Source organism: Psychrobacter sp. ANT_H56B, from assembly GCF_008369245.1.
Taxonomy (GTDB): Bacteria; Pseudomonadota; Gammaproteobacteria; order Pseudomonadales; family Moraxellaceae; genus Psychrobacter; species Psychrobacter cryohalolentis.
Genome location: NZ_VOBF01000008.1, coordinates 57,672 through 115,342, shown reverse-complemented (window position 1 = coordinate 115,342; position 57,671 = coordinate 57,672). Strand labels below are relative to the sequence as shown.

Below are 57,671 nucleotides of genomic sequence, written 5' to 3'. Positions count from 1 at the left end.
TATTGATTGTTACGGTTCGAAAAACAAGATGCGCCCGCTTTGTGATAAGCTTGGCGCATCTTTTTTTGTGTTGTTTAAATTTTATAAAAATAAATGTTAATGAAATATAAGTGATTTATGACTATGAGCGACAATATTCTAACCGTAACAGTGCTAAGCAAAACCACTTGGACGCCAAATTTATTTAGCTTTACTGTCAGCCGTCCAGATAGCTTTAAATTTACGGCTGGGCAATTTGTACGTTTGGGTGTTAATCCCAGTCATTTAAACTACTATAAGCAGCAAGGCGAAGCAGGTAATGATGTTGCTAATGAAGCGCTAAACGAAGATATTTTTCGCGCTTATTCGATTGTTTCGTCTCCCTTTGATGAGGTATTAGAGTTTTTCTCTATTGTCATTCCTGATGGTGCATTTACCTCGCAGTTGCAACACTTAGAAGTAGGCGATGAGCTACTGCTCAATACGATGCCTTTTGGCTTTTTAACATTGGCGCGTTATCAAAAGCCATTACCAAAAGATTTATGGCTGCTGGCTACGGGGACTGGTCTTGCGCCTTTCTTATCGATGCTGCAAGATTTAAAGACTTGGGAAGATTACGAGCATATTATTCTCGCATATAGCGCGCGCTCGATAGAAGAGCTTGCATACGTTGATAAGATAAAAAGTCTGCAAGAAGACTTTGGCTCCTTGGTTGATAATCCGGCAAAATTAATCTTTATACCGGTTGTTACTCGTGAGCCTGTCGAAGGTACTCTGACAGAGCGCCTGCCAAAATTGCTACTAGATGGAACGCTACAAGAGCGTGCAGGCATTGCTTTAGATGTTGATAGCACGCACGTTATGCTATGTGGCAACCCAGATATGGTAGAAGATACCAAAGAGACGTTAAAGAGCTTAGGACTGGTGATGAATCGCCGTGGAGAAGGTAATATTGCGGTAGAAAACTACTGGTAACGAATGCCATAAAGTGTGATCGAGTGGCATTCTTTTAAAATTTTTAGCAAAAGAAAAATGTTGTATCTTGAAGACTCTCGTCTGGCAAGATATAACATTTTTTATAATAGTTGACAGTTATAAGATAGCAAAGTAATAAGAGCTGAGAGCGTAGGATATTCTAAACTTGGCTCGCCACATTTGCTACATTTTCTGTATCTAGTGGATGGACAGGACCTTGTACTTGTACTGGCTCGTCTTTTTCGCTGATAATATCTTCATTGCTATTTGAGGATAATAAATCGCGATAATTAATCTGCGCTTTCAAAATCAATTGTTCTTCTTCAAGCTCACCATAGTTAACTTGTGCCTTATGTAACATGCCGATAATTTTCTTATTACTCTTCAGCCAACGATTAATATCAATATAAATAATCTCATTTTTGGCGCGTGCAATATCGATATAAGATAGGATAAAGCCCAACGGGTCTTTTTTCAGGATACGGTGGTAAAACCAAATAAATAGTTTGATACCTTGACGCTTAAGGAATGATTCGCAGCGCAAATTTAGGATATCGGTATAGGTCAGTTGCCCAAAGACAAAGCGCTGTACATTGCGATCGAGCTGCGCATGTACCAGACGAAAGTTACTCGCTACCTCTGCATAAATACCGCCGGCATCGACCGTGCAATACAAGCGAAACCAATCTTCATGTATCTCAACACGCAGCTCTAAGATAGCTTTGACATTATCCGTGACATAAGTTTTTAGCGCATCATTGACGTAGGCTTGTGTTAGCGGTAGCGCCAGCTCATCTTCTAGCTTATCGGTTGTACGGTTGTATAAGTCTTTAATAGATTGGGTCAGGCGATCCCAACCATCGCTGAATGATTCATCAAAGCGGTAGCCGAGATTCTCAAAAAAGTCATCAAAGTTGTCTGAATGATCGACATTGTCACTCATATTATTAAAGCTACTCAAACTTATTATCCTTATCATTATAAAAGCGTGACCGATACCAAACAGTATATATCAAAAACGAAGTAGGCAAAACGAACGTCAATAACTCATCAGCTTATCTTTATGGTTGCTGTAAAAAAATACGTTGCTCGTAATAGCACGGCTTAATTTAAATTCTCTTTTTTATTTTGCACTGACTGCCTATATCAAGATTGTTACTTAAAATATTGGTGGTGTATCAAAATATTAATATAAGTATCACTATAACGGCAAACCATCCTAAAGCGTCGACAAAGCCGTTTATCAAAAAATGCCGTAAAATCACGTCCTTATAGGGCGTGGATGTAAGGCATTTTTAGCTAGGCACTTCTTGCTGATGTTCAATGTACTGCCTAACGATATCAATTGAAGCACCACCACAACTTGATGCAAAATAACTAGGCGACCACAGAGCGCCACCCCAAAGCTGCTGATTGATGGATGCGTAATTCTTTTTACGAATCATTCTGCTGGACACACCTTTCAAGCTATTTACTAGCGCTGAAACACTGATTTTTGGCGGGTAATTTACCAAAAGGTAAACATGATCCTGCTCACCATTAAATTCCACTAGCTCCGCATCAAAATCCTGACAGACTTGATTTAATATCAACCTCAGCTCGTCCAATATCTCTTTGGTAAAAACTTTTCCTCTGTATTTAGTGACAAAGACCAAATGAACATGGATATTGTAAACAACCTGTCTGCCAAGCCTTAATGTGTTTGACATAACATTAGACCAAATGTAGAATAAGATAAATAATTATAATCTATCCTATGAAAACTCTCAAGTTACGCATCAAAGACAAACATGCAAACCAGCTAAATAAATTGGCTGGCGCAGTTAACTTTGTATGGAATTACGTCAATGATTTGAGTTTCAAATACTTGCAACGAACAGGCAAATTCTTTTCAGCTTATGATATTGCAACTTATGTAAAAGGCAGTGGTGAGTTTTTGAATTTGCACAGTCAAACCTTGCAAGCCATCACCGAAACCCACGCTAAATCTCGAAAGCAATTCAAGAAAGCTAAGCTAAATTGGCGTACCAACCACCCCAAAGCTAAGCGCAAGTCACTTGGTTGGATTCCTTTTAAAAATACCGCGATAAAATATTTAGGCGTCAAAAAGGCAGGAAAGAAAAGCCTCAAATCCACCATTCAATTTAGCCTTGCTAAAGGCAAAAAGCTGACCATCGACGTTTGGGATAGCTACAATTTAGCACTCTACACTATTAATACCTGTGAGCTTGTACAGGACAGTCGTGGTCTTTGGTATGCGTGCGTCACCGTTAAAGAATACCCAAAAACTGCGTGTGGTGATAGTCAGGTTGGTATTGACTTGGGTTGCAAGGATTCAGCGACAACCAGTGATAGCGTCAAGCTACAAACTAAATTAACCCATAAATACGCACCAAAACTAGGGATTGCTCAAAGGGCTAACAATAAAAAGCGAGCTCGCGCAATTCATGCCAAGATTAAAAACACCCGCCAAGACCTGATCCATAAGTTTACATCGAAACTTGTCAAAGATAATAATGCTATCATAGTAGGTAAGCTTCACTCAAAATCATTCACCTCAAGCAAACTCGCCAAATCCGTCTATGACGCTGGTTGGTTTGAAGTTAAGCGGCAACTGACCTACAAATGCGAGAACGCAGGTTGCCATTATGATGAGGTAAATGAAAGTTACACCACCCAAACCTGCTCGTGTTGCGGCTCACGCCAAAACAGTCCGAAAGGTAGAGCAGGTCTTGGAATCAGAGAATGGCTTTGCGAGTGCGGTGTCACTCATCAACGCGATATTAATGCGGCAAAAAACATTCTCGCGCTCGGGCTTGAGCGTCTAGCGGTAGGAATCCCTTCACTTTAGGGAGGGGAGGAAGTCAATGATGACCGCCTTTATTTCATAAGCTGAGACCAACTGCGGTGTATATTAAAGATTCACAAAGCTACCATTTTTCAGCGCAAGCACCCAAGCGCAATATCAGCTTGCCGATGGCGATTGTCATTGCAGTTAGCGTGCATGCGGTGATAATTTTTGGCGTCAGTTTTTCGATGGGGCAAGACCCTGCCGGATTAATGCAAGACGTTGCTAAAGCCCTAACGGATAATATGCAGCCAAATGAAGATGCGCAATTTATTGCCAATGCCTCGCAACAAGGCAGCGGTACGGTAAAAGAGCAATTGCGTCAAGAAACGGACCAAAGCAGCCCGTTATCCGCTGAGCAAATGAGTGAGACGCAAGATGTGATTCGCTTGCAGCGGCAAGTACGCCAGCAGCATTATCAAGAAAGCTATTTGCGCACCACGCTCAGCTGGCGTCATGCAAGCGTAGAGTCTGATAATGACAGTAAGCAAGCGCAAGATGATATGAGGGTGCAAGAAGAGCGCCTACGTAAGCAGATTGCTACGCTAGAAGCTCAGCTATCCCAGCGTCAGCAAACGTATGCCACCAAATCAAAAGTAGTGACCATGGACAGTAACTCAACGACCCATGGCGCGGCGGCCGATTATATCAATACCTTTCGTGAGCATGTTGAGCGTGTTGGTAACCTTCAATATCCTGCTCAAGCACGGTCACAAAGTATTACGGGCGAAGTGCGTTTAATGGTAATTATTGCTAACGACGGTAATATCAAAGCCATCCGTTTGCTTGAGAGCTCAAATTCAACTATCTTAGATGAAGCGGCAAAACAATCAGTCAGGCAAGCCGCGCCATTTGGTAAATTTACCGCAGACATGAAAGACATCGTTGAGTTGCGTCTGATACGTACCTACCGTTATAGTGATATTGTAGAAGTGACGTATTAATACCAGCAGCCCTGAATCTTAAAGTATTAAACAAATGACACCCAGAGATAGAGTAAAGAGTTTATATGGAATTTTTAGGTTTTACCCTTGATGTTGCTACCTTAACCAATAACGCTTTGAGTATTGCTGCCAAAGTGGCATTAGCGCTGCTAATATTTATGATAGGGCGCTGGCTTGCCAAAAAAGCCGTCACATTTGCTCACGGTATAATGTTGCGTAGTCGTTTAGATGAGACAGTCGCTAGCTTTTTAGGTCGCTTAATTTACGGTGTGCTATTGGTTGTGGTCGTTTTGGCTGCCTTGAGTAAAGTTGGTGTGCAGACTACTTCAGTCGTGGCTATCTTGGGCGGTGCAGCGGTTGCGATTGGTTTATCACTGAAAGACCAGCTCTCTAATTTTGCAGCGGGCATTATGATTGTCACCTTTCGCCCATTTGTACGCGGCGACTATGTGCAAATAAGCAGCTATACGGGCACTGTGACAGAGATTACCTTGGTCAATACGCATCTAACAACGATTAACAATCATGATGTCATCATTCCTAATAGCGATATCACTACTTCAGCGGTTGTTAATTACACCGCATTGCCCAATCGCCGCGTCGATATCACCGTTGGTATTGGTTATGATGCTGATATCAAAACTGCCAAAGATGTTATGCTAAATTTGGCAATCAGTAATCCGAAGGCGTTTACTGATCCTGCACCGGTTATCCGCGTCACTAACTTGGGCGATAACTCCGTTGATTTAACTTTAAACGTTTGGACGACTAATGACGACTGGTGGTCAATGCAGTGCGATCTATTGGAACAGTTTAAATATGCACTGGATGATAATAAAATTGATATTCCGTTCCCGCAGCGTAATGTCCATGTGAAAGGACTTGACCAGATGATTAATCAGATGTACCAAGCACAAAAACTACTAACGAAAAAAGATTAGTGATAAGGGTTTGGGATATTGAGCCCTGCCAAAATTTCAATCTCAAAGCGCTCCATCTCATCTTGCTCGGCTTGCCCGAGCTCATGATCGAAACCGAGCAAATGCAGTATGCCATGAATTAATAAGTGGCTAATATGCTGCCTAGCCTCTTTGTTTTGCTCTGCTGCTTCACGTATCATCACCGCATGGCAAATGATTAGCTCTCCAAGCGGTAGCGTTGGCATCAGTCCAATAATTGCTGCTGGCAGGTCGCTTGGATAAGAGAGGATATTGGTTGCATAATCCTTTTGACGGGCTTCTAAATTCAGCTCGCGACCTTCGACTTCATCAGTAATATAAATATCGAGCACCTTAATCTTTTCTTGCCACTGCTCAGCATCGATATCGTCAAAGTATGGCAGTATCAGACCATCTTTTACCTGCTCATCGATATAGTTAAGTGTCGCCGCCATTACAGACAGCATCTGCTCCCGACTGTAAAAACTATCAAGTGTCTGGTCATCGATAAGCTCACTGGCACTAATATCAAGCGCGTCTAAGCTATTGTTATCGTTAGAATTGTCATCAATATTGTTGCTAGCACCGCTATTGCTGTCTTGGCTCATACCCTAATCCTTCTTTATATCAATTAAAAAATATCTAACAGTAAAAAACCGGATATAAAATCCGGTTTCCTTCCAGTATACGCCTATCAAGATAGATTAGAGTTTGGCTGCTGCCTCAGTCATTGTTTGTTTACGCTCTTGCTCTTTGATACGTTCAAACTTGCGCTTTTCCTGCAAGGCAAACTGCTCGTCATCATAGACATCATAAGCTTCAACGATTTTCTGTACCAATTGATGGCGTACGACGTCTTTTGAATCAAACTTAGTGATATGAATCTCTTCAATACCACTTAAGATTTCCATCGCTTGTGCCAAGCCGGACTTGCTGCCACGTGGCAAATCTACCTGTGTGATGTCACCGGTAATGACCGCGCGCGAACCAAAACCTAATCGCGTCAAAAACATCTTCATCTGCTCGGGCGTGGTATTTTGTGCTTCATCCAAGATCACAAATGAGTTATTTAAAGTACGACCACGCATATAGGCAAGCGGGGCAATTTCAATGATTTGCTTTTCAATCATCTTACCGACTTTCTCAAACCCAATCATTTCATATAGTGCATCGTATAAAGGACGCAAGTATGGATCGATTTTTTGCGTCAAATCACCCGGCAAAAAGCCCAGTTTTTCGCCAGCCTCTACCGCAGGACGTACGAGCAAAATACGCTCAATCTCATTGCGCTCAATCATATCAACTGCACAAGCAACCGCGAGATAGGTTTTACCGGTACCGGCAGGTCCAATACCAAAAGACACATCAGAGGATAGAATATCTCTGACATAACGCTGCTGATTGCCACCGCGTGGAATGATTTTGCCATTACGGGTACGCAAGCTGATAGGCGTAAATTCGCTTGGGGCGTCTAAGTCTTCATCATTATCCTCTAGCTGTGCTGCATCTTCTTCAATATCTTCATCGCGCGCGAGGCTTGATTGAATGATGAGATGCAATTCTTCGGCGCTGATGTCTTTGGTGTTTTGTGCTTCATCGACCATTTTATAAATAATACGTTCGCCGCGCTCAACACCCAATATGTCGCCACTTAGACAGAAGTCGCCTTGGCGTTGGCTGATTTTAATATCGAGGCGTTGTTGAATATATTTCATGTGATTGTTGTATTCGCCAAGCACGGTTTTGAGCTGTGCTGGGGTCAAGGATTCAAATTTTATACGGCGGCTCATGGAGTCAGTCAAGCGATTATCCTTGTGTTGGTTGCCCGCTGCTATGGTTATTGCTTCTATGCTGCATAGTCAGACGAACTTCAGAGATAAAATAGTTAGTCGTGCTTTATGTTGTTTGGTTTATAGCTTTTAGCGTACGGCTTTTAGATAATAGAAAATGACGGCAAAGTAGCTGTTAGTTTAATGAATAGTAAGTTTGATGAATAATAAATAAATTTCCTGTCTTCATTATGGTAGATAGAATTTAAATTTCAAGCTATATAGATGTATGCATGGCTTTGTTTTTGTATGGCGATTGCAACGATAGATAAAAGTATTCAGCAGTCACACTGAAAGAATTTTTTACAGCTGCTACGGATACCGTCAAGACCACAGAATAATAGGCAATTTGTGGTAATCTATTGTTTAGGCGATAACGCTATAGTCAGTTTTAAATGAAAGAAATACAAACATTATAACGTGCTACTGGTATTAATTTTTCTTGCTTGCTGTGCCTACGCAGACAGAGGCTGCGAATAATTAATTCCAGTAGCACTGTATTCTTTTAAAGGTGCATCTACTATATTAGAAATTTTTTAATATGTTCAAAGAACAATAGGTTTTTCAATAAAATAAAATTCTGAGTGAATAATAATCACGTATAAATGCGTGCTAAATCGGCAATGATAGGAATAATAATGATGCAAACTACTGAAGAAAATCTGTCAAAATCTAACAATATTAAACACGCTGCGATGACTGAGCAGCAGGTACTTATCGCTGGTGGCGGTCATGTCGGTTTGTCGTTTGCGTTGCTATTGGCAAACCATGGTATCGCCAGTACATTGCTCGAGAAGAACAGCTATCCGACCATCAGTCCCAAAGATGATAGCAATCGCAGCCACTATTTAGACAGCCGTAATACGGCATTGTCACGGCGTACGGTACAGATTTATCAAGAGATCGGGCTGTGGGATGAACTACAAAGCCATGCCTGCCGTATCGATGCCGTACAGATTAGTGAACAGGGCAGTTTTGGTCGCGCGCAACTGAATAAAGCGGATGAAAAAGTCGAGTCGTTTGGACAAGTGATGGAAAATGCGTGGCTTGGGCGTAAGTTGCTCCTTGCTGCTCAGCAAGAGCCACTGATTACGCTTATTGATAATGCAAATGTAATAGCCGTTGACCAGAAAAGTGATAGTGTAACCCTAAGTTTTAGCTACTATGGTGAAGAAGAGCATGAGCAGCAATTGCAGGGTAGTGTGTTAGTCGCCTGTGATGGTCGCGACTCTACTGTGCGTCAGTTATTAGATATCGGTACGACTACTTATGATTATAAGCAAACGGCTATCGTCGGCGTGGTAGAAACGGACAAACCACATGAGCATAATGCGATTGAGCGTTTTAGTCCTGCCGGACCACTGGCAGTGTTGCCATTAACGGATCCAGAAGGCGACGGTAATGACGAATATCAGACTGGCTATAGACGTTCAGTCGTTTGGGTTTGCCGAACCGGAGAAGAGACGCAATACTTAGAGGATGACGCGCATTTCTTAGCGACTTTGCAGCAAGCTTTTCGTCAGCGTGCAGGCACGTTTAAAACTGCTGGTCGCCGTGGTGCATATCCATTGACACGGGTGCTGGCAGATAAACAAGTGGATGGTCGCTGCGTTATCATGGGTAATGCAGCGCACACCCTGCATCCAGTAGCAGGACAAGGTTTCAACCTATGTATGCGTGATGCGCATGTATTAGCACAGATGATGAGCGCGCAAGTACTAAAAGGCGAAGACATCGGTAATCCTACATTACTAAAGCGTTATGAGAAAGCCCGTCAAACTGACCAAAAACGCGTTATTCGTTTTTGTGATGCAGTGGTACATGGCTTTACGCATCCAAATCCAGCCGTGAAGCTGGCACGTAATGTCGCTTTGGTTGCCTTTGATAAATTACCAAATATTAAACCATTAATTGCCAATTATGCGATGGGTCTAAAGTCCTAGTATTGATAAGCCATTAAAAAAATTCAAAATCCAAAAATCTAACTGCTGCTAATTATTAAAATATCAGCGGATAATTCAAATAGCGACACAAAGGATATTTTATGAAAAATAACCATACGCTGATTATCGGCGGCGGTATTGTCGGCGCAACGCTTGCGCTCAAACTGGCACAAGACAATAAGCCGGTGACACTCATTGATGCGCGCCCAAAGCGTGACAAGGAAGATTGGCAGCAAATACTGGGTCAACGCGATGCCCGTGTTTATGCGCTGAGTCTTGCCAGTATTGAGTTATTAAAAGAGGTTGGTGCTTGGCAAAAAATAGCAGCGTCAGAGCGCAAGGCTGATTACTCACAAATGCAAGTCTGGCAACTAAACGGTAGAGGCGAGCTACTGTTCGGCGATAGTACTAATAATAGTGATGACAGTAATCAAAATTCTGAGCCGAAAATGCTTGGTAGTATGGTTGAGCCTGCTGTCATTGAATATGCATTATGGCAGCGTTTATTAGCGCCTGATGTCAGTCAATATCTAACCGTCATCGATGGGCAAAAAGTTGTCGATATGGATTGGCTAGGTGCAACGCAAGGCTACCGCGTGACGTTAGATAACGGAAGCGTGATTGACGCGCGTTTATTGGTCGGTGCTGATGGTCGTGGCTCATTCGTGCGCAAGCAAGCAGGTATTGAGCTTGATATTCTTGATTATAATCAAACCGCGATCTGTTGTGCGATTCAAACTGAAAAGCCGCATCAAGCAACTGCTCGTCAAGCCATGCTGCCGACTGGCACGTTAGCACTGTTGCCGCTTGCTGATATCACTGATGAAGACAAAGCCAATCCACAGCATTGGCAGTCTATCGTGTGGACATTACCACGTAATCAAGCATTGGCGTTGATAGAGGAACACCCACGATATATCGCCGATAAACTCGCTGCTGCCAGTCATTATGAGCTTGGCGCCATCCACAAAATTGAATCAATCGCCAGCTTTCCATTAGCGGCGCAGCAAGCAAAGACTTATGTTGCGGATAATTTAGTCTTAATTGGGGATGCGGCGCATGGTGTGCATCCGCTTGCTGGGCAAGGGCTCAATCTTGGGATGCTCGATGTAAAAGCATTAAGCAAACAATTGGCGCATGATTATAACCGTAGTGGCGGGACGCTTTGGGGTACCAATCAAACCTTGCGTAGCTATGAGCGCTTGCGTCGTCCGCATAACAGTCTGATGATGCACAGCTTTTCAGCACTTAACTGGCTTTTCGCTGGCTCGCTGGCTCAATTGCGTCCTATCCAACAACTTCGTAATGAAGGTATGTATCGGGTTAGTAAAATCAAGCCATTGATGCAGCTATTTGCTAAGCAGGCGAGTGGAGTTTAGGGTTTTAGACTTAAAGAAGAGTAGAGTATGAACGTTAAATTATGGACAATAGCGCCGATGATGATAGGCGCTTTAGCTCTGACAGGTTGTCAAACGGCTGATTTGCCTAAGCAAACAAGTCAAGTTATCAACATGCCAACGGTTGTGGTTAATTTAGATAGCGATAGCGACGGTGATGGTGTACCTGATGAGTTAGATCAATGTCCAGGTACATCAGAAAACGTGGTGATAGATGAAAGGGGCTGTCCGCATTCTTTACTTTTTGGTGAAAACGAATTTAGGATGGAAGCTAGAGCCTATTATGATGAAAATAGTAGTGAGATAAAAAGTGAGTATTATGAACAGCTAGATAACGCAGGCAAAAAAATGCAAGATCATTTGGACGCTGTTATGCATATTGAAGGGCATATATCCAAGCGTGAAGACAATGGTGCTAATCAAACATTATCAAGATATCGTGTAGAAGGGATTAAAAATTATATGACTATGAAATATAATATTGATCCTGATCGTATTAATACCTTTTACTATGGATCAGAGCGTCCAATTGCGACAAATGACGCCGAAAATAGTTGGCTCAACCAGCGTATTTATGCGCTTATTAGCAATGTTGATTAATATATTGAGCATTTCAAAAAGTGTGAAACTAATGACAAATAAAGCCTTAAATTATTCTGGATTAAGAGAGAGCAATAGTGATAATTAAAAATCATCGCACGTTATTGCTACTAGCAGCATCTATAACATTAGTAGGCTGCCAAACTACTACAGTTGTGCCGCCCAAAACCACACCTCAAGATGAGAATATCAGGACGATGAAAGCAGAGATTGATTCAGATGGCGATGGTGTTTCGGATAAATTAGATTATTGCCCAAACACACCTCCAAACGTTATGATAGATAAAAACGGCTGCCCACCTTCATTAGAAATTACTGACAAGAATTTCATAAAAGGAGAAGTTAGAGTCTATTATGATGAAAATAGTAGTGAGATAGATAGCAAGTATTTTGAAGAGTTAAATAGAGTAGGTGCGCTAATGCACAAGCGCTTAGATATAGTGATAGTTATTGAGGCTCATATAAGTGCACGTGAAGAAAAGAGAGGTTATCAAACCCTTGCCAACAATCGTGCCGAAAGATTTAAAAGCTTTTTGATTTCCAAATATCAAGTCAATTGTAATCGCATTAAAACTCATGGTTATGGGGCAGAGCAACCTGTTGCTTCTTCTGATACTGACCGATACAACCGTCGCCTATATGCAGTGTTCATTGATACCAAAAATAATATTGAAAACTTCAATAATAGTAATGGAGAAAGCTGTCAAGTCTTTTGAATTTAGTAACTTATGAAAGTCGTAAGCAATCACCCCAACGCCGAAAATACCACCATCAAAACTGGCGAGACGATATTAATAATAAAACCAAAGCTAATCGCCAGTGGCACGACCTTTAGACCACCTGATTGCTGAATAATTGGCAAAGTAAAATCCAAGCTGGTCGCACCGCCAAGTCCGACTGAAGCAGACGGATATTTACGCATAAAGACAGGAATAAATATCAACGCAAAGAACTCACGTATTAAGTCATTAAATAACGCCACACTGCCCCAAATAGCCCCGTAAGCATCAGTCATGACGATAGCGGATAGCGAATACCAGCCAAAGCCTGAGGCTAAAGCTAAGCCTTTTGTCCATGACACATCAGTAAATATCAGCGCAAATAAAAGCCCACCTATCAATACTGATAGCGTAAAAATAATACTCATCTCAACGCCGCGGCGATTCAGCAGTACTTCTCTTAATGTAATACCTGAGCCTTTAAGCCCAATACCAACTAGCAGAATCAAGATCATCAGCAGCACCGTCATAGTGTTTTCAGGTGGCATATAACCGGCTGGCAGGAAATAACCAATGACCATGCCGATGACTACGCAAACCACTTGTACGAGACTGCCGCGAATACTGACGCGATGCTGTTTTGACTTGGCAGTAGACTGTTTTGTATCCCAAGGCTTTAGGCGATCAAACAGCATCAGCCCGAATAGCCCAGTACCGATAGTGAGTATCGATAGCACTGTCACATAAAGGGCAATCTCGCCCAATTGATTACCCAGCCCTTCAACTTGTGACAGCTCGATACCAATAAGGGTCAAGATGATAAATACTAGATAAGTCAGGCCTTTATCAGCAAAGGCCGTCAACTTAGGAATAGAGGGAATAGCAAAACCAATAAACAGCGGCATAAGTACTAAAAAAAGGGTGATTAGGCTTTGCATAGGGCAGGCTCAAACGATTTTTATTAAGCCGGCAATTGTAACATAAGCCCCTATCAAAACTGAGATGAGCGTGCAAAAATTACTATGTTTTAATAACTACGTTTTTAAGCCATCAAGACAGCATTGTAGTTGTCTGCTGTTATACTGTGTGGTCATCACCCATCACTTTACGAAACCATTTCATGAAACAATTGTAGCTCGTCATGTATGCTATTCGGTTTTGACTTAGGCTCAATCACACTAACTTTGGGAGTATCTGCTAAATAAGGATAGTCTTGCCGATAATGTCCGCCGCGACTCTCGCAACGCTGATAGGCTGAGTGTACGATTAAAGCGGCCAGCTGTAGTTGGCGTGTAAGCTGAAATAGATGTAATGCATTGAGTGTAGCAGAGCTAGCAACCACCGCTATCTCATCCGTATTTAAATGCGGTGAATTTTCAAACGTCAGAGTAGGCGAGCTAGAAGATTCAAGTGCCTGTTGCCATTTATTGATTTGTATCAATGCTTGCTCTAATGACTGAGCATCACGAGTGATACCTAGATGGCTACTCATTAACGCTTTTAAGTCCATGCTAATGGATACTATATCCGTTGCTTTAATACTAGTCGTTTCAATATTGACCGTTTCAATGCCAGACGTTTCAAAGCTATGTTTTTTCTCACTAGAGTATTTATTAGACACGGTAGTCAAGGGTAAGCTTATTAGCTTAGTGTCTGTTAATAGTGGTGCTGTCCACTGATTATTCGTCAAGTAGTTTGGTAGATGGGCTGCGATATTACGGCCAACGACTACACATTCCAATAGCGAATTGCTCGCTAATCGATTAGCACCGTGCAGACCGGTATAAGCCACTTCGCCAGCAGCATATAACCCTGGTACATCGGTGAGACCGTTACTACAAGTCACGATACCGCCACAGCTATAATGAGCCGTTGGCGCAACAGGGATAGGGTCAGTAGTAATGTCGATACCAAGCGCTAATACGGTCTGATAAATCTGCGGAAAATGCTGTTGTATAAAATCAGCTGGCAAGTGACTGACATCTAGGTGAACGTAACCCAGTCTATTTGTATGGATTTGCGTCGCTATAGCACGAGCAACGATATCTCGTGGTGCTAACTCTGCACGTGCGTCAATCTCTAGCATAAAGCGTGTGCCAGTTTTTGGACAATATAAGCGTCCACCTTCACCGCGTAAAGCTTCAGAAATCAAAAAACTACTATCTGCTAGCGCCAAACCAGTCGGATGAAACTGCACAAATTCTAAATTTGCCAAGCGGCAACCGGCTTGCCATGCCATGATTACGCCATCACCAACACAGACATTAGGTGCGCTGGCTCGTTGAAACAGTTGTCCTAAACCACCACTTGCTAGCACCACAGCACTACTATAAATAGTGAGTTGGCTTTGGCTACAGTGGTCAAAGACAGTCGCGCCTTGGCATCGGTCATCACTGCTTTTTGTTAAAATGCTTAGTGCTTCATAATGGGTTAGGATAGTAATATTAGATGCGGCTTGCGCTTTTAAAATTAAAGCGTCCATAACGTGTCGGCCGGTGGCATCATCAGCATGAGCAACTCGCCGACAGCCATGACCGCCTTCTTTAGTCAGATGTAAATTTTTGATATCTAAAGTCTTGATAGCATCAAGCGACTCTATAGCGTCAGTCAGTGGAATTTGAGTAAAAGGAACCCCTTGAGTACATAACCATTGCACCGCTTGCTGGCCTTGACTTAAGATACTGGCAGTATTATTTGTCTCACATAGGCCTGCGCCAGCGACCAAAGTATCCGCGATATGGTCAGCGACACAATCATCTTTATCTAAACTTGCCGCGATACCACCTTGGGCATAATGGCTTGAGCAGACTTCAAGGGCAGCCTTACTTAATACGATAACTTTTAAAGTCTTTGGTAGAGCAAGCGCGGTACTTAAACCTGCAAGGCCCGCACCAATAATAAGCACATCAGTTCGTATCTCATTTGTGCTATCAGCGCCATTTGAATCAGCATAGCTATCCGAGCATAGCGCACTCATATTATGCCGCTCCGACATTAGCAAATAGTGCGCGGTCTTTGACGATATCACCGCTTGCTGCCACGCGTTGTTTTTGTGCTTCAGCAAAATCAAGCATACGTTGCAATGGTTTTCTAGCTGCTGCGGCAACCTGGTCAGTGAGTAATACTTCACCGCTATTATTGATTAAGCATTGCTCAATCCCTTGCAAGCCATTCATCGCCATCCATGGGCAAAAGGCACAGCTCTTACAGCTAGCACTTTCACCAGCCGTTGGCGCCGCTAAAAAACGCTTATGCGGCGAGCGTTTTTGCATTTCATGTAAGATACCTAAATCAGTGGCGACAATAAAAGTATCGTCATCCAGCTCATAAGTAGATTGCAGCAGCTTACTCGTCGAGCCAACTACGTCTGCTAGCGCAACCACACTGTCTGGTGATTCAGGATGCACCAACACTTTCGCTGTCGGATGCTGTTCTTTTAATTGCATAAGCTCAGTAGCTTTAAACTCATTATGCACCATACATGAACCTTGCCAGAGCAGCATATCTGCGCCAGTCTCACGGGCAATGTATTTACCTAAGTGTCTATCCGGACCCCAAATGATACGCTCACCTTGCGCATGCAAATGACGAATGATATCGATACCAACTGACGAAGTTACTACCCAATCAGCACGTGCTTTCACCGCAGCGCTAGTATTGGCATAAACGACAACCGTACGCTCAGGATGAGCATCACAAAAGGCAGAAAACTCATCGGCAGGACAGCCCAAATCAAGCGAGCATTCCGCTTCCAAGTCTGGCATCAGTACTGTTTTTTCCATACTGAGTATCTTTGCCGACTCACCCATAAAGCGTACACCTGCCACGACCAATGTCTGCGCACTATGCGCTTGACCAAAGCGCGCCATCTCAAGCGAATCACCAACACAGCCACCTGTTGCCAATGCCAAATCCTGAATAAAAGGGTCGACATAATAATGCGCCACTAAGACGGCGTTATGCGCTTTTAACAACTGCTTAATATTTTCTTCAACTTTCAGTCGCTCACTACGCGGCAAGTCTGCGGGCATTTTTGCTTTGGCATATTCAATATTCATTTGCGTGGCAATGCGATTATCAGTACTCATAATCGGTGCGTCATACGGATACATTTTCATAAGTGCAAACCTTTCATGCAATAACGACACATCAGTTGCCGTTAGATTGAGTCAGTTGAATAGTGTTAAAAAATAAACTGTTTTAATTATGCTCATTTTGAGCATAAATACAAGAAATTTTTTATACGTTTATTATTTATGTAGGACTCATTTTGTATAATTACAACTACAAGCTATGATAAGCATCGATTCAAGCTATACTTAGCATTTGTTCAATGGCTTATCAGTTGAGCTATATTTCATAATTAAAATGAAAGGTAATCATTAACGTCATGACGTTGTCTTATTCACACGCCCATCAACAAGGTAGCGGTACGACTGAGGTTGTCGCAGTGCTGGTCGCGATTACCGAGCACACGGCGCGCGTTTTAACCGTTGATCAAGGCAAGCTATTGCCCAATGGTCCCCTCATGCCATTACACCGCTCGTTGCAAGCAGGTGTGCGCCAATGGGTTGAAGAGCAAACGCAGCAGCCACTTGGTTATTTAGAACAGCTATATACCTTTGTCGATACCAATAGACGCAATGATGATGGTCATGCGCTGGTTTACGTCAGCTATTTGGGTTTGGTGCAAGAGACGCAGACGCAATTACAAAGCCAAGCATTATGGCGTGATTGGTATGATTATTTCCCATGGGAAAATCACTTAGATGGTATGCCAGCTATCATTATGGACTATATCGTACCGGCATTATTACGTTGGGCAGATGCTGCAAAAAAGGTGGAGATTCAGCAGCGCCGGCGTCAGCGTATTGGTCTGTGTTGGGGCGTCAGTGAGACGATTCTAAATAATTGCTCTAAAAATAAAAGCGCGCATTCAAATGCAGAGAGCAACGATCAGCTGATAAATGACAAAGAATACGAGACTAGGGAATGGATTGCAGAACATGTCCTTCTGCGTTATGAGATGTTGTATGAAGCAGGTCTTATTGCAGAAGCACCAACTTATCCACCGAGCTATTTGGCTAATGTTCAATCCGACAACTCTCAATCTAACAAGGCGTTTAAATTGCCTAGTAACTGGTCACAGCTTATAGGGTCACCGATGTACTACGACCATCGCCGGGTGATTGCGACGGCTATTTCAAGACTACGTGCAAAAATTGAATATCGACCGCTCATTTTTGGCTTGATGCCAGATGAATTCACCTTGTCGCAGTTGCAGCAGAGTGTCGAAGCACTATCGGGTGTGCGCTTACATAAGCAAAACTTCCGCCGGCTGCTAGAGTCACAAAATCTTGTGCTAGAAACAGGGCAGAGTATTAGCGCCCAGCGTGGTCGTCCCGCTAAACTTTATCGTTTTCGCCATGATATTGAATTGCAAAGTTTGCTGATGGACAGCAAATTGCCAAAACGTAAATAGCTGCACAATATCTATCATTATTAAGACATGTAAATTTATTGAAAATTTTAATTTATGATATTTTCTTGCGAGCCAATAAACTTTACGTTATATTTATGCTCATTTTGAGTTTAAATAAGATTTTCTACAAGATATGTATAATAAGGGCTAAAAATGACAGTTAAACGAGAGCCAGCACTGGCTGAAGTGTTACTTAAACCGTTGGTTGAAGCGGCATTAACAGAAGATTTGGGCAGACGTGGTGATGTCACTTCACAAGCGACTATTCCAGCCGACATGCAAGCGCAATTACAGATTAAGGCAAGGCAAGCAGGCGTAATATGTGGTATGGATTTAGCATGCTTATCTTTTGCTTTGATTGATGAGCAGATAGAGTTCGTCGCTCAAGTCCATGATGGTGAAACGGTCGAAGCTGGCGCAGTATTAGCAACTGTGCATGGCAATGCGCGTAATTTGCTGACAGCAGAGCGTACGGCGCTTAACTTTATGACTCACCTTAGCGGTATTGCGACAGATACTAAGAAGATTGTTGATAGCGTGGCAGCATATCCAGCGCAAATTACTTGTACCCGTAAAACCATTCCAGGTTTACGTATTGTACAAAAATATGCGGTACGCTGCGGCGGCGGGCGCAATCATCGTTTAGGATTGGACGATGCGATTTTAATTAAAGACAACCATATCGCCATCGCAGGTGATATTAAAACAGCGATTGAGCAAGCGCAAGAATTTGCTGGGCATTTGATTCCAATCGAAGTGGAAGTCGATACATTAGCACAGTTAGAGCAAGCACTAGATGCTGGTGTGAGCTTAGTGCTATTAGATAATATGGCGCCTGAGATATTGTCGCAGGCAGTCGCTATGTGTAAAGGTCGCGCTAAAACTGAAGCATCAGGTGGTATCACCCCTGAAACAGTGCAAGCCGTCGCAAAAACGGGCGTTGATTTTATCGCGATGGGTTATTTGACCCACAGCACGACTGCATTAGATATTGGTTTGGATTTTAGCGCTTAGCTTTAACGCTTGGTCTAAGTATAGTGAGTCCCAAATAGAAGAAGTACAAATGTTATAAAGCACTGCTGTGGTTACCTTTTCTTGCTTGCTTGCTTGCTTGCTTGCTTGCTTGCTTGCTTGCTTGCTTGCTTGCTGTGCCTGCGCAGACAGAGGCTGCGAATAATTAACCCCAACAGTGCTGTACTCTTTTAAAAATGGATCAACTATATAGACTTGTTTTAATGAAGTTTAATAAAGGATTAACCCTCCATTAAAAGGGCAGATTTGTATCGATATCCTATGGATTTGGTAAGGTGTAGGAATTAAGCGAAGTTAATGATTTAATAGGCTTATCTGCCTATGCTACAATGCCGCTGCTACCGACTATGAGGTCATTGATGCACTTGCCCAATGGCCTTGTTTTTTTGCCCGATTTGACTAATAGACAAGCGAGCGCTCAGTGAATACTGAAATTATTAAGATAATCCTAGCCTTTATGGTATTGATTAACCCCTTTAGCGCATTGACATTGTTTTTAGATTCAACGCGTGGTTATTCAATGAATAATCGACGTAAAGTAGCGCGCGTTGCTTGTCTGACCATTTTTATTACTATTAGTTTTTTCACCTTAGCAGGCGAAACGCTCCTCAAAGTCTTGGGTATTTCAATCGGCTCGTTTCAGTTAGCAGGTGGTATCTTAGTGTTTTTAATCGCTCTCAATATGATGAATGGGGATGGTAATCCGGTTAAGCCTGATCAAGAAAACTTCGATGTTGACCATCTCCAAGGTGCGCCGCCAACGATGGCAGCCGCGGTTGTGCCGATTGCTATTCCTATGATGATTGGACCGGGTGGTATTTCAACCGTTATTATCTACTCATCACAAGTTTCCGGTATCTTGCAAATATCTGCCATTTTGATTGCGGGTTTGTTTATCAGTTTATTTTGTTATTTGGCATTGATGGCAGCTGGTCGTATCAGCCGCTTATTGGGTGATACAGGGCTTAATATTATGAGTCGAATCATGGGGATGCTATTGGCGGCAGTTGCTATCGAAATTATCGTTAATGGGCTACGTACGCTATTTCCTGATTTGATCTAATTTTTTAGTCTATAAAAGCGATTTAATCGCTCAAAAAACCAACTACTTTCAAAAAAGTATTTGGTTTTTCTGTTTTTTAAGCGGTGTGTCATTGTTTGGATAAAGGCTCTTGAGTAGAAAGCTCTGTTTTAGCTTTGGTATAAATGCCACGCCAAATATAGCATCAATATGCCGACTAAGGCGTCAAGGATATTCCACGCTTTTGGTTTGGCAAATAAAGGTTTAAGCAACCGTGCGCCATAGCTGAGTGCAAAGAAGAAGCAGAATGAAGCGCTGACCGCTCCTACTGCAAAGGCAAGCTTACTACTAGCACCCGTTGAAACCATACCGACCAGCACCAAGGTATCTAAGTAGACATGTGGATTGAGCCATGTAAAACCAAAGCATAGTAATAATGACTTTTTTAGGCTGGTGACGACTTGTCCATCGACGGTAAGTGCGTGTGATAAGCGCATACTGGCATACAAGCTTTGCAGTCCGTAACCTAGTAAAAATAAAACGCCTGCTACCTTTGCAATATTGACCACTTGCGGGTAGCGTGCCGTTACCGCGCCAAAACCGCCAACGCCAGCTGAAATCAACAACGCATCACTGACGGCGCAGAACAGACAGACAAAAAATATGTGCTCGCGTTTCAGTCCTTGTTTTAGAACAAAGGCATTTTGTGAACCAATAGCGATAATGAGAGATAAGCCAAGCAAAAAACCGGAACTGTAATCAGCGATATTCATGATGGCTGTCTTATCCTTTAAAAATGCTGACGTTTGCTTACTGGTAGTATGGCAAAAAGCTGTTAAGATAAGGGATTGAATGGTCAAATGCAATCAGTAAATGGGCGAGGAGCAGGGTAAGTTATGGTCATAAGTTTGACAAGAATGCTACAGTCATTTGGGCAAGCACACGATGACCTGCCAACCGTTGCTGCTAAAAATGCTCAGCAAGCGGCTGCCAATAAACTTACTAATAATAAAAATGATACTGCCCATCGTAATAGTGGTGATAAGCAAGAAGATGTTAATACTTCAACGCCTAATGCCTCGGCGCTTACTGAGCCGCAGCGTACCGAACGTATTTGCGATGCTTTAGCGCAAGTGTCTGATATTCGCGCACCGACGCCATTGACCGATCGTTATTTGTCCAATCGGGCCCAAATGCGACCGAGTAATAGACCACCTTTTGACCCAGATACCTTATGGTTTCTTAAACATGGACGCTGTCCGATTATGACTGAGCTTGTGAATGTGGTCGATGCAGCCACGCTAAATGCGATGCCAATTGAAGCAGTTGCTATTTTAGATAGAATTAATGGCAAATTAAAACGTTATCGTGAATGGAGTAGAGAGCTTAATGATGAGCAAAAACAGCAACATAATGAGCGGCAGTTTGTCATTGATAAGCTGATATCTGAAAGTATTCCAGAAGCCTTGCTTCATTACGAGCAGCTGCAACGTTTTAGTCCACATCGCACCAAAAACAATGTAGTACAGGGTAAAATGACCGCAGGCGATATGCTGACGGATTTGTTTTTAGAGATTGATTATGAGCTTGATGAATTGTTAGAGGAGCTGCATCAAACGGTGATGAATCGTCTGGCTTCAACCCATCGTTATGTTAAAAGCCGTACGCAAAATTAGGCGCCATTTTTCTATTCTGCTAAAAAATAAGCGTCAGCAAACACAAACAACTCAATGCATAACAATATAGGGCTTTAATAGAGCCTTATTTTTTTGTTTAATAAAATCATTAAATACTATATTCAGTCTTAAATAAGAGAAATATGAATATTATAAAGTGCTACTAGGATTAATTTTCGTAGCCTCTGTCTGCGTAGGCACAGTAAGCAAGAAAATTGATCCTAGTAGCGCTGTGTTTTTGCAAAAGTGGAGCAACCATATCAAGAATAATAATAAATTTGCCAATTAATACTATTAAATAATAAGGATAATTTTATGACTCAAATCACTGCCATGTTTGTCATGCTTGTTTTATATGGAGTGCTACCCGCAGCAGGTCTATATTTAGGCTATCGTGGTATCAAAAAGGTGACAGCACCCAAAATGCTAGCGTATAAAGCGATGCCGCAATTGGGTTATATTCCTGAGAAAAGCTTACCAGTTGATGTCAAAGCTGCATTGACCCAAATTAATGAAAAAGGTGAAAAGCTGCGACTTATTTATGGTGATACCAATAATGATGGCAAGATAGATGATAGCGATGCAGTTAACGAAACTTATATTACCATTCAAAATCTGATGGATAAACATGTACCAGAAGCAGTAGCAGATTATCGCCGTTTGCATGACTTAGATGTCGGGAATGGCGCACTTGCTGATACCACAAAAATTAAGCATTCTGATATCACTGGTAAAGAAGCGCTGTTGGATATATTGGGAACTATTAATACCCAGTTTAATGAACTGCTTAATGCATCTTATCATCAAGATGGACAAAAGCTGTTAGCGACCAATCGATATCTACAACAGCGTTTTGATAATCCTACAGTGAAGACAGATACACAATTACTTAATACGACTAAGATAGAGCGGATTGAAAAGCTATAAGATGACACTATTAATGGAGATATTAGATAGAGAGTAATAAATAGCTAAGAGAATCAATAACGGTTGAACGATTAAGAGTAAATTGCTATGAGTGTATTAATAGGCGTTGGTGTCATAATGACAATGAGCGTCTTCTATCTAAGTAGAAAAGGCTGGCATGCTTTTCATAAAGCGGTTGGTATTACGCCAGGTGTACTTGTTTATCATGATACTCATGCGCCATTAGCCTTAGCTAGTATCAGCTGGCAGCAGTTGAATCTTAATAAAAAACATCTTAAATCTTTAGTAGATAGTCGTCAGCTACGCCAGTTACAACATATTGATGAAAAGGTAGCCATTTATTATGACTATCAGATAGAGCTAAAATCACAAGAAAAGATGACTGAAATCACCGAGCCACAGTTCGTATTGCATAAGATGCTGCATACACGTTTACCTGAACTACTCAGGAGTTATTATCAACTGACGATTATCAAATCAAATGCTAAAAGCATTAATAATCAATCACGAGATGAAGCTGGCAAGTTGCTGCAAGACGTATTAGATAATATAGAACAACGCTTAGATAGCTTATTAGAACAAATGGCGCAGCAGCAATTACAGGATTTACGAATCATGAAAAGCTATATTGATAGTCATAATCACTAATATGTCAGTGGCTAGAATACTCAGAGCCTTTCCCAAACTTTGTGTAACTGCTTATAATCTAATAACAGGAGAATAAGCAATGACTAACCAAACTGACATCAAGAAACTGGCTGAGCAAATGGCTAGTAGCATGAACAGCTTTGAGGACATCAAAGACTTTCAGAAGCAGCTCATGCAATCCTTTATCGACACTGCCTTAGAAGCTGAGATGGAAGACCATCTTGGCTACCCTAAGCATGAAAAAGCTGATAAGCCAAACAAGCGCAACGGGCACACTAAAAAGACCGTCCGCAGTGATGCAAGCGATCTTGAGATCTCCACCCCAAGAGACCGTGACGGCGCTTTTGAGCCCACCTTAGTGCGTAAGCATCAAACCCGTATCTCAGGGCTTGATGATAAAATCATATTCCACTACAGGCATAGCCTTACGTCTTGCGCTTCGGGCAAGTGTCTCCCAGACACTTGCTGATCCTCGCTCATACGCCAAAGGCCAAACCACCACCGAGATTGTCGAGACCATCAAAGAGCTCTACGATGTCGATATCTCAAGCACATTGGTTTCAAGAGTCACTGACAACATCTTAGAGGACATTACTGCATGGCAAAATCGCCCGTTGGGCAGCATCTATCCCATCATCTATTTGGACTGTATTGTTGTTAAAGTATGTCAAGATAAGCAGATCATTAACAAGGCTATCTATCTGGCGCTAGGCGTGGGACTTGATGGTAAAAAGGAGCTGCTTGGTATGTGGTTATCGGAGAATGAGGGCGCTAAGTTCTGGCTAGGCGTGCTCACTGAATTGCAAAACCGCGGGGTTCAAGACATCCTAATCGCTTGTGTCGATGGTTTAAAGGGGTTCCCTGATGCTATCAACACGGTTTACCTCAACGCTCAGGTTCAGCTGTGTATCGTGCACATGGTTCGCTATTCGATGAAGTTTGTGCCGTGGACGGACAAAAAGGCGGTAGCGGCTGATTTAAAGGCAATTTATGGTGCTGATACCCTCGAGATGGCAGAGGCCAATCTCGAGCAGTTTGATGAGACTTGGGGCGAGAAATATCCGCATGTGGTCAAGTCTTGGCGCAATAACTGGGAAGGCTTAACGGTGTTCTTTGGTTGCCCTAAAGACATCAGAAAAGTCATATATACCACCAATGCCATTGAGTCACTAAACAGTGTGATTCGTACGGTAGTGAATAAACGTAAGGTGTTCCCGTCTGATCAGGCAGCGTTTAAGGTAGTCTATCTAGCAACCCAGCAGGCGTCTAAAAAGTGGTCGATGCCGATTCGTAACTGGACGTCTGCCCTTAATCGCTTTATGATTATGTTTGATGATCGTATTAGCAGGCATTTAATCTAAAGAGCAGTTACACAGAATCTGGGATGGTCTCAATACTCATTAATGTCACGTACAAAAAAGCTGCCAATGATTAAGTATCATTAGCAGCTTTTTATTAATGACGCTAAATCTAAAACATATTAGCGTTTATCGTTGCGGTCACGGGTATTACGGGTGCCGCGACTGGCAGGACTTGCACTGCTTTTTGGTTTGGCGCTAGTACTGGTGCTATTACGATTATCGCCACGAGTGTCAGTACGGCGTGCTTTCAGTGGTTTATTTCTGATACGCTCTTGCTTTTCTTTAGCAGCGCCATGAAGACCTGTACCATAACGTGGGCGTAAGCTCACTAAGTCTGTTAACGTATTAATGTCTTTTCTATCAAGCTCTAAGAAGCGCCCTGTACGTAGCTCTTTTGGCAATGCAATATTACCGTAGCTCGTACGTAATAGACGACTGACTTTAAGACCTTGGGATTCAAATAAACGGCGTACTTCACGGTTACGACCTTCCTTAAGCTGCACATGATGCCATTTATTAACGCCTTCACCACCGCCTTCTTTGATATCTTCAAATTTAGCCAAGCCATCTTCTAACATGACACCTGTTGTCATCGCTCGTGCCATATCTGGGGTAACATCGCCCAGTACACGTACGGCATATTCACGGGTCACTTCGCTAGAAGGATGCATCAAACGATGCGCCATTTCACCATCATTAGTAAATAATAATAGACCTGTCGAGTTGATATCCAAGCGACCTACCATAACCCAACGATCATGAGTTAGCTTGGGCAAACGCTCAAACACGGTAGGACGACCTTCTGGATCATTAGCAGAACACACTTCGCCTTCAGGTTTGTAATAAGCTAAAACGCGACGACGCTTTTCATTTTCAGAAGTATATTTAATCTGACGACCATCAACGCGAATCTCATCACCTTGTTCAACACGATCACCAATGGTTGCCGGACCATTATTGACAGTTACACGACCTGCTTTAATAACTTCTTCCATCTGACGACGTGAACCAAGTCCCATACGGGCAAGTGCTTTCTGCAATTTTTCATCTTTCATAGCGATTTCCTAGAATCGGTGGGTTTACATTTCTCAATGTATAAATTTGGACTGACTATTATACGCTATTTCTAAGGGTTATAGATATTATGTTTAAATAATTTTCCACTTTAATATCTGAATAAGGTAAATAATTTTCATATCATTTGTCGGTTTAAATTGCTTACTCCAATAATAAAGAGAAAATTGTTTTCTAGTTTATATGAACGATAAATATACGACAACTATTGCTAAATATTAGGATTTTTCCATATAAGCCATTTTCTGATAAATCTTAATTTCCATCAAAAATACATGATTAAGGTTCAAAATTTAACCACCTATGTTATTATGGTTTTGTTTTTTTGCACATAATGCAACGCTTTGATATGGCTGTCTGATTCTTTAATGCTAGACACTACTTATATCTATGATTTATAAAGGTCTTTTTATGTTTTTCAATTCATCAAAGTTACTAAGTATAATGTGTCTATCAATGATTACTTTGGTTACAGGGTGCTCTAGCATCAATTCGGGTTTACAAGCAGGTGAGCTGCCACCAAGTGGTGCATTTATCGCTGAAAACGGTCTGCATTTTAATATTCAACCGCTAAGTCTGGCAACATTACCGCCAAAACAAGCGGTTATTCCAAATAGTAATCTAACTCAGCTAATAAGAAACTCTGGTCGAACAGAATATCGTATCTCTGCAGGTGATATATTAAGTATTGTACTTACAGGTTATCCTAATATAACTCCTCTGCCAGCTGGAGACGTTACTAATCCTTATGCAGCAGGTTTTCCTGTTGACCAACAAGGGTTCGTTCAATTTCCACTTGTTGGACGTATTAAAGCGACAGGCATGAGTGTGCCGCAATTCACGGCGAACTTGCAGAGACAACTACAGCGTTATCTTAAGTTTTCAGATCCACAGGTTAAGATTGTTAACTACCGTGGTAATAAGTTTTTTATCGATGGTGAAGTGAAGCAGCCTGGCGAATTTGCGATTAATGATTCACCAGTCTCGCTATATAGCGCTATTTCTATGGCTGGTGGTGCAACGCCTACAGGTGATTCAAACAATATCGTGTTTAACCGTAAAGGCGTCAACTACAATATTGGGCTGCAATCCTTACGCCAACTAGGGTCTTCTGCCAATCAAATCTATCTTCAAGATGGCGATTCTATCCACGTTAATAGTCAAGACCGTAATAAAGTATATGTTCTAGGAGAGTTTGGGCGTGTAGAGCCTGTTCCTATCCGAGAGCAGGGGATCAGTTTGGCACAAGTATTAGGCGAATCAAAGGGTCTTGATTCTAATACTGCCAATGCTGCCAAGATATATGTCGTCCGTGACAACCTCAATACAAGAACGACAGATATTTACTATGTTGATATGCAGACGATTACCAGTTTTGCGCTTGCCAATCGTTTTGAGATGCGTGCCAATGACATTGTATACGTCGATCCTACTGGTTTGACGCGTTGGAATCGTGTTATTAGTGCAATATTGCCTTCCACTTCTGCAATTAGTATTCTTTCTGGTCTATAAATAATAGGTGATAGTTATCATGGCATTTGATCATATTCTTGTTGTATGTGTGGGTAATATTTGTCGTAGTCCAATGGCGGAAGCACTATTGAAACAGCGTTTTCCCAATAAGATAATTGACTCTGCAGGGGTAGGTGCTTTGGTTGGACATCCTGCCGATCCAGCAGCATTAGAAATCATGTCAAAACAGCAGATTGATATTACCAGTCATGTTGCTAAGCAAATTGATGAGCAGTTGGCAAAAAAGGTAGATCTTATTTTCACTATGTCGGATGGTCAGACTAAATGGATTGAAGAACGCTGGCCTTTTTGCCGTGGTAAAACCTTCAAGCTTGGTCATTGGATGAATAAAGACATTGCCGACCCATATAAACATGAAATGAGCGCTTTTGAAACAGCATATCAAGATATTGTTGAAAGCCTAGAACAGTGGGCCGATAAAGTTAGCTAATTGACTATTGTGAATAAATAATTATTATAAAAGACTAATACTAAACGACTACCTCAAGTGATGAACCTACCGTTATGAATACAGATTCAAAGAATGTATCAAACTCTGCTTCTAAAGAAGATAATGATGAAATCGATTTAATGGCGCTGCTTTTTGCGATATTGCGCGGTTGGAAAACTATTGTCTTCTTTGCTGCATTAGGTTTGATAATAGGAGTTTTGTATAGTCGGTATGTAAATCCAACTTTCAAGTCGGATGCACTTCTTCAAGTTGAAGACAAGTCTTCAGGTATCTCAGCGCTTGGTAGCGAGATTTCAGATTTAATTGGCTCAGAGGATAGTAAGGCTCAAACAGAGGCAGAGTTGATTAGGTCTCGTATGATATTAGAGCCAGTTGTGAATCTATTGCATCTGCGAATAAAGCTTGCTGATCCTAATATTGGATTTATGGATAGAATACAAAGTGATAGTATCCCTACTCAAATTAATAAACCTGAAGGCGTTTCACTTAAGACACAGGACGGTGAAATACAAGTTAGTCAGTTTAATGTATCACAAGACTACATCAATCAACCGTTTACGTTAACACGTTCTGCGACAGGGTTCGTATTAAGTAATGGCTTTGATGATTTTAAAGGTCAGATTGGCCAATCCCATCAGTTTAGAGGTACGAACGGTCAGATTCAAATTACGGTTAACGATCTTCCTACTGATGGATATCCTATTGGTATCAGCAAGCAGTCATTAAAAATGACGACAGATACTATTAATAGTTCACTATCTGTAGTGGAAAAGGGCAAGCAAACCGGCATTATTGAGTTATCTATGACTGGTGATAATCAGCAGCAAACCAGTCTAATCTTAAAACAAATTGCTTTATCTTATATTGATCAAAATCAGTCGCGTGGTTCTGAAGAGACGACGAAAACTATTGATTTTATGGAAACCCAAATTCCAGCGTTAAAGAAAAAGTTAGAAGATTCTGAGACTATATTTAATAATTTTCGTAAAAAATATGGCACGATTGACGTCAGTAAAGAAGCTGAGCTGTTGTTAACGGAAAACTCGCAAATCGATGTCCAGCTTAATGAGCTTAAGCTTAAGAAAGCTGATTTAACAACTTACTATACAGAAGAGCACCCATTAGTTATCCAAATCAATGAGCAGCTAAAAGTTCTTAATAATAGAAAGCAAGAAATAGATAATACGGTTGCAGGTCTACCTGAAATACAAAGAGAGTTCTTGCAATTATCGGCTGATACAGAGATCAATAGAGAAATTTATCTAACCCTAATCAAGAACTATGAACAATTGAAAATTGTTAAAGCTGGTCAAATTGGTTATGCTCGTATCATTGATTTACCTATTAGTACCTTTAAAGCAATTGCGCCAAAGAAACTACAAATTATAATACTAGCAATGCTCTTAGGAGCAATGCTCGGTACGATGTTAGTCTTGCTTAAAAATATGTTGAGAAATGTGGTCAAAGATCCTGAGCGTCTTGAAGCTAAGACAGGCGTGCCTGTTATTGCGACGATTCCACGTTCACCAATATTAACCAGATTAGGTAAGAAAAAATCATCTACCAGAAGACTACTTGCCTATGCAGATAATAATAGTCTAAGTTATGAAGCTATTAAAAGCCTAAGGACTAACCTAATGTTTGGTATGCCTGCTGCAGGGATAGCTTTTCAGCGCGCGAAAGTTATTTTAATTACAGGTGAAAGTCCTGGAGTTGGTAAATCTTTTATTTCATCCAATCTAACAGAAGTATTTACTCAATTAGATAAGAAAACTTTGATTATAGATGCTGATATGCGTTTAGGGGAACTGCATAAAGTCTTCAATATGGCTCAGAATAATGGTTTGGCAGATTATTTATCACAAAGCAATAATCAATTAGTCAACAACAATCAATTAACTAAAATTGATAAGCCATTAGAGTCTACTGATATAGCAAACTTTATCCACTCAACAGGTATTGATAATATGGATTTTATGCCGCGAGGTGAGAATCCGCGTAACCCTGCATCTCTATTATCTAGTGGTAGCTTTGATCGTTTAATGGCAGAGCTGAATCTTCATTATGATTATATTATTATTGACTCACCACCGATATTGGCAGCTTCTGACGCTATGATATTAGCGCAACATGCTGATAAAGTATTAATGGTGACCAGATATGAGTCCTCAATAGAAGGGCAACTAGTTTATGCTGTCAATCAGATGAATAAAGCCAATATAAAAGTAGATGGTATTATCTTAAATGATGTACAACAAGGAATTTTGAGCAAATATAGTTATCATTATAGTTATGCTTATGGTAATAATAACTGATGTATTTTGATCATATTGTATTTACCTCGCTTGTTATTATTTAAACGAAATAGTTGCTTGTTATGCCAATAGATTCAAAAATAATCTCGAAAGAAGATAAGATCTCTTTTATGCAGTCTAATAGTTTTGCTGAGCGTACTGCTAGTATATTATTGAGCTTGCCTCGAGGGATTAAGCGTAGTATTTTGATGTTTGCTGATTTTGTCATGTCAATGGTTTGTCTATTCTTTGCCATTGCAGCGCGCTATGGCTATATAGACCATCATGTGAGTTTATGGTTATTAAGTATCAGTGCATTAATTCCAGTATTATGCCTATATGCTATTGGATTTTATAATGGCGTGGCACGAGGGTTCTTTGATGCAATGATGGGTAGTGTATTGCAGCTTTTTTTTGTAATCATCATCGTCGCCCAAACCGTTTTATATTTTAAATTACTACCAGGCATCCCTCGCGCAGTACCTATCTTATATTTGTTTCTGTTTTTCATATGGCTATGGAATAGCCGCTTAACGATTAGAGAGCTGCTAGCAAGATGGCAAGGTCAACGAATACACCATAAACATGAGGGTTATGACAATGTTGCAATCTATGGAGCAGGAGAGGCAGGTAAAGAGCTTTTAGAAGGTTTAAAAAACTCTCATAAATATAATGTAGTGGCTTATATTGATGATGACCCACAGCTTACCGGTGCTTATTTACTTGGCAAAAAGATTTATCCTGCTCATGAGTTGGTAAGTTTAGTGGAAGAGCTTGACCTCGCTCAGGTTTTTCTAGCGATTCCTTCTATCAGTCGTGGGCACAAAAGACAAATTATAGATAAATTGTCTGGCATTGCTATTAAAATAAAAGAGTTGCCAAGCCTAGAAGAAATTGCTGATGAAAAGGTTACAGTTAGTAGTATGCGTAAAGTTGATATTCTAGATGTACTAGATCGGCAGACTGTCGAACCAGATGCGAAGCTATTGCAGTTGAATATTAAAGATAAGTGCATACTAGTGACGGGTGCTGGTGGATCTATCGGTAGCGAATTATGTCGCCAAGTGCTCAAAAACCAGCCAAAATGTATTGTACTCTATGAGCTATCTGAGTTTGCACTGTATAGCATCCATCAAGAGCTAATAGCAAAGCAAGCTAATGATCCTATTTATCAAGATATTGAAATTGTTGCTGTGATTGGTAGTGTGACAAATGAAGACAATTTGCTGAGAATATTTAAGCTATATAGTATACAAACAGTTTATCATGCGGCTGCTTATAAGCACGTCCCTATGGTAGAGCACAATCCTTTTGAAGGTGTTATTAATAATACTAAAGGCACTTATCATTGTGCGTGCGCTGCTATTAAAGCGAATGTTGAGACATTTGTACTTATCTCTACCGATAAAGCAGTACGACCGACCAATGTGATGGGTGCTTCTAAGCGTTTAGCAGAGTTGGTCTGCCAAGCTTTGAGTCAGATAGATAGCCAGACTTGTATCAGTATGGTACGCTTTGGGAATGTATTGGGTTCATCTGGTTCTGTCGTACCAGTGTTTACTAAGCAAATCCAAAAAGGTCTTCCTATCACCGTGACCCATCCTGATGTTACACGTTATTTTATGACCATTCCAGAGGCTGCAAATTTAGTGATTCAAGCAGGAGCAATGGCATCCGGCGGAGAAGTGTTTGTACTGGATATGGGTGAGCCAGTTAAGATTGTCGATCTTGCACACCGAATGATACATTTAAGCGGTTTCGATGTTAAGGATGCAGCGCATCCAAATGGTGATATAGAGGTGGTTTTTACAGGATTACGAGCAGGGGAAAAGCTGTATGAAGAGCTGATCATCGGTGAAGATAATGTCGAATCAACTGACCATCCTCTTATCATGCAAGCGATAGAACATAGTTTCCCGTTATCTGATATTGAAATAATACTATTTGAGCTTTCTGAAAAGCAGAAACAATTTGATGTTATTTGGCTAAAGCAGCAGTTTAAACAGTATGTAGATGGTTATAGAGAAAATACATAGTAAATAAGATAAAGCTATTTAGAGAAACGATTTTACATATTAAGCAGTAAACATATAAAAGCAATTACTGCATCTTTGGATATAAAAAAATAGGTTTTTTCATGAAAATATTGGTTACAGGTGGCGCAGGCTTTATTGGCTCTGCAGTAATACGTCATATTATTAGCAATACTCAAGATAGTGTTATTAATCTCGATAAGCTCACTTACGCTGGTAACCTTGAGTCGCTTATTAGTGTAAGCGACAATGAGCGTTATGCTTTTGAGCAAGTAGATATCTGTCACTCAAACGATCTTAGGAAAGTTTTCGCTAAGCATCAACCTGATGCTGTGATGCACCTCGCTGCCGAATCACATGTCGATCGTTCTATTGATGGGCCTGATGAATTTATCCAAACCAATATAGTTGGTACTTATAATTTACTAGAAGTCTCCCGTGATTACTGGAATACACTTCCAGAAACTCGCAAACAGGCGTTTCGGTTCCATCATATCTCAACTGATGAGGTGTATGGTGATTTAGAAGGCGCGACTGATTTATTTACCGAAACCACTCCTTATGCGCCAAGCTCACCTTATTCTGCGTCTAAAGCTAGCTCAGATCATCTGGTTCGTGCATGGCACCGCACCTATGGTTTTCCCATTATAGTAACTAACTGCTCTAACAACTATGGTTCTTACCATTTCCCTGAAAAGCTTATTCCGTTGGTTATCTTAAATGCTTTAGATGGGAAAGCTTTGCCTATCTATGGAAAAGGTAATCAAATACGTGATTGGTTGTTTGTAGAAGATCATGCACGTGCTCTATATAAAGTAGTCACTGAAGGCAAAGTGGGTGACACTTATAATATTGGCGGGCATAACGAAAAGCAAAATATCGAAGTAGTCAAAACGATTTGCCATATCTTAGATGAACTAAAACCACAGTTGAATGGTCAGCCATATGAGGAACTTATCACCTTTGTAAAAGACCGTCCAGGACATGATTTGCGCTATGCAATCGACGCAAGCAAGATTGCCAATGAATTAAATTGGACACCGACAGAGACGTTTGATAGCGGTATTAGAAAAACGGTCGAATGGTATTTGAATAATATGGAATGGTGCAGCCGCGTCCAAGATGGCAGCTATCAACGCCAACGAATTGGAATAAGCAGACTAGGAGCAGGTGAATAAATGAATACTAAAGGTATAATCTTAGCAGGCGGTTCAGGTACGCGTCTTTATCCCATTACCAAAGGCGTCTCTAAGCAGCTGCTCCCTATCTATGATAAACCAATGATTTATTATCCTTTGTCTGTATTGATGCTTGCAGGTATCCGTGAAGTGCTTATTATCAGTACACCAGATGATATAGACGGTTTTAAGCGCTTGCTTGGAGATGGTCAAGAGCTTGGTATCGATATCAGCTATGCCGTTCAGCCAAGTCCAGATGGTTTGGCGCAAGCGTTTATTATCGGTGAAGACTTTATTGGTGATAGCAACGTTTGTTTAGTGCTCGGTGATAATATCTTTTATGGTCAGGGGTTTACTCCGCTATTACGTCAAGCCGTTAATCGCCAAAAAGGGGCGACCGTTTTTGGCTATCAAGTCAAAGATCCAGAGCGTTTTGGCGTCGTGGCATTTGATGAAGATAAGCGCGCGATTTCAATAGAAGAAAAGCCTGTCAAGCCTAAATCTAATTATGCAGTAACTGGTTTATACTTCTATGATAATGATGTTATTGAAATTGCTAAACAAGTTAAACCTTCTGATCGAGGCGAAGTCGAGATTACCACCGTCAATCAGATGTATATGCAGCGTGGTGATCTAAATGTAGAGCTACTAGGCCGTGGTTTTGCTTGGTTAGATACCGGTACACATGAGAGCTTGCTAGAAGCTGCGCAGTTTGTAGAGACTATTGAAAAGCGTCAAGGCTATAAGGTTGCTTGCTTAGAAGAAATTGCCCTCAATAATGGATGGCTGACCAAACAGCAGGTGGCTGAGATTGGTCAGTCGATGAGCAAAAATGCATATGGTCAGTATCTAGTAGATTTAACAAAAGAGTCATAATCATGATACCTGTTACTAAAGCATATTTACCCAATAAAGAAAAGTATCAGTCTTACGTTGACCGAATCTTTCAAAGTGGTTGGCTCACTAATAATGGTAGTCTTCTACAGGATCTAGAACGACGGCTCGCAGATTATTTGGGTGTGAAGAATATCATTTTAGTCGCTAATGGCTCATTTGCTTTACAGCTTGCTTATAAAGCCTTAGATTTAGAAGGTGAAGTAATTACGACACCTTTTAGTTTTGCGGCTACAACTAGTACACTTGCTTGGGAAGGTTTAAAGCCTGTTTTTGCTGATATCAATCTAAAAACTTTTAATATAGATCCAGCGCAGATTGAAGCTAAGATAACTCCTAATACCAGCGCTATCGTACCTGTACATGTATTTGGCAATCCATGTGATGTTGAAGCAATTCAAGCCATTGCTGATAAGCATAAATTAAAAGTTATTTATGATGCTGCCCATGCTTTTGGTTCAGAGTACAAAGGCCAAAGTGTTTTAAATTTCGGTGATATTAGTACACTTAGCTTTCACTCCACTAAACTCTTTCATACTATTGAAGGTGGTGCAGTTATCACCAATGATGATGAGTTGGCCAAAAAAGTGAGACTGATGATTAATTTTGGTATTAGTGGTCCCACATCTATTGATTCAGTGGGAACTAATGCCAAGATGAATGAGTTTGAAGCGGCTATGGGTTTGTGTGTACTCGACGAAATAAATACTATCAGACAGCAACGTAAGGATATTTGGCAGGTTTATACTAACGGTCTGGCCAGTATAGTCGAGCTTCAGCAATGGAATGAACATGGTAAGAACAACTGCGCTTATGCACCAGTAGTTTTTGAGAATGAAGAGCAGTTACTTAAAATCGAAGCCAAACTTAAAGAAAGCGATATATTACCTAGAAGATACTTTTATCCAAGTCTAGATACTTTGTCTTATCTAGATAGTAAACAGATTTGTAATAACTCGAGAGACATAGCTAGTCGAATTTTGTGTTTACCTATATACCCAACATTAGAAAAAGAAAATATTAAAAGAATTTTAAATATTATTAAAGACGGTGAAATTGAATGAAACTTGCCATAATGCAGCCTTATTTTATGCCATATATTGGTTATTTTCAGTTAATTAATCTTGTTGATAAGTTTGTTTTTTATGACGATGTGACTTTTATTAAACAGGGCTGGATTAACCGCAATCAGATTTTAATTAATGATCAAGCGAAGTTATTTAGTGTTCCATTATCTAATGCTAGTTCGCATACGCTAATAAAAGATGTATTAATTAGCGATATTAGATACGAGAAATGGAAAAAATCTTTTTTAACTACAATTATGTTTAATTATAAGAAAGCTAAAAACTATGACATAGTTGAAGCATTAATTGAGAGTATTTTACTCACTCCGCCTAAAACTATTTCAGAATTAGCGATAAAAAGTGTTATCGAAATATCGAACTACTTAGATTTAGATACTGAGTTTGATGTTTCTAGTAAAAACTATAGTAACGCCCATTTGTCAGGACAATGTAGAGTGCTTGATATTTGCCAAAAAGAAAACGCAAACACTTATATTAATCCTATTGGAGGTATACAGCTATATTCTAAAGATATGTTTTCCGAAAGAAAGATAGAGCTTATGTTTCTAAGCGCACATAAAACTATTTATAAGCAATTTTCGTCAGAATTCATACCTTTTCTATCAATTATTGATGTTTTAATGTTTAACGATAAAAAACAAGTTTTAGAAATGCTTAATGATTTTGAGCTAGTATAATAAGTATATAGGGATTGATGAATGTCAGATAAGAAAGTAGAAATAGGGGGGTATTTTGAATTTAATTTACCAAGCCTTGGGCAGTTTCCTTATTCACAAGCATCAAAATATATTTCAGCGCGTTCAGCTTTTTTTGATTTATTAGATCAGAACAAGATTAAAAAGGTATGGATGCCAAAGTTTATTTGTGACTCTATGATTGAGCCACTGTTAATATTAGATATTGAAATCCAATATTATGATTTGGATGAAGATTTTTATCCTAAAATTCCTAGTCATTTAGAAAAAGATGCTTATCTTATTTATGTTAATTATTTTGGGCTATGTACTAATATTCAGCAAAAGCTACTTAGTGTTTATCCCAATGAACAGATCATTTTTGATCATTCTCAAGCTTTTTTTGTCAAACCTTTTCAATGTTTTGCTACCATTTATTCTTTAAGGAAGTTTTTACCTGTTACGGAAGGAGGGTTGTTAGTTTCTAAAGCCCTAGTCAATTCTAATTATGTTGCCAGAAATGTCGAAAATATGATTCAGCAGTATCAACATTGTTTTATTAGATGCTTATCAAGTGCATCTGAAGGATATGAGATATTTAAACATAATGAGTTGATACTAAATGACTGTATTCCAAAAAGTATATCGGGAATCACTAAAGAGATATTAAATAGTCTTGACTATGATTCCATCCAATCGAAAAGATTGAAAAATTTTAAGTTTCTACATGCACAATTAGCTAGTATAAATAAGTTACATATAGATATTGATAATATAGAGTCACCACTGACTTATCCGTTGCTATTGGAAAATAATATTTCTAAAGAACTGATTGAAAGTGGTATCTATACACCTACTTATTGGCTCGATAGTTTACAAAGATTAGATGTTGACAGTTTTGAGTACAATTTGATTTCAAAAACTACACACATCGTTTGTGATCAGCGATATTCTCAAAAACAGATGCAGTTTCAAATAGATAAAGTAAGGGAGATATATAATGAATATTAAGGGTAAAGTGGTTACGTTACGAGCTATAGAGATGGAAGACTTAAAGTTATTATCAGAATGGTCTAATTCACCTGAAATTTGGCATGGTCTGGGAGGATGGCATTTCCCATACTCTAGTTTAAGTACTGAACAATATATAAAAAATATTAATAACAATAATATGCAACATCAGAATTTTGCTATAGATACAGAGGAAATGGGGTTTATTGGTACGACTAATTTAGTCAATATCGATTGGAAAAATAGTAACGCTTATAATGGCATTATGCTTGGTGATAAAGATAGTCGTGGCAAAGGCTATGCTCTAGATACCATAATGACTATTATGCGTTATGTATTCAAAGAGCTTGGGCTAAATCGTTTAGATGGTGAAATGATTGCCTACAATGAGCGCTCGATTGATTTTTACACTAGGAAATGTGGTTGGGTTGTTGAGGGTAGAAAAGAGAATTGGTTTTATCGTAATGGTGAATATCATGACAAAGTCATAGTTGGCATTACTCATAAGCAATATGATGAACATATAGCAAAAATAAACTATTGGAATATTTGATTAGAAATAGATTTCTTAAAGTTAAAGTTTAAGTAAATAGATAGCGTCATTATATTTTCACACTGATATAAATACTTGATCAACTTAAGGGAAGGTTGTTAATGATAAACATAGATAACTCACTAAATGATTTTTAAAGTATTTAAGGAACATAATATCTGTTATTATTACTAAGCGTTTTCCATGCCTATTCAATGAAATAGTAAAAGTATTATTGTTGAAAATAAATTTTTATATGATCATTCTTCATAGTTTATTTGGTTTTAATATAAGGTGTATAAGCGTGCATACTAGAGATGTGGTGTTAGAAAAGACAGTAATAATAATAAGTGTGTACGACAGACTTAAACATATAAAACAGTGTTTAGAAAGTTTAGAAGCCGCCGTAGGATGCAATAATTACCATGTGATAGTTGGGTCCGACTCATCAGCGACAGAAGAAGATAGTGACAAAATTGATAACTTGAGGGAATATCTCTTAAATAAAGAAAATAATAATGGATTCAAAAAATTAAGCGTGATCTATCATAAAAAAAATGTAGGCCAAGGTAGTAATATGAAAGCATGTGACTTACTAGCAAAGTCATACGGATATGATAGCTTTATATTTATGGAAGATGATGTTGTTGTTGGTACTTATTTTTTAAATTTCATGCAAGAAGGCTTAAAACGATTTGCTTCTGATGAACATGTTATTGCAATAAATGGCTATTTAGATCCTAATATAAAAACGAATAATTTAAATCCTTTTCTTTTTAATGAGTTCAGTGCTTATGGTTTTGCCAGCTGGTATAAAAAATGGGACTATTTTGAGAAAAGAAGAATTTCGAATAACTATGCTGCAGAAGTGTTATCAAATACAAATTTATTTAAAGAGCATGCAAAGTTCTCACTTAATGCCAAATCTTATCCTTTTATGGCAGAAAATTTTTATGAAGCAGCGGATATAGCTACTTGCTTAATGATGGATATTGAAGGATTGTGGGTGTTAGTGCCACCTGTTTCTCTAACTGCTAATAAAGGTTTGGATGGTAGTGGGCTTCGATCTGGTGTCAATGTAGCTTTACAAGCTGTAAATCCTTATCCTGATAAGGTGGTTTTTCCTAAAACAAGCGATATAAGAAGTTTTAAATATGACGATATCAAAAATGTTACAGGCATAAAGAATAGAACAGCGAACTGGTATTCATTCATAATATATAAATATATTCCATTTGGTTACGCTATTCTCAAACGCCTAAGAAAGATAAAGAAGATTTTTTAATGAGTGCTAATTTTGTTTAAGCCTTTGATTCAGTTGGTTGGTGCTAACTTGTTAGCACAAGCTATATCATTCAGTATTATGCCAATTATAACTAGGCTACATACGCCTGATTCTTTAGGAAAATACCAATTTTTCATAACGTTAGCGCTAGTACTTACTCCCTTTATTTCAGGATCTTTTGCAATTGCTATAGAAAGTTCAACTTCTAAACATAGAGCGCTTGTGAATCTTAAGCTTGGTATGCAGTTTTCTTTTATAGTTGTAATAGCACTGATTATAATATCACCCATAATTATGTTTCTATTATCGATAAGTCAAATTGACTGGTTCACATTTTATTTACCTTTACTCGTTATCTTCATGTATTTATCAGCAAATTTTCAGTTTGCTATGGGTTTTATGACTAACAGTAGAAGTTATAGCAATCAATCAACTTATACGATTACAAAATCAGGTGTTTCAAATATACTTAAATTATGCTTCAGTTTAATTTCGAAAACTGGTTTTAGTTTAGTGTTTGCTTTAGTAATAACTGAATTATTTCAAGTATATAGAGTGGTTAGAGTAAATTATAAGGGCATAAAAAGTTTTTTAATAAGATTTAAGTGGAGAGTTTTTAAGCGTAATTTTTTTGAAATTAAAATATATCCTACCTATGTGACTATGGCTACAGTTTTGTCAATTTTGATGAATTGGTTTCCTATTTTAATTACTGGTATATTTTATGGACCAAAGTATGCTGGCTTGCTTGGACTAGCTTTTATGGTGGTAAATACTCCTGTTTACCCATTTATAAGTGCTCTTCAAAATGTCTGCTTTGGAGAATTGTCTCGCAGTAGAACACCAAATAAGCTTAAGTCAATATACAAAAAAAGTATGTTAATAGCTTTAGTTCCTTGTATCCTTGGACTATATATATTATATAAGTTCGGGGGAGAGTTATTTTCCGTTATTTTCGGTAATGAGTGGACATCTGCTGGGAGATACGCGTTTATATGTTTTATCCCTATTTCCTTATCTTTTATACTTTCACCAGTATACAATACTCTCAATCACTTTTTTTCTTTTCAGAAACTATTTTTTTGGATTAACTGTATTATATTATTTATTGGTAGCTTTGCTACGAGTTATATAGGATATAATTCTTATGATTTTGATTTATTTATAATTGTTTTTGCCTTTACAATGTCTATTGGTCATTTAATTTTGTTTTCATCTTCAGTAATATTAACTATATTTGTTAAAAAACAGATAAATTATAATTCATAGTTAAGAAGTTTATTTATAAATGAATTTCGGCTCCTAATAAAGCTTACTTATCTGAATTAGAAATACTAATGAATACTATAGTATGTTTTCATATTATTTAATATTTCAAGGTATCAAATGAACTATAAAAAAAACAAATTTTTTCTCTATGTATTATATGTCCTAATAACAATAGTTGGACTAACTTTTAGTGAAAACTATATAATTGTAACTTCTGCTATTCTGACCTATCTATATATTGGTTACATTATCGAAGGCAAGTCTAGTATACACATGATGTTTTTTTTAGGATATAGTTCATTTATATTCTTACCTGCATTGTTGAATTGGTACTATTTAGACACTGGTTTTGAACTATATTTTCTAACATCATTCGTAAGTACTATTTTTCTTAAATGTACGAATAAAACGATAATAAAACCTTTTGTTGATTTCGGAACTCAAACCAAGAAAATTTTTATAATTCTATCAATGTTGATGATAATATTTAGTTTATTAGATTTCGGATCATTTGTAGAACCTATGTTTGCATTTTTATTATTCTTATTGACCCTTTGTTTTAAACAGAATAAAGTCAAAAACAATATAGCATATTTTGCTTTATTCTCTTTAGTATTTGTATTTTTCTCATTTTTTGCTTGGAATGGATTTGGAAGAACAGTAGTAGTAGGATGGTTTTTATTAGCTGCTTTGTTATTAAGTTATTCAATTAATTTTAGAGTCAATAAATATCTATTTGGATTAGTACCAGGCTTTGCAGCTGCGCTACTATCAGACCGAAGTCTGCTTAAATTGAGTTTTTCTGGGTTTGAAGATGCTCTCAATGATTCTGCCTATCAACCTTATCGCTTGGCTTCCTCATTTATAGATAATTTCAATAACAACGGTTTTGATATTTCTGGATTTTTTGATCAAATATTATTTACTTTTTTTATATTTATTCCTAGAGATATTTGGGTTAGTAAGCCTAATGGGTTTGGTTTTGAATATACAGTCAGAAATTTCGATCAGTCTTTAATTGATGCTGGCCATTCTATTGCATCTACTTTAATAGGCGATCATATATATTTTTTAGGTTATCTAGGAGTTTTTACTTCAATAATTGTTCTGCTGTTAATAGCTTATATTATTAGGATTTTTTACCGAATCAAAAGTCTAAATGGCAATGGAGTAGTAATATTTTCTGCAAGTATGATGGTGTTAGTTTGGGGTGGTATGACATCTTTTTCGGCTAGAGTAGCTTTACCTAGTATTATTTTTATATTTTTAATTGTTCTTTTTAGAAGAGTTTTTACTGGCGAATTAAAGTTGAATTTTAAGGTGAAATAATGGAAAAAAATTTTACTATTCTTACGTTTACTGTACATTATCTTCCAGGGTATAAAGGTGGTGGTCCTATAAAGACGATTAAAAATTTGATTGATCAGACTTCAGATTATATTTCTTATAATCTTATTACTGGTGATCGAGATTTAGGTGACAATCTACCCTATGCTAACATAGATTATAACTCTTGGAATAAGGTTGGTTGTGCAAACGTACTTTATGCACAGATGGGATTTACGAGATATAAAGAAATTACTAAGGTTTTGCTTGAAAAAAAGTACGATATAGTTTATTTGAATAGTTTTTTTTCTCCTACATTTTCATTGTTTCCATTATTGATTGCAAAGTCTCTGTGTCAAAAAATTGTGCTTGGACCTAGAGGAGAGTTTTCAGAAGGTGCATTAAGTTTGAAAACATCTAAAAAGAATATTTTTATAAAGTTGTACAAGATATTTGGTTTACACCGTGGCGTAATTTATCAAGCTTCTAGTGAACATGAAGCCAATGATATTAGAAGAGTCTTGGGTCATCAAGTTGATATACAGATAGCAGAAGATATAGGTGCACAGGAGTTTGTAGAAGCTTTACCTATTCGTAATGTTGACACTCTTCATTCGGTTTTTTTATCACGTATCTCTCCAATTAAAAATCTTTTAATGGCTATTGAAATATTGAAAACAGTTAAGCAGCCTATTTCTTATCATATCTATGGCCCAATTGAAGATAGAGAATACTGGTCTGAGTGTGTAAAAGTAATTGATAATTTACCTTCTAATATTTGTGTCGAATATAAAGGCGAGTTATTGCCAGAAGAAGTTATCGAAACTATTGCAAAGTATGACCTATTTCTTATGCCTACAAAAGGTGAAAACTACGGCCATGTTATTGCTGAGGCACTGTGTGCAGGTTTACCAATATTAATCGCAGATACTACTCCTTGGCGAGATTTAGAAGCAAAGGGGATTGGATGGGATTTGCCATTAGATGACCTATCAGCTTTTAAACATGTTATTGAACAGTTAGCTTTACAAAGTCCAAATGAGCGTTATCGAATGCGCAAGAAAGTCCTCAAATGGGCTAGAGATAAGTTCTCTCAGAGAAATGCCATTGATGCTAATATTGCTATGTTCCAATATGTAATTAATAAATAAATTCGATCAAAAGGTTCTCTAATGTTTAAAAATAAAACCCTTCTTATTACAGGCGGCACTGGCTCATTCGGCAACGCTGTACTAAAACGTTTTTTGGATACGGACATTGCTGAGATTCGTATCTTTAGTCGTGATGAAAAGAAACAAGAAGACATGCGTATAGCTTATGCCAATTCTAAATTAAAGTTTTACATTGGCGATGTCAGGGATTATTACAGTTTGCTTAGTGCTACACGCGGTGTGGATTACATTTATCATGCCGCTGCTCTTAAGCAAGTGCCATCATGTGAATTTCATCCTATGCAAGCGGTAAAGACTAATGTGCTTGGTACAGAAAATGTTTTAGAAGCTGCTATTCAAAATAAAGTAAAGCGTGTGGTTTGCTTAAGTACGGACAAAGCCGTTTATCCTATCAATGCGATGGGTATTTCCAAAGCCATGATGGAAAAAGTAATGGTGGCCAAATCGCGCAACTTAGAAGGTTTAGATACGGTGATTTGTGGTACGCGCTATGGCAACGTAATGGCGTCTCGTGGTTCAGTAATTCCGCTATTTGTTGATCAGATATTGAAGGGTAAACCTTTAACCATTACTGATCCTAATATGACGCGTTTTATGATGACGTTAGAGGATGCGGTAGACTTGGTGTTATACGCTTTTGAGCACGGTAAGAATGGCGATATTTTCGTACAAAAAGCACCTGCTGCTACTATCGAAGTGCTCGCCAAAGCTTTAAAAGAGCTGATGAACTTTAATGAGCATCCTATTGTCATTATGGGTACACGCCATGGTGAAAAGGCGTATGAAGCCCTTTTAAGCCGCGAAGAAATGGCAGTCGCTATCGATCAGGGATATTATTATCGAGTACCAGCAGACCAACGTGACCTTAACTATGGCAAATATGTCGAAGAAGGTGATCTGCATATAACTGAGATTGAGGATTACAATTCCCATAATACAGAGCGCTTAGATGTAGAAGGTATGAAGCAGCTGCTCCTTAAGCTGGAATTTATCCGTGCTTTGACCGAAGGCAGACATGTTGATCCGGAGGCATAATTGTGGATATTTTAGTGACTGGCTCTAATGGTTTTATTGCTAAAAACCTTATTCAGTTTTTATCCGAACAAAACGATATTAATACCTTGTGTTTTAACCGTAACTCTAGTGAAGATGAGTTAAAAGATACGGTTATTAAAGCAGATTGGATCATACATTTAGCGGGGGTGAATCGTCCATTAAATGAGCAAGAGTTTGTAGAGGGCAATATTACCTTAACGCAAAAAATTGCTGATTTGCTAATAGAGCATAATAAACAGACTCCGATCATCTTATCTTCATCCATTCAAGCCGAGCAAGACAATGCTTATGGTCAAAGTAAACTCGGCGGAGAACAGGTATTAATTGATTTAAATAAGAGTCAAGGTAATCCGGTATATATTTGTCGTTTGGCTAATGTATTTGGTAAATGGTCACGCCCTAACTATAACTCGGCGGTAGCAACTTTTTGTCATAATATTGCTAATGATTTACCCATTAAAATTAATAATCCTGATGCGGTTATTCGCTTAGTCTATATAGACGATGTGGTAGAAACATTTTGGAAGATGATTGAAGGTAACTATTCACCAGAGCAATACTTTGTCATTGAGCCAGAGTATCAAATTACCGTTGGTGACTTAGCGGATACTTTGCGAGAGTTTAAACAATCGCGTGAAACTATGATAACGCTACCAGTAGGTACTGGTTTAACCCGTGCTCTATATTCTACTTATTTAAGTTTTTTGCAGCCCAGTCAATTTGACTATATGGTAACTAGGCATGGTGATGAGCGCGGTGTCTTTGTAGAGATGCTTAAAACACCGGATGCTGGTCAGTTCTCCTATTTTACTGCTCATCCAGGCATAACTCGCGGTGGACATTATCATCATAGTAAGACGGAAAAATTTTTAGTCATTAAAGGTAATGCATTATTTAAATTTAAGCATATCGTTACTGGCGAATATTATGATTTAACAACAAACGGTGGTGAAGCAAGAATTGTCGAAACTGTACCAGGTTGGACTCATGATATTACTAATATAGGTGAGGATGAAATGATCGTTATGCTGTGGGCGAACGAGATTTTTGACCGTGAAAAGCCTGATACTTATGGCATGCCAATAACAGAATAAGAGTTGTATTATGAATAAGCTAAAGTTAATGACTGTCGTAGGGACGCGTCCAGAAATTATAAGACTGTCTAGAGTCATGCAAGCATGTGATAAGTATTTTGACCATGTTATCGTACATACTGGTCAAAACTACGACTATGAGCTAAATGAGATTTTCTTTACTGATTTAGGGATTCGTAAGCCTGATCACTTTTTAAATGCAGCGGGCACCACAGGTGCTGAAACTATCGGCAATGTCATTATTGGCGTTGATAAAGTTCTAGATGAAGTACAGCCAGAAGCGTTGTTGGTTCTTGGTGATACCAATAGCTGTATGGCCGTTATTCCTGCCAAACGTCGCAAGATTCCTACTTTCCATATGGAAGCAGGCAATCGCTGTTTTGATATGCGTGTACCAGAGGAGATTAATCGTCGTATCGTCGATCATACAGCCGATGTCAATTTAACTTATAGTACGATTGCTCGTGACTATCTGCTCGCAGAAGGATTACCTGCAGACCTAGTCATTAAGACTGGCAGTCCTATGTATGAAGTGTTAAATCATTATAATGCTCAAATTAAAGAGTCAGATATATTAGAACGTTTACATCTAACAGAGCATCAATACTTTATTGTTAGTGCGCATCGTGAAGAAAATATCAATTCGGATCAGAATTTTTTAGATTTAGTTGATATGCTTAATGCTGTGGCAGAAAAATATCAATTTCCAGTTATCGTGTCCACGCATCCGCGCACACGTAATCGTATCGAAGCGCTAAATATTAAGTTTCATCCTTTAGTTCAATTACTCAAACCACTAGGATTTAGTGATTATAATAAATTGCAGTTATCAGCTAAGGCCGCATTGTCAGACAGTGGAACGATTAACGAAGAATCTTCTATCCTAAACTTCCCTGCACTAAACTTACGCCAAGCCCACGAGCGTCCTGAAGGAATGGAAGAAGCTACTGTGATGATGGTAGGGCTCAAGGCTGAACGTGCATTACAAGCATTAGATATTTTAGAGCATCAGTCGCGTGGTGAAGGACGTTCATTGCGCTTAGTTTCTGACTATAGCATGCCCAATGTGAGTGAAAAGGTAGTGCGGATTATCTTAAGTTATACTGATTATGTTAATCGTGTGGTTTGGAAGAAGTATTAGGGGTTCTTATGTCTAGAAGACTATTTTTAATTACCGAGTTTTACGACTCCTCTCAAAATACGACAGGCTATCTATTTAGTAAGTTGTATAGTTTTCTTAACAGTCAAGATGATATCGATTTGACATTAATTGCTAAAAGAGATGCCCAAATAACTAATCAACCTAAAGCCTTATATGTTAGAGGAATAGAGTTCGATAAGAAAAGCATAGTAAGTAGAGCATCTTATGAGCTATTTATGGGGCTTAGTTTTCTTAAAAACTGCGCTCAACATATTAAAAAAGATGACATAGTATTTACTGGTACAACTCCTATTTTACTACTTATTATAATCCACCTTTTAAAAAAGGTAATAGGATTTAAATGGGTGCTTCTGGTTCATGATGTCTTTCCCGAAAACCTAGTCGCAGCAAAAATAATCAAACAACATAATTTTGGATATAAATTATTAAAGCGTGTTTTTGATAATGTTTATGCCAGTGCTGATGATATTATTGTTATTGGTAGAGATATGAAGAATCTAGTTTATGATAAAACCAATCATAATAAGATCACTGTCATACCTAGCTGGATTGATGAAGAAGATATTACGTTACAGTCGAAGAGTGATAACTCTATTTTAACTGATCTAGGTTGGCAAGGTGATCAAAAAGTAGTATTTCAGTTTTTTGGTAATCTTGGAAGAGTGCAAGGTATATCAAATTTAATGAAAGCGATTAAGCTAATGAAAAGGGCAGAGGATGCTCAATTTATTTTTATTGGAGATGGTGTGTATGTCGATGAGCTTAAGTCGTTGATTGGCGAGTCAAATAACCAAAATCTTATATATTATGGTTCTGTTTCTCAGGAGAATAAGTCTATAGGCTTAAATGCTTGTGATATTTCTATTGTTACTTTGGCAGATGGTATGCTTGGCCTAGGGGTGCCGAGTAAAGCTTACTATTCTATGGCAGCGGACAAACTGATATTCACAATCATGGATAAGAATTCTGAAACTTATCAGATGGTAGAAGAAAATAATATAGGGTGGGTGGTAGAAAGTAGTAACATTGAAGAAATAGCTAAAATGTTAGATAAAGCAGTCAGTGATATTCGAACCCAAAAATACAACTCTCCAAGAAAAACTTTAATAGATAAGTTTTCCTCTGAGGTTGCAATGAATAATATTCTAGATATCATTCGCACACTTTAAAGTTGTTTTAATGAAACGATGGTATATAAATATAGTTAAGGGTAATCCATGAATATCTTAGTAACAGGTGCTAACGGTTTTGTAGGTCACTCATTAGTTAATAGCTTGATGGATACTAAGCACAGCGTCATAGCTGGTGTTCGTAAAATTCCTTTAAAGAAGCTTAACTGTGAATACAGGATCATAAACAATCTTGAGGATAAGCCACTATCGACTGATATTTTTAAAGATATCGATGTTGTCATTCACACGGCTGCTCGTGTGCATGTAATGGATGATAAGTCTGCTGACCCTCTTACTGAATTTCGTAAGCTGAATGTAGAAGGGACTTTGAATCTAGCTCGCCAAGCGGTTGAGGTAGGTGTAAAGCGTTTTATATTTATCAGCTCGATTAAGGTAAATGGCGAAGGAACAGAGCTTGGCAAACCCTATACTGAACATTCTAAACCTAATCCTATCGATCCTTACGGTATTTCTAAATATGAAGCTGAGCAAGGTTTATTAAAAATAGCTGAAACAACACCGTTAGAAGTAGTGATTATTCGCCCTACTTTAGTATATGGTGAAAATGTAAAAGGTAACTTTCATTCTTTAATGAAATGGACTTACAAAGGTATCCCTCTACCAATAGGTGGAATTAAGCATAACTTGCGTAGCTTAGTATCAGTAGACAACTTGGTCGATTTTATTATCACTTGTATCGAGCATAAAGATGCTAAAAATGAAGTGTTTTTGATATCTGACGATGATGATATATCTACCGCTGGTTTGTTAGAAGAGATATCGAAAGGTTTGGGTGTCAAAAATAAAGCGGTAAATATACCTGCTAAATTTATTAACACGGCAGCGGGTGCACTTGGAAAGTCCGGTGTGGCCCAAAGATTATCAGGATCTTTACAAGTTAGTGTTGATAAAGCTAAAAATTTATTAGATTGGCAGCCTAAATATTCTACTAGTGAGTCAATTCGAAAAACAGCCGAATTTTATAAGTTAAACTTAACAGCTCCCCAGTCTATGCCTTTGCAAAGACCTCTGGATATTATATTTTCAGCGACAGGCTTAATAGCTGCTTCACCGCTATTAATTGGGGTAGCCGTTATTGGTTATTTAGATACAGGTTCACCGTTGTTCATTCAAGAACGGGTAGGTAAAGATCAAAAACCATTTAAACTGGTTAAATTTCGTACTATGAAGGTAGATACAGCTTCTGTGGCTAGTCACTTAGCTGATAACAGTTCAATCACTAAACTGGGCAAAGTATTACGTAAAACTAAACTCGATGAATTGCCACAATTGATTAATGTGTTAAAAGGTGAGATGAGCTTAGTAGGTCCAAGACCTAATCTTTTTAATCAAAATGACCTTATCGAAGCTAGAGAAGATATGGGTGTTTATAACGTATTACCTGGTATCACTGGTTTAGCTCAGTTAAGCGGTATTGATATGTCCACACCTGAACGCTTGGCAGAAAAAGATAAAGAAATGATTGATAATATGAGCCTTAAAAATTACTTTTCTTATGTTGTTAGAACTGCTTTAGGTAAAGGTAGTGGTGATGCAGTTAAATAAAATTCAATAAGTATCAGTCATTGGAAGCAATCTATTATGTATAAAAAGCTAAGCATTTTATTGGGTTTGAGTGTCTTATCCTCAGTGTCGGTGTTGGCATCTGCACAAAACCTATATATGAACGATCTAAAGCTTAAGGCAGATCTTGACTGGCTGAATACTCAAGGGGTCGCGCAGATTAGTACCAGTACTTGGCCACTGACAGCCAATGAGATCAAACGTGCTTTAAATACAGCTAATGCACAGACGCCAGCGCAGCAGCAGATCCTGCAGTCGGTACAAACGCGATTGAATCAAAACCGCGACTCAGTAGTAAAAGGGTCAGCAGCCCTGCATATACAAACCGATAGAAATCAGCTACCACAAAAATTTGCTGATTATCAACTTGCGGGTCAACAGGCAAGCGTTGGAGTATCGCTTAGCGAAGCGGAGTGGGAATTTAATTTACAAGCCAATTTAAAAAATGACAAACTGATCGATGACAGCTCAGATGTTAGCTTTGAGGGCTCATACCTTGCTGGTACTGCTGCCAATCAGTGGTTAATCGCGGGTAAAATTCCAACGTGGTGGGGACCTGGGCATGATGGTAGTCTTATTCGAGGTGATGCAAGCTTGCCGGTTGCGGGTTTTACCATGCAGCGCGATCAGCAAACTGTGCCGACATCCCCATATTTATCGTGGGTTGGACCTTGGCAGTATCAGTTATTTGCGGGTCAGCTAGAGAATTATGAAGCAATTCCTGATGCTAAGTTATTTGGCGCACGATTGAACGCTAGCCCATGGGAATGGTTAGAAGTGGGCGCTTCTCGTACCTTTATGTGGGGCGGTGAAGGCCGTCCACAGAGTTTTAGTTCTTTTACTGATGCTCTTTTAGGTACCAAAGATAATGAAGCGACTAATAGTATTGAGGCAGCCGATGATCCAGCCAATCAGCTAGGTGGTTTTGATGCGCGCTTAAGTTTAGCACCATTGATTAATGTACCTGCGGGAATTTATGCTCAATATGTGGGTGAAGATGAAGCAGGTGGTCTGCCCGCTAAAAATATGTATCTAGCCGGTGTTGATTATGCGTCTGCTGCTTATGGCAAACCTTATCAGCTTTATGCGGAGTATACAGATACTCGCTCTAGTGGTGAAGTTCGAGGTATTTCTTATGATCATGGTACTTATACCGATGGTTATTATCAGCAAGGCTTCCCATTAGGCTATGCGCTAGGCGGTGATGCGGAAAGTATCGCGCTTGGTGGTAGATTATGGCTAGACAATCGTAATTTTATTAATGCAAAACTACAGCATGCAAAAGTCAATCAAGCGAATGAAGCCATTAATCAAGCATTCCCAACGACTGATAAGTTGACTGGTATCGATGTGGCTTGGGAGCATCAATACAACCCCAAAGCGCTTATCTCTAGCCGAATTTGGGCCGTAGATTCAGATATCCAGTCGACTGATATCGGCGTAGGCGTAGGTATCGAGCTGCAGACTTATTAAATGCTTACTTAATCAATGCACGACAGTGCTTGAAAACAAAAAGTCGGTCTATTAATATTTAATAGATCGACTTTTTTATGGTCACGTTATTGTTTTTTTAATTATGGCTTTTTAATATAGTGAGTTCAATATAAAGGAGTATGCTTAGAATAGCATTATGCTGGGATAAATTTCTCTCGCTTGCTTTGCGCTTCGCACTCCAGAGGCTTCGTAAAATTTATCCCAGCAGTACGGTGTTCTTTTTAAATTGAATCGAATATAGGGTGCTAGGATTTTTTGGCTCAGGCAGGTACAATATGAGTATCAATCATACCTTGATCAAGGATAAGACAGGCATGCAAGCAATTGCGGCGCTGTCTTTACTTTTTTTATCGCACCCTCTATTGGAGTTACTATGTCAATTGCGTCTATTACGTCAACTGCCCAAGGATCTGCTACCGTTTTGGACGGTAAAGCACTTGCTAAACAAATAGAACAGCAACTGAGTAAGCGTGTAGACGCTATTAAAGCTAAGACAGGACGTACCCCAAGCCTAGCGACGATATTGGTCGGTGATGATCCTGCTTCTGCGACTTATGTACGTATGAAAGGCAATGCTTGTAAGCGTGTCGGTATGGATTCTATTCGGGTTGAAATGCCAAGTGCGACAACGACTGCAGAGCTGATGGCAAAAATAGACGAGCTGAATAGCAATCCAGATGTTCATGGTATTTTGCTGCAGCACCCAGTACCGGCTCATATCGATGAGCGTGCTTGTTTTGAGCAGATTGACTTGGCAAAAGACGTCGATGGTGTGACCTGTCTTGGCTTTGGTCGTATGGCAATGCAGCAGTCCGTTTATGGCTCATGTACCCCGCAAGGTATCATGCATTTACTAGAGCATCATAATATTGAGCTGGCTGGTAAAGAGGCAGTAGTGGTAGGTCGTAGTGCAATTTTAGGTAAACCAATGGCGATGATGCTATTAAATGCCAACTGTACAGTAACAATCTGCCATTCAAGAACGCAAGATTTAGAGTCTCATATTAAGCGTGCTGATATCGTGGTTGGGGCAGTGGGCGTGCCTGAATTGATTAAAGCAGAGTGGATTAAAGCAGGGGCTGTGGTTATCGATGCAGGTTTCCATCCGACTGATAATGGCGGTGTCGGTGATATCGAATTGCAAGGTGTAGAAAATATCGCTAGTGCTTATACGCCAGTACCAGGTGGCGTTGGCCCTATGACAATTAATACCCTTATTCGCCAGACCGTTGATGCGGCTGAAAAAGCTGCCGGTTTAGACAATAGTTAATCAGTTAATCAGTTAATCAGTTAATCAGTTAATCATAAGAGCACGTATTGCCGATAGATAAGGAGCCTGAGACTTCACAGTAGACAGCACAAAGACTCAGGCTAAATCAACCCCTTTACCGTTGATAGGATCTAACATGGCTAAACATAACGTGGGTATTCATGAGCGATTACAAGGTATTGGTAGAGAATTCGTCGATATCTCTCATTACATAATCTTATTTTTAATCAGTGTAGTGGTAGTTTGGACAGCGGGCAAAGAATTTTTTATTATCTTTCAAAAAGGTTCAGCAGATTTGAAAGACATCTTATTACTCTTTATTTATCTAGAGCTGTTAGCGATGATTGGGATCTATTTTAAGACTCATCGTTTGCCAGTGCAGTTCTTGATATTTATTGCGATTACGGCTTTATCGCGACATTTAGTCGTCGATGTACAGGCGGTATCAGATAATTTTCACTTATGGCTGTTAGCAACGATTTCCTTTGCCATTATGGTGCTGAGTGCGTCAATTGTTATATTGACTTGGACAGCTAAGATGTTTGGGCGACCAGAAGATTATTTGAAAGACCATCAAGTGACTAATACTGAGCATCACTTACCTTGTGTTGATAATAAGCAGTTTCTTAAATAATTATTTTCGATAAATACCATGAATAAAGGGATGATAGGTGTTGATGAGTTATTAACAATAATTAATATCTGTTAATAAAAAAAGGGCTGCCAATGGCAGCCTTTTTTTATCTAAAAAGCGAGTTTATAACCAGCCTAAGCGCTTAAAGTTAAGGTATAAAAAGCTACATAGTGAAATGATAACCGCCATAATGATAAAGTAAGAATATTGCCAGTGTAGCTCAGGCATAAAGTCGAAGTTCATCCCATAAATACCCGCAATCGCTGTCGGTACTGCCAAAATACCTGCCCAAGCCGCAAGCTTGCGAACCACCTCATTCTGTCCCATATTTACCATGGCAAGATAGGTGTTCATCACCACGCTGAGCATCTCGTTTAAACCATTGATGGCATCTAAAGAATGCAGTAAATGGTCATTCACATCTCGAAAGTAAGGCTTAGCAGCATGCGAAAATGGTGAGACTAAATCGCTTTTTTGATGGTTTATAAAAAAGCTACAGATATCCTGCACTGGTAAAATAACTGCACGCATATGCACCAATTGTGATTTTAATTCATATAGATTTCTAAGCGTTTCTTTATTAAATTCATAAGTAAAAATATTGCGCTCTTGCTCACGTAAATAGCTGCCTAAGCGGTCGGTCACTGGCATATAGTTATCGACGATAAAATCAATTACAGCGTGCAAGACAAATATAGGTCCCATACGCAGTTTTTCAGGGCGGCGATTGCAGTGCTCACGTACTGGCGCATAGGAGTTAGAAGGACCATTACGAATCGTAATCAGATAGTTCTTACCCATAAATATCGCGGTAGTACCGTAGCGGATGACATTACCTTCAAGCTTAGCAGTACGTAATACCACAAATATCGTATCGTTATCATAGCTTTCAACTTTGGCGCGCTGATGATCGGCAAAAGCATCTTCGATTGAAAGCTCGTGCAGATCAAAAGCTTCTTTTACCTCAGATATCGTTTGCAGGCTAGGCTCATAAAGACCTAACCAGATAAACTGACCACTATTGCTCAAGGCTCGACTGACATCCTTGAGCGCTATTTTGTTCAGCTGCTCACCGGTTTTACGGGAATAAGCATAACAATTGACCACTTCATTAGCACTGAGTGGCTCAATATCCTCATAGCGCTCAGAATCTGGATCATAGACGGTCATGGTTTCAATAGTGTCCTCAACCGTCGCATCAGAATCGCCATAGATATAGCTGTCATAATTGTCTAGATAGGAGTGCTGCTCGTCTATGATAGTGGCGTCAATAAGACTGACATTAGACTCAGGTGTGATACGCGTTGCCGTTTTGACAATCAGGTCATCATCTTGGTTCATACCTACTCCTTCTGTCTAATTATAAAAATAAATATAAAATAACTTCTGCAACTGATGCGGATTACAAGGCAAAGCGTTTTAGCGTATCAATATCGACCAAATTTAATAAGCTCTCATGACAAGCTTCAAGCTTAATTTGTGGTGCCATGCCTAAATCGAGTGCTTCAACCCAACGTAACGCACAAATACACCAGTAGTCACCTGGTTGCAGACCGGCGAAACCATACTCGGGCAATGGCGTAATTAAGTCGTTACCGCGACTGGCTGAAAAGTTTAAAAACTCGCTGGTCATTTTGGCGCAAACAGTATGTTGACCAACATCATGGTTGCCCGTATGACAAAAACCATTGCGATAATAACCGGTGAGCGGATCAAAACAACAGCTGGCTAGGGCAGTGCCAAGCACATTGGCTTGATTGGTAGCAGGATTTGGATGATAATCAGAGGACATAAGGCTTCCAAAATAAAAATATAGGCTAGTGTAACATGAGTGTACATCTAAGACGTTATTCAACGATAGGTGCAACAGATAGTTAGAGGAAATATTGCTTCGTTAACGCAATATTTTGTCTATAGAAATACGGTATTTATGATGATAAATCTGTCATAAAAAAGACAGTTTTTAAGGTTATTAGAATAAATTAGATGGCGATTGCCGTTAATTGTCACTAGGCGAAGCGTGGCTGCTATGCTAAACTAAAGCATAAAGTGCCTTGATTATTTATCATAGTTTTCTATCACATAAATTTTAGCGCATAAAGATACTCGTCTTATCATCCCAACTTATACTATTACTCACCCTTTTGCGGTTACCTAGTTTGCTTATCAATAATTGGGTCAGTGATGTTGCGCGTGAAAAATAAAAAACGCCTGATATCTATGCAATTGGAAATATAACCTTTAAGTACCGCATCTTTACCGCGCTTTTGGTAAGCGATACGCCAAACAAGGATTTATTGTGTCTGCCAGTCCTGATTCTGCAAAACCTGCCCTGCAAAATACCCTCAAGCAAGCGGCTATTCAGACCGCTGATACTACCGCCGCACCCAACCGTTTACCTTATTTAAGCAATCTTGCCAGCGATGTTGCCAACAGCTGGTTGCTGCCTGATGGGGTGGTCGATGTGTTGTTTGAAGACGCCCATAAGCAAGAAGTGCTTAGACATCAATTGATCCAGCAACTTATCAGCCATGGCTATCAGTTGGTCAATCCGCCAATGATTGAGTTTACTGAATCGCTACTGAGCGGAGCCTCAGAGGATCTAAAGCGTCAAACCTTTAAGATTATCGATCAGCTAACGGGTCGTTTGATGGGCATACGCGCGGATATCACGCCGCAGATTCTACGTATTGATGCACACCATGGCGGCGATGGCATCGCGCGTTATTGCTATGCAGGTGATGTGATTCATACTTTGCCATCGGGGCTTTTTGGCTCTCGTACACCGCTACAGCTCGGCGCTGAGATATTTGGTTGTAAGTCCATTGCAGCAGATATTGAGCTGATTGATGTTTTATTTAGCATGCTCAATAGCCTAGAGATGAGCGCAGCATTACACATTGATTTGGGTCATGTAGCGATATTTAAGCGCTTGGCAGAATTGGCGGTATTATCAGAAAGTGATACTGAGCAATTGATGCAGCTTTATGCCAACAAGAACTTGCCAGAGCTTAAGCAGGTTTGCCAAGCGCTACCGCTGGGTAGCGATTTTTATACCTTGGCGCGCTTTGGTCATGACATTGCAAATCTGCTTGGAAGATTGTCAGAGAATGCGCAGCAAGATACACAAATTGTCACAGCTATTGATGAGCTACAACGTCTAAAAGCGCACTTGCAAGTACAGTGGCAGTGTGCGGTCAGTATCGATGTGACCGAACTATCAGGCTATCATTATCATACGGGCATTGTGTTCAATGGTTATATCAATAGTGAAACTCAGCCGCTGGTACGTGGCGGGCGCTTTGATGGTATGAAAAGTAATCAATTAGCCACGAATCAGCCACGTCAAGCAACTGGCTTTAGTATGGATGTCAGCCGTTTGCTCGCGCATACTCAGCTTGATGCACCTGTTATTGTGCTAGTGGATTATGATGCTTTCAAGGATTTAGAAAATGAGCAGCTGCAGCTATTATTACAGCAAGTGGCAAGCTTACGTCAGCAGGGCTATCGCGTGACCATGCCATTAACGGCAAAAGATATGCCAGTGGGTATGACTCATCGTTTAAGCCTTGTCGATAACCAATGGCAGCTACACGCGGTTTAACTTTGAAAATATTTAACATTTATAAATGCTATAAAAAAAGCGTTTGCTATAAAAAGATATTTAGTGATTAAGTCGTTAGAAACATACTTTATTTAAAGTATCGTTTTTAGCATTACTTTCGTTTTGATAGGTAGTTTTAAACACTTATTGCACACACCTCAATATATTAAGGTAAGGATTTATCATGGGTAAGAATGTCGTAGTTTTAGGTAGCCAATGGGGCGATGAAGGTAAAGGTAAAATCGTCGATTTACTAACCGAAAAAGCCTCAGCAGTTGCACGCTTCCAAGGCGGACATAATGCTGGACATACGTTAGTTGTAGATGGTAAAACCACCGTCTTACACCTAATCCCATCTGGTATTTTGCGTGAAGGCGTTACCTGCTTTATTGGTAATGGCGTGGTATTAGCACCTGATGCACTACTTAAAGAGATGAAAGGTTTAGAAGACAATAACGTACCAGTACGTGAGCGCCTACGTATTTCTCCTAACTGCCCACTGATCATGCCATATCATGTTGCCCTTGATCAAGCGCGTGAAGCCAAGCGTGGTAGTGGTAAAATTGGTACGACTGGTCGTGGTATTGGACCAGCTTATGAAGATAAAGTTGCGCGCCGTGCCATCAAACTTGCTGATTTGTTCCGTGAGGACTTAGAAGAAAAACTACGTAACTTAATCGAATATCATAACTTCCAGCTGACTCAGTATTATAAAGTTGAAGCGATTGATTTTGATGAAACGCTTAAGCTTTGTAAAGAGTGGAAAGAAGAAATCAGAGGCATGGTGACTGATGTCACTGAAGATTTGAACCAATTGCGCCTTGCTGGCAAGAACCTAATGTTTGAAGGCGCGCAAGGTACATTACTTGATATCGACCACGGTACTTATCCGTTTGTGACCAGCTCAAGTGTAACCGCTGGTGGTGTATCTACAGGTACGGGTATCGGTCCATTATATTTAGATTATGTCCTTGGTATCACGAAAGCCTATACCACCCGTGTTGGTAGTGGTCCATTCCCAACTGAATTGTTTGATGATGTTGGTGCACATTTAGCCAAAGTCGGTCATGAATTTGGTGCGACTACTGGTCGCGCGCGTCGCTGTGGTTGGTTTGATGCTGAAGCATTACGCCGTGCAGTGGTACTTAACTCTATGTCAGGTATCTGCCTAACCAAGCTTGACGTATTAGATGGTCTAGAAGAATTACTAATCGGTGTGGGTTATAACTTACCTGAGACTGAGTGTGCAGGCGCGCATGATGCAGAGTTCTACGAAGCGGTAACGCCAAAGTACGAAACGCTACAAGGCTGGAGCGAATCAACGGTTGGTATCACTAACTACGATGAGCTGCCTGAAAATGCCAAAATATATATCAAACGTATCGAAGCATTGATTGGTTGCCCAGTTGATATCATCTCAACCGGTCCTGATCGTGAAGAGACTATCGTATTACGCGATCCGTATGACGTTTAATTGGTAAAAAAGTTACTTAGTAACAATAACCTCCATTGGCTAAATGCAATGGGGGTTTTTTTACGGCATTTTTTTAAAATATTGGCACTTCTTAATTACATAAAGTCGAGATAAACGCTTTCAAAAAGGGATAAGCTTATAGTGATAAAGTGTAGTGAGATTACTATCTCTATCAAATAGTATTTAATAAGTGAGCAAATAGCCTTGTAAAGGCAATAGGGTAAAAAGGATTTTTTTAGCCATCAATTAATAAGAGGGATCTGTTATGAAAATGAATATCGTTAATCATACTATTGGTAAAACGTCTTTAGCGATACTGACGTCAGCGGCTTTCATATTTCCTATGCTCTCTTGGGGCGCACAGAATTGTGATAAACCGGTTAATGACTTTGACGGATTGTACTGCTTAACCAAAGTATACTTGGAAGCAGATAAAGAGCTCAATAATTCTTATACCAAATTGAATAAATTCTTAAGTAGTACGCAAAAATCTAAACTCAAACGTAGGCAGTTAGCTTGGATGCGTGACCGTAATGATCAATGTAGCTATCATGATGAAGGTGGTTTTTATGTCAACATGGACTGTGCTACCCGTACCACTATCAAACGTGTAAACTTCTTAAATGAGCGGGCACGTGAATGTAGCGCTGGCAGTTGCCGCGACAGTCGCTTAGGAGAGTAATTAGCCAATTGTACGTTTGTAAAATCCTTTGCAATGTGACTAATATTGCCTCTATATAAAAAAGCTTCAAAATTATCCATTTTTACACATGGTAATTTTAAAGCTTTTTTAAACCTTGCTTTTCTGAGCAGTTAGAGTAATTAACCCTATCATTTACAGTCCTAATCATTATAATAGGCAGCAATCATTCGCTGAGCACTGTATTTTCGTATTGCGTATCCGTATTGGACATGCATAAATGAATTCGCTCAGCGCAGTGATCACAGACAACGTAAATTATTTAACTTCTCACTTATTTATTAGGAGCTTTTC

The 57,671-nt window shown here is 39.4% G+C and carries 50 protein-coding genes and 1 pseudogene; 40 read left to right on the top strand and 11 right to left on the bottom strand.

Annotated features, from left to right (window positions below; genetic code table 11):
* Positions 1–123: 123 nt before the first annotated feature.
* A complete protein-coding gene (locus FQ082_RS10365) occupies positions 124–954 on the top strand; it encodes a ferredoxin--NADP reductase (RefSeq protein ID WP_149493039.1) in 831 nt (276 codons plus the stop codon).
* A 160-nt stretch (positions 955–1,114) separates the two neighbouring features.
* On the opposite strand, the gene FQ082_RS10360 is transcribed toward FQ082_RS10365, so the two are convergent.
* Positions 1,115–1,933 (bottom strand): hypothetical protein, encoded by an 819-nt coding sequence (locus FQ082_RS10360; RefSeq protein ID WP_149493038.1) that lies wholly within the window; start codon positions 1,931–1,933, stop codon positions 1,115–1,117.
* A gap of 316 nt (positions 1,934–2,249) precedes the next feature.
* On the bottom strand, positions 2,250–2,663 hold the full coding sequence (gene tnpA / locus FQ082_RS10355) for an IS200/IS605 family transposase (protein ID WP_149493037.1): 414 nt from the start codon (positions 2,661–2,663) through the stop codon (positions 2,250–2,252).
* Positions 2,664–2,710: 47 nt separating this feature from the next.
* Between tnpA and FQ082_RS10350 the strand changes: the two genes are divergently transcribed.
* The 3 genes from FQ082_RS10350 to FQ082_RS10340 all read left to right on the top strand — a co-directional run bounded on the left by FQ082_RS10350 (position 2,711) and on the right by FQ082_RS10340 (position 5,687).
* Positions 2,711–3,805, top strand: coding sequence for an RNA-guided endonuclease InsQ/TnpB family protein (locus tag FQ082_RS10350; protein WP_149493036.1), 1,095 nt, complete (start codon positions 2,711–2,713; stop codon positions 3,803–3,805).
* A 56-nt stretch (positions 3,806–3,861) separates the two neighbouring features.
* The gene (locus tag FQ082_RS10345; RefSeq protein WP_149493035.1) at positions 3,862–4,746 is read left to right on the top strand and encodes an energy transducer TonB; all 885 of its coding nucleotides are present in this window, start codon (positions 3,862–3,864) and stop codon (positions 4,744–4,746) included.
* Positions 4,747–4,811: 65 nt separating this feature from the next.
* Positions 4,812–5,687, top strand: a complete 876-nt coding sequence (locus FQ082_RS10340; RefSeq protein ID WP_149493034.1) for a mechanosensitive ion channel family protein — start codon at positions 4,812–4,814, stop codon at positions 5,685–5,687.
* On the opposite strand, the gene ybeY is transcribed toward FQ082_RS10340, so the two are convergent.
* A complete protein-coding gene (gene ybeY, locus FQ082_RS10335) occupies positions 5,684–6,292 on the bottom strand; it encodes an rRNA maturation RNase YbeY (RefSeq protein WP_149493033.1) in 609 nt (202 codons plus the stop codon). The genes FQ082_RS10340 and ybeY overlap by 4 nt on opposite strands.
* A 96-nt stretch (positions 6,293–6,388) precedes the next feature.
* Entirely contained in the window at positions 6,389–7,474 is a 1,086-nt protein-coding gene (locus FQ082_RS10330) for a PhoH family protein (RefSeq protein ID WP_149493069.1), read from the bottom strand.
* Positions 7,475–8,154: 680 nt separating this feature from the next.
* On the opposite strand from FQ082_RS10330, the gene FQ082_RS10325 reads away from it, so the two are divergent.
* The 4 genes from FQ082_RS10325 to FQ082_RS10310 all read left to right on the top strand — a co-directional run bounded on the left by FQ082_RS10325 (position 8,155) and on the right by FQ082_RS10310 (position 12,169).
* Positions 8,155–9,456: an FAD-dependent monooxygenase gene (locus tag FQ082_RS10325; RefSeq protein ID WP_262498206.1), complete on the top strand. Its 1,302-nt coding sequence runs from the start codon at positions 8,155–8,157 to the stop codon at positions 9,454–9,456.
* A gap of 101 nt (positions 9,457–9,557) precedes the next feature.
* A complete protein-coding gene (locus tag FQ082_RS10320; protein ID WP_149493031.1) occupies positions 9,558–10,835 on the top strand; it encodes an FAD-dependent monooxygenase in 1,278 nt (425 codons plus the stop codon).
* Positions 10,836–10,862: 27 nt separating this feature from the next.
* A complete protein-coding gene (locus FQ082_RS10315) occupies positions 10,863–11,453 on the top strand; it encodes an OmpA family protein (RefSeq protein ID WP_149493030.1) in 591 nt (196 codons plus the stop codon).
* 77 nt (positions 11,454–11,530) lie between these two features.
* Positions 11,531–12,169 carry an OmpA family protein gene (locus FQ082_RS10310; protein ID WP_149493029.1) on the top strand — a complete coding sequence of 213 codons (639 nt, stop codon included), beginning with the start codon at positions 11,531–11,533 and terminating at the stop codon, positions 12,167–12,169.
* A 29-nt stretch (positions 12,170–12,198) separates the two neighbouring features.
* Here FQ082_RS10310 and FQ082_RS10305 read toward each other — a convergent pair whose 3' ends face one another.
* From FQ082_RS10305 to nadA, 3 genes are all read right to left on the bottom strand, one after another.
* Entirely contained in the window at positions 12,199–13,110 is a 912-nt protein-coding gene (locus tag FQ082_RS10305) for a lysine exporter LysO family protein (RefSeq protein WP_149493028.1), read from the bottom strand.
* Between the two features lie 167 nt (positions 13,111–13,277).
* Positions 13,278–15,149, bottom strand: coding sequence for an L-aspartate oxidase (nadB, locus tag FQ082_RS10300; RefSeq protein ID WP_149493027.1), 1,872 nt, complete (start codon positions 15,147–15,149; stop codon positions 13,278–13,280).
* A gap of 1 nt (position 15,150) precedes the next feature.
* Positions 15,151–16,290: a quinolinate synthase NadA gene (nadA, locus tag FQ082_RS10295; RefSeq protein ID WP_149493026.1), complete on the bottom strand. Its 1,140-nt coding sequence runs from the start codon at positions 16,288–16,290 to the stop codon at positions 15,151–15,153.
* A gap of 272 nt (positions 16,291–16,562) precedes the next feature.
* Between nadA and FQ082_RS10290 the strand changes: the two genes are divergently transcribed.
* The 3 genes from FQ082_RS10290 (at position 16,563) to FQ082_RS10280 (ending at position 19,749) form a co-directional block, all read left to right on the top strand.
* A complete protein-coding gene (locus FQ082_RS10290; protein WP_149493025.1) occupies positions 16,563–17,654 on the top strand; it encodes an NUDIX hydrolase in 1,092 nt (363 codons plus the stop codon).
* A gap of 153 nt (positions 17,655–17,807) precedes the next feature.
* Entirely contained in the window at positions 17,808–18,668 is an 861-nt protein-coding gene (nadC, locus tag FQ082_RS10285) for a carboxylating nicotinate-nucleotide diphosphorylase (RefSeq protein WP_149493024.1), read from the top strand.
* Between the two features lie 439 nt (positions 18,669–19,107).
* Positions 19,108–19,749 carry a MarC family protein gene (locus tag FQ082_RS10280; protein WP_083759462.1) on the top strand — a complete coding sequence of 214 codons (642 nt, stop codon included), beginning with the start codon at positions 19,108–19,110 and terminating at the stop codon, positions 19,747–19,749.
* 128 nt (positions 19,750–19,877) lie between these two features.
* Here FQ082_RS10280 and FQ082_RS10275 read toward each other — a convergent pair whose 3' ends face one another.
* Complete coding sequence (locus FQ082_RS10275; protein WP_149493068.1) at positions 19,878–20,480, bottom strand: LysE/ArgO family amino acid transporter; 603 nt, start codon at positions 20,478–20,480, stop codon at positions 19,878–19,880.
* Positions 20,481–20,603: 123 nt separating this feature from the next.
* Here FQ082_RS10275 and FQ082_RS10270 point away from each other — a divergent pair, with 123 nt between their 5' ends.
* The 4 genes and pseudogenes from FQ082_RS10270 (at position 20,604) to FQ082_RS10255 (ending at position 24,319) form a co-directional block, all read left to right on the top strand.
* Positions 20,604–21,383, top strand: coding sequence for a hypothetical protein (locus FQ082_RS10270; protein ID WP_262498203.1), 780 nt, complete (start codon positions 20,604–20,606; stop codon positions 21,381–21,383).
* Between the two features lie 315 nt (positions 21,384–21,698).
* Positions 21,699–22,310, top strand: a complete 612-nt coding sequence (locus FQ082_RS10265) for a hypothetical protein (RefSeq protein ID WP_149493023.1) — start codon at positions 21,699–21,701, stop codon at positions 22,308–22,310.
* A gap of 87 nt (positions 22,311–22,397) precedes the next feature.
* The gene (locus FQ082_RS10260; protein WP_149493022.1) at positions 22,398–22,958 is read left to right on the top strand and encodes a hypothetical protein; all 561 of its coding nucleotides are present in this window, start codon (positions 22,398–22,400) and stop codon (positions 22,956–22,958) included.
* A gap of 79 nt (positions 22,959–23,037) precedes the next feature.
* Positions 23,038–24,319: pseudogene (locus FQ082_RS10255) on the top strand (IS256 family transposase).
* A 119-nt stretch (positions 24,320–24,438) separates the two neighbouring features.
* Here FQ082_RS10255 and rluB read toward each other — a convergent pair.
* Positions 24,439–25,374, bottom strand: a complete 936-nt coding sequence (gene rluB / locus FQ082_RS10250; RefSeq protein WP_149493021.1) for a 23S rRNA pseudouridine(2605) synthase RluB — start codon at positions 25,372–25,374, stop codon at positions 24,439–24,441.
* A gap of 475 nt (positions 25,375–25,849) precedes the next feature.
* Here rluB and FQ082_RS10245 point away from each other — a divergent pair, with 475 nt between their 5' ends.
* From FQ082_RS10245 to FQ082_RS10140, 22 genes are all read left to right on the top strand, one after another.
* A complete protein-coding gene (locus tag FQ082_RS10245) occupies positions 25,850–26,905 on the top strand; it encodes a polysaccharide biosynthesis/export family protein (RefSeq protein ID WP_262498202.1) in 1,056 nt (351 codons plus the stop codon).
* Positions 26,906–26,924: 19 nt separating this feature from the next.
* The gene (locus tag FQ082_RS10240; protein WP_149493019.1) at positions 26,925–27,356 is read left to right on the top strand and encodes a low molecular weight protein-tyrosine-phosphatase; all 432 of its coding nucleotides are present in this window, start codon (positions 26,925–26,927) and stop codon (positions 27,354–27,356) included.
* Between the two features lie 74 nt (positions 27,357–27,430).
* Positions 27,431–29,692, top strand: coding sequence for a polysaccharide biosynthesis tyrosine autokinase (locus FQ082_RS10235; protein WP_149493018.1), 2,262 nt, complete (start codon positions 27,431–27,433; stop codon positions 29,690–29,692).
* Between the two features lie 110 nt (positions 29,693–29,802).
* Positions 29,803–31,707, top strand: a complete 1,905-nt coding sequence (locus FQ082_RS10230; RefSeq protein ID WP_262498201.1) for a polysaccharide biosynthesis protein — start codon at positions 29,803–29,805, stop codon at positions 31,705–31,707.
* Between the two features lie 101 nt (positions 31,708–31,808).
* Positions 31,809–32,882 carry a dTDP-glucose 4,6-dehydratase gene (rfbB, locus tag FQ082_RS10225; RefSeq protein WP_149493016.1) on the top strand — a complete coding sequence of 358 codons (1,074 nt, stop codon included), beginning with the start codon at positions 31,809–31,811 and terminating at the stop codon, positions 32,880–32,882.
* Complete coding sequence (gene rfbA, locus FQ082_RS10220; protein ID WP_149493015.1) at positions 32,883–33,758, top strand: glucose-1-phosphate thymidylyltransferase RfbA; 876 nt, start codon at positions 32,883–32,885, stop codon at positions 33,756–33,758.
* A 2-nt stretch (positions 33,759–33,760) separates the two neighbouring features.
* Positions 33,761–34,840, top strand: a complete 1,080-nt coding sequence (locus tag FQ082_RS10215; protein ID WP_149493014.1) for a DegT/DnrJ/EryC1/StrS family aminotransferase — start codon at positions 33,761–33,763, stop codon at positions 34,838–34,840.
* Positions 34,837–35,541 carry a WbqC family protein gene (locus FQ082_RS10210; RefSeq protein ID WP_149493013.1) on the top strand — a complete coding sequence of 235 codons (705 nt, stop codon included), beginning with the start codon at positions 34,837–34,839 and terminating at the stop codon, positions 35,539–35,541. The genes FQ082_RS10215 and FQ082_RS10210 overlap by 4 nt, the downstream gene beginning before the upstream one ends.
* A gap of 21 nt (positions 35,542–35,562) precedes the next feature.
* Positions 35,563–36,549, top strand: a complete 987-nt coding sequence (locus tag FQ082_RS10205; RefSeq protein WP_149493012.1) for a hypothetical protein — start codon at positions 35,563–35,565, stop codon at positions 36,547–36,549.
* On the top strand, positions 36,539–37,102 hold the full coding sequence (locus tag FQ082_RS10200) for a GNAT family N-acetyltransferase (protein ID WP_149493011.1): 564 nt from the start codon (positions 36,539–36,541) through the stop codon (positions 37,100–37,102). The genes FQ082_RS10205 and FQ082_RS10200 overlap by 11 nt, the downstream gene beginning before the upstream one ends.
* 283 nt (positions 37,103–37,385) lie before the next feature.
* On the top strand, positions 37,386–38,366 hold the full coding sequence (locus FQ082_RS10195) for a glycosyltransferase family 2 protein (RefSeq protein WP_188018946.1): 981 nt from the start codon (positions 37,386–37,388) through the stop codon (positions 38,364–38,366).
* Positions 38,367–38,378: 12 nt separating this feature from the next.
* Positions 38,379–39,635, top strand: coding sequence for an oligosaccharide flippase family protein (locus tag FQ082_RS10190; RefSeq protein WP_149493009.1), 1,257 nt, complete (start codon positions 38,379–38,381; stop codon positions 39,633–39,635).
* A gap of 117 nt (positions 39,636–39,752) precedes the next feature.
* A complete protein-coding gene (locus FQ082_RS10185; protein ID WP_149493008.1) occupies positions 39,753–40,964 on the top strand; it encodes a hypothetical protein in 1,212 nt (403 codons plus the stop codon).
* Entirely contained in the window at positions 40,964–42,112 is a 1,149-nt protein-coding gene (locus FQ082_RS10180) for a glycosyltransferase family 4 protein (RefSeq protein ID WP_149493007.1), read from the top strand. The genes FQ082_RS10185 and FQ082_RS10180 overlap by 1 nt, the downstream gene beginning before the upstream one ends.
* Before the next feature lie 21 nt (positions 42,113–42,133).
* Complete coding sequence (locus tag FQ082_RS10175) at positions 42,134–43,168, top strand: polysaccharide biosynthesis protein (protein WP_149493006.1); 1,035 nt, start codon at positions 42,134–42,136, stop codon at positions 43,166–43,168.
* 2 nt (positions 43,169–43,170) lie between these two features.
* Positions 43,171–44,283, top strand: a complete 1,113-nt coding sequence (wbjC, locus tag FQ082_RS10170) for a UDP-2-acetamido-2,6-beta-L-arabino-hexul-4-ose reductase (RefSeq protein WP_149493005.1) — start codon at positions 43,171–43,173, stop codon at positions 44,281–44,283.
* 10 nt (positions 44,284–44,293) lie between these two features.
* Positions 44,294–45,424, top strand: coding sequence for a non-hydrolyzing UDP-N-acetylglucosamine 2-epimerase (gene wecB, locus FQ082_RS10165; protein WP_149493004.1), 1,131 nt, complete (start codon positions 44,294–44,296; stop codon positions 45,422–45,424).
* A gap of 8 nt (positions 45,425–45,432) precedes the next feature.
* Positions 45,433–46,614, top strand: coding sequence for a glycosyltransferase family 4 protein (locus tag FQ082_RS10160; protein WP_149493003.1), 1,182 nt, complete (start codon positions 45,433–45,435; stop codon positions 46,612–46,614).
* A gap of 48 nt (positions 46,615–46,662) precedes the next feature.
* Positions 46,663–48,183 carry a hybrid nucleoside-diphosphate sugar epimerase/sugar transferase gene (locus FQ082_RS10155; RefSeq protein ID WP_149493002.1) on the top strand — a complete coding sequence of 507 codons (1,521 nt, stop codon included), beginning with the start codon at positions 46,663–46,665 and terminating at the stop codon, positions 48,181–48,183.
* 36 nt (positions 48,184–48,219) lie between these two features.
* Positions 48,220–49,674 (top strand): capsule assembly Wzi family protein, encoded by a 1,455-nt coding sequence (locus FQ082_RS10150; RefSeq protein WP_149493001.1) that lies wholly within the window; start codon positions 48,220–48,222, stop codon positions 49,672–49,674.
* Positions 49,675–50,068: 394 nt separating this feature from the next.
* Positions 50,069–50,965, top strand: coding sequence for a bifunctional methylenetetrahydrofolate dehydrogenase/methenyltetrahydrofolate cyclohydrolase FolD (gene folD / locus FQ082_RS10145; RefSeq protein WP_149493000.1), 897 nt, complete (start codon positions 50,069–50,071; stop codon positions 50,963–50,965).
* Between the two features lie 136 nt (positions 50,966–51,101).
* Positions 51,102–51,599 (top strand): phosphate-starvation-inducible PsiE family protein, encoded by a 498-nt coding sequence (locus FQ082_RS10140; protein ID WP_149492999.1) that lies wholly within the window; start codon positions 51,102–51,104, stop codon positions 51,597–51,599.
* Positions 51,600–51,722: 123 nt separating this feature from the next.
* Here the strand turns inward: FQ082_RS10140 and corA are convergent, their stop codons facing one another.
* Positions 51,723–52,940: a magnesium/cobalt transporter CorA gene (gene corA / locus FQ082_RS10135; protein WP_149492998.1), complete on the bottom strand. Its 1,218-nt coding sequence runs from the start codon at positions 52,938–52,940 to the stop codon at positions 51,723–51,725.
* Between the two features lie 61 nt (positions 52,941–53,001).
* Positions 53,002–53,391 carry a DUF2237 family protein gene (locus FQ082_RS10130; RefSeq protein WP_149492997.1) on the bottom strand — a complete coding sequence of 130 codons (390 nt, stop codon included), beginning with the start codon at positions 53,389–53,391 and terminating at the stop codon, positions 53,002–53,004.
* A gap of 507 nt (positions 53,392–53,898) precedes the next feature.
* Here FQ082_RS10130 and FQ082_RS10125 point away from each other — a divergent pair.
* The 3 genes from FQ082_RS10125 to FQ082_RS10115 all read left to right on the top strand — a co-directional run bounded on the left by FQ082_RS10125 (position 53,899) and on the right by FQ082_RS10115 (position 57,359).
* On the top strand, positions 53,899–55,203 hold the full coding sequence (locus tag FQ082_RS10125) for an ATP phosphoribosyltransferase regulatory subunit (protein ID WP_149492996.1): 1,305 nt from the start codon (positions 53,899–53,901) through the stop codon (positions 55,201–55,203).
* Between the two features lie 184 nt (positions 55,204–55,387).
* Positions 55,388–56,677 (top strand): adenylosuccinate synthase, encoded by a 1,290-nt coding sequence (locus FQ082_RS10120; RefSeq protein ID WP_149492995.1) that lies wholly within the window; start codon positions 55,388–55,390, stop codon positions 56,675–56,677.
* Positions 56,678–56,942: 265 nt separating this feature from the next.
* Positions 56,943–57,359, top strand: a complete 417-nt coding sequence (locus tag FQ082_RS10115) for a lysozyme inhibitor LprI family protein (RefSeq protein ID WP_149492994.1) — start codon at positions 56,943–56,945, stop codon at positions 57,357–57,359.
* The last annotated feature ends 312 nt before the right edge of the window (positions 57,360–57,671 follow it).

Excerpts from the sequence above, each read along its gene's own strand:
- FQ082_RS10365 (WP_149493039.1), top strand. The coding sequence starts at position 124 with ATGAGCGACAATATTCTAACCGTAACAGTGCTAAGCAAAACCACTTGG.
- FQ082_RS10360 (WP_149493038.1), bottom strand. The coding sequence starts at position 1,933 with ATGATAAGGATAATAAGTTTGAGTAGCTTTAATAATATGAGTGACAAT.
- tnpA (WP_149493037.1), bottom strand. The coding sequence starts at position 2,663 with ATGTCAAACACATTAAGGCTTGGCAGACAGGTTGTTTACAATATCCAT.
- FQ082_RS10350 (WP_149493036.1), top strand. The coding sequence starts at position 2,711 with ATGAAAACTCTCAAGTTACGCATCAAAGACAAACATGCAAACCAGCTA.
- FQ082_RS10340 (WP_149493034.1), top strand. The coding sequence starts at position 4,812 with ATGGAATTTTTAGGTTTTACCCTTGATGTTGCTACCTTAACCAATAAC.
- ybeY (WP_149493033.1), bottom strand. The coding sequence starts at position 6,292 with ATGAGCCAAGACAGCAATAGCGGTGCTAGCAACAATATTGATGACAAT.
- FQ082_RS10330 (WP_149493069.1), bottom strand. The coding sequence starts at position 7,474 with ATGAGCCGCCGTATAAAATTTGAATCCTTGACCCCAGCACAGCTCAAA.
- FQ082_RS10325 (WP_262498206.1), top strand. The coding sequence starts at position 8,155 with ATGCAAACTACTGAAGAAAATCTGTCAAAATCTAACAATATTAAACAC.
- FQ082_RS10320 (WP_149493031.1), top strand. The coding sequence starts at position 9,558 with ATGAAAAATAACCATACGCTGATTATCGGCGGCGGTATTGTCGGCGCA.
- FQ082_RS10315 (WP_149493030.1), top strand. The coding sequence starts at position 10,863 with ATGAACGTTAAATTATGGACAATAGCGCCGATGATGATAGGCGCTTTA.
- FQ082_RS10305 (WP_149493028.1), bottom strand. The coding sequence starts at position 13,110 with ATGCAAAGCCTAATCACCCTTTTTTTAGTACTTATGCCGCTGTTTATT.
- nadB (WP_149493027.1), bottom strand. The coding sequence starts at position 15,149 with ATGAGTGCGCTATGCTCGGATAGCTATGCTGATTCAAATGGCGCTGAT.
- nadA (WP_149493026.1), bottom strand. The coding sequence starts at position 16,290 with ATGAAAATGTATCCGTATGACGCACCGATTATGAGTACTGATAATCGC.
- FQ082_RS10290 (WP_149493025.1), top strand. The coding sequence starts at position 16,563 with ATGACGTTGTCTTATTCACACGCCCATCAACAAGGTAGCGGTACGACT.
- nadC (WP_149493024.1), top strand. The coding sequence starts at position 17,808 with ATGACAGTTAAACGAGAGCCAGCACTGGCTGAAGTGTTACTTAAACCG.
- FQ082_RS10275 (WP_149493068.1), bottom strand. The coding sequence starts at position 20,480 with ATGAATATCGCTGATTACAGTTCCGGTTTTTTGCTTGGCTTATCTCTC.
- FQ082_RS10270 (WP_262498203.1), top strand. The coding sequence starts at position 20,604 with ATGGTCATAAGTTTGACAAGAATGCTACAGTCATTTGGGCAAGCACAC.
- FQ082_RS10265 (WP_149493023.1), top strand. The coding sequence starts at position 21,699 with ATGACTCAAATCACTGCCATGTTTGTCATGCTTGTTTTATATGGAGTG.
- FQ082_RS10260 (WP_149493022.1), top strand. The coding sequence starts at position 22,398 with ATGAGTGTATTAATAGGCGTTGGTGTCATAATGACAATGAGCGTCTTC.
- rluB (WP_149493021.1), bottom strand. The coding sequence starts at position 25,374 with ATGAAAGATGAAAAATTGCAGAAAGCACTTGCCCGTATGGGACTTGGT.
- FQ082_RS10245 (WP_262498202.1), top strand. The coding sequence starts at position 25,850 with ATGATTACTTTGGTTACAGGGTGCTCTAGCATCAATTCGGGTTTACAA.
- FQ082_RS10240 (WP_149493019.1), top strand. The coding sequence starts at position 26,925 with ATGGCATTTGATCATATTCTTGTTGTATGTGTGGGTAATATTTGTCGT.
- FQ082_RS10235 (WP_149493018.1), top strand. The coding sequence starts at position 27,431 with ATGAATACAGATTCAAAGAATGTATCAAACTCTGCTTCTAAAGAAGAT.
- FQ082_RS10230 (WP_262498201.1), top strand. The coding sequence starts at position 29,803 with ATGCAGTCTAATAGTTTTGCTGAGCGTACTGCTAGTATATTATTGAGC.
- rfbB (WP_149493016.1), top strand. The coding sequence starts at position 31,809 with ATGAAAATATTGGTTACAGGTGGCGCAGGCTTTATTGGCTCTGCAGTA.
- rfbA (WP_149493015.1), top strand. The coding sequence starts at position 32,883 with ATGAATACTAAAGGTATAATCTTAGCAGGCGGTTCAGGTACGCGTCTT.
- FQ082_RS10215 (WP_149493014.1), top strand. The coding sequence starts at position 33,761 with ATGATACCTGTTACTAAAGCATATTTACCCAATAAAGAAAAGTATCAG.
- FQ082_RS10210 (WP_149493013.1), top strand. The coding sequence starts at position 34,837 with ATGAAACTTGCCATAATGCAGCCTTATTTTATGCCATATATTGGTTAT.
- FQ082_RS10205 (WP_149493012.1), top strand. The coding sequence starts at position 35,563 with ATGTCAGATAAGAAAGTAGAAATAGGGGGGTATTTTGAATTTAATTTA.
- FQ082_RS10200 (WP_149493011.1), top strand. The coding sequence starts at position 36,539 with ATGAATATTAAGGGTAAAGTGGTTACGTTACGAGCTATAGAGATGGAA.
- FQ082_RS10185 (WP_149493008.1), top strand. The coding sequence starts at position 39,753 with ATGAACTATAAAAAAAACAAATTTTTTCTCTATGTATTATATGTCCTA.
- FQ082_RS10180 (WP_149493007.1), top strand. The coding sequence starts at position 40,964 with ATGGAAAAAAATTTTACTATTCTTACGTTTACTGTACATTATCTTCCA.
- FQ082_RS10175 (WP_149493006.1), top strand. The coding sequence starts at position 42,134 with ATGTTTAAAAATAAAACCCTTCTTATTACAGGCGGCACTGGCTCATTC.
- wecB (WP_149493004.1), top strand. The coding sequence starts at position 44,294 with ATGAATAAGCTAAAGTTAATGACTGTCGTAGGGACGCGTCCAGAAATT.
- FQ082_RS10160 (WP_149493003.1), top strand. The coding sequence starts at position 45,433 with ATGTCTAGAAGACTATTTTTAATTACCGAGTTTTACGACTCCTCTCAA.
- FQ082_RS10155 (WP_149493002.1), top strand. The coding sequence starts at position 46,663 with ATGAATATCTTAGTAACAGGTGCTAACGGTTTTGTAGGTCACTCATTA.
- FQ082_RS10150 (WP_149493001.1), top strand. The coding sequence starts at position 48,220 with ATGTATAAAAAGCTAAGCATTTTATTGGGTTTGAGTGTCTTATCCTCA.
- folD (WP_149493000.1), top strand. The coding sequence starts at position 50,069 with ATGTCAATTGCGTCTATTACGTCAACTGCCCAAGGATCTGCTACCGTT.
- FQ082_RS10140 (WP_149492999.1), top strand. The coding sequence starts at position 51,102 with ATGGCTAAACATAACGTGGGTATTCATGAGCGATTACAAGGTATTGGT.
- corA (WP_149492998.1), bottom strand. The coding sequence starts at position 52,940 with ATGAACCAAGATGATGACCTGATTGTCAAAACGGCAACGCGTATCACA.
- FQ082_RS10130 (WP_149492997.1), bottom strand. The coding sequence starts at position 53,391 with ATGTCCTCTGATTATCATCCAAATCCTGCTACCAATCAAGCCAATGTG.
- FQ082_RS10120 (WP_149492995.1), top strand. The coding sequence starts at position 55,388 with ATGGGTAAGAATGTCGTAGTTTTAGGTAGCCAATGGGGCGATGAAGGT.
- FQ082_RS10115 (WP_149492994.1), top strand. The coding sequence starts at position 56,943 with ATGAAAATGAATATCGTTAATCATACTATTGGTAAAACGTCTTTAGCG.